Raw genomic sequence first — 57671 nt, 5'->3', positions numbered from 1 at the left:
GAAAGTCCTCGTGCCACTTTTTTCCAAAGTAAAGGAGACAGCATAAAGCCCACCACTCGGTCAAGAAAGCGGCGTGTTTGCTGCGCATTGACGCGAGCGACATTAAGTTCTCCGGGCTCTGCAAAAGCCTCTTTTATGGCTTTTTCAGTAATTTCATTAAACACCACGCGCTGGTAATTACTGTCATCACCACCTATGAGTTCGCGTAAGTGCCACGCAATCGCCTCTCCTTCGCGGTCCAAATCCGTTGCGAGATAAACGGTGTCGGCCTTTCGCGCTAGGGTTTGTAGCTCTTTCACTACCTTTTCCTTCCCTGGCAAAACCTCATAGTGAGGCTCCCAACCATTTTCAGGGTCTATCCCCATACGCATAACCAAGTTGATGTAATCTCGTTTGCTGCGGTATGCGGCCTTTTCTTCAGGCGACATTTTGCGCACTTCAGCAGGTGGTTTCGCTGGTGCCTTCTTTAAGGCTTTGGTAGGCAAGTCGCGGACATGACCAACGCTCGACTTAACAATAAAGTCGTTGCCCAAGTACCTGTTTATCGTCTTTGCTTTCGCAGGAGACTCAACGATTACTAACGATTTACTCATGAAATCTGTGTTCTCTACTTTTAATGAAGCGTGAGTTTAGCGTGAAACAGTGCCTATATAAGCTTTTCAAATACAATCTGCAAGCTTTGCCTGTAAACGGCGTTCTATTTACACATATATAATTATTCGAGCTCAGTAACAAGCCACAGCTATTCATCACATACTAATCAACGCAAAGTGAATAGCTAATCAAACACGGCGGAAAACTGGCGAAGCTCAGTAAAATCATGGCTTTCCTTCCAGTCTAGGGTGCGTATAATAAAATGCAAAATAAATTCCTTTTCCGCCTAATTTCCTCGGAACGACCAGGAGCACCCTCTGAAATGAAACATTACGAAGCTAACTTTGACGGTCTCGTCGGGCCAACTCATAACTATGCGGGCCTTTCATACGGTAATGTCGCGTCACTCAGTAATGCGCGCAGTGTATCGAGCCCACGCTCTGCTGCCAAGCAAGGCCTGAAGAAAATGAAAGCTTTGCACGACATGGGACTTGTCCAAGGGGTCCTCGCACCACAAGAGCGTCCTGATGTTTATGCGCTTCGTCGACTTGGTTTTCAAGGCACTGACGCCCAGGTTCTGAGCACTGCTTACAAAGCCTCTCCAGCTATTTTTCAGGCCGTGTGCTCTGCTTCCAGTATGTGGACCGCCAATGCAGCTACTGTCTCAGCAAGTGCTGACACGGCAGATGGTCGCGTTCATTTTACGCCCGCAAATTTAACCAATAAGTTTCACCGTTCCCTCGAGCCTGAAGTGACGGGCCGTATTCTCCAGGCCATGTTTAAGAACCCGGACTACTTCCAGCACCACACCCATTTACCTGACAACGAACATTTTGGCGACGAAGGTGCCGCAAACCATACTCGCTTTTGCCAAGATTACGGCTTAGAAGGCGTGGAAATGTTTGTCTATGGGCGTTACGCTTTTGATGGTAGCAAACCTGCTCCTAAAAAATACCCTGCACGGCAAACCCGTGAAGCGTCCGAAGCCGTTGCTCGTTTACACGGCTTAACAGATGCTTCAACAGTTTTTGTTCAGCAAAACCCAGAAGTGATTGAACAAGGCGTGTTTCACAATGACGTGATTGCCGTAGGTAACCAAAATGTTTTGTTTTATCACCAAGAGGCTTTTTTGAACACGGAAGCCAAACTTGCAGAGCTAGAACAGAAGCTACAAGTACCTATGCACTTTATTGAAGTGCCTACTGAGCAAGTGTCTGTGGCTGAAGCGGTTAAAACCTATATGTTCAACACGCAGTTGGTCACTCTTGAAAATGGTCGTATGGTGATTATCGCACCTACAGAGTGTGAAGAAAGTGCCATTGTACGCAGCTACTTTGAAGAGTTAGTCAGCAAAGACACACCTATTAAAGAAGTGCGCTACTTCGATGTAAAACAAAGCATGCGCAATGGCGGCGGCCCTGCTTGCTTGCGCTTGCGGGTGGCTATGAACGACGCAGAGCTGGGTGCTGTCAACCAAGCCTGCATTATGAGTGACGCCCTATTTGAGCGTCTAAATTCGTGGGTCGACAGCCACTACCGAGATGAGCTAAGCACTGCAGACTTAGCCGACCCGCAGCTGCTCGTAGAGTCGCGGGAAGCGCTCGATGAACTGACGCAAATCCTTCAACTGGGCTCTGTGTACCCGTTCCAACGTTAACTTAATGCTTGGTGATGAGGGCTCCGGCGCGCTCAAATAGCGCTAATAAGCCCTGTTCACCTGCAAGATGAGCAGCCCCAACGGCAACAAAGTGCTGCTCATCTTTCTTTACAGCTTGTTGCAACCGTTCAAACCACAGCTTATTGCGCGCTTCAAGCAATACACGTTGACTCTGGGCCGACAAACTCTGCTCGACTTGCTGCCAAATATAGTCTAAATCCCCTTCTTGCCAGCCCCGCTCAAGCTCAGCAAGCTCCTGCGAAATACTATGGAACTGCGCCAAGATCTCTTTAACGTGCTGCTCTGGGTCCACGCCAAGGCGTGCTTTTTCCAAGGCGGTTACTTGGTCATGTGCAGACTCCAAGCCACTGACCGTCATGCTGTTCAAGGCTGCATATCGCATGACTTGATAGTCAATACCCAAGCTGGTCTTGAAGCCTTCGCGCTGCAGCCACATAACCATCACCAGGTATTCAACCAGCCAGGGTTCCATTCTTTGTACGATCGATGGAGCCAACCCCACCCGAGCAATGAGTGCAGCGAGCTCGGCCCAAAGCTCTTCGGGTAACTGTTCTCGCAAATAAGGGAAGTCGTGTAAGCCTTGTTCAAACAGCATCTCTGCGCTTAAGTTAAGCTCTTCTGGGGTAATCTCCATCCAAAGGCGATCGCTGGTAGAAATGCTGTGTTTAGCTTTGTCGCTGAGCTCGGTGGAGGACTTTGCTGCTAAGTGAATGGTACCCAAAATCCATAAGGAGCGGTCGGGTAGTTGGACTTGATAAAGAATTTCCGCTCGCGTGTTGAATGGCAGCACGAGCGGGATAAGAAGGGAAAAGAGAAATGCGAGCTTAAACTTTCGATACCTTGTAGCAAGTGTGAGCATCCATTTCTCCAATTCTTTTGTGGTTAGTCGGCCTCATTGTAAAGAGCCAAATTTGACTCTTCTTGCTCTTGTTCTTCTTGCTTACTGTCATTTCGTGCAGCATGGAGGCGATCTAAATATGTTTGGTCAATGTCACCTGTGACATAATGGCCACTAAATACAGAACTTTCAAATTGCTTTAAGTTGCTATTCTCCACTTGTGCCGACCAAATAAGGTCGTCCAAGTCTTGGTAAATGAGTGCATCAGCCTTTATCAGCTGACTAATTTCATCCACTTCTCGACCATAGCCAATTAATTCATTCGCACTTGGCATGTCAATACCATACACGTTTGGAAAGCGTATTTCTGGCGCAGCAGATGCAAAGTACACTTTATTCGCGCCCGCTTCACGCGCCATTTCTATGATTTGTTCTGAAGTGGTTCCGCGCACAATTGAGTCATCCACAAGAAGAACATTTTTTCCTTTGAACTCAGAGCCAATTGCATTGAGCTTGCGGCGCACCGACTTCCGGCGTTGAGTTTGTCCCGGCATAATAAATGTGCGGCCAATATAACGGTTCTTAACAAACCCTTGGCGGTAAGGCTTGTCCAACACTCGCGATATTTCTAGCGCTATATCACATGCGGTTTCTGGAATAGGAATAATCACATCTATATCTAGGTTTTTGTACTCTTTCTTGATTTTTTCACCTAGCTTGCGCCCCATATTGATGCGGCTTGCATAAACTGAAACACCATCAATAAAAGAGTCGGGACGGGCAAAATAAACATATTCAAAAATACACGGAATGTGGACCGGGTTTTCAGCACACTGGCGGCTAAACAATTCGCCTTCTTCAGTAATATAAACCGCTTCGCCTGGTTCTACGTCACGCATAAATGTGAAGCCAGTGCCGTCAATCGCAACACTTTCTGAAGCCACCATATACTCGGTTCCTTGGCTCGTTTCGCGTTTGCCAATCGCTAATGGACGAATTCCGAAGGGGTCGCGAAACGCCACCATGCCATGCCCAATGACCATGGCAACCACTGCATAAGCACCTTTTACTTGCTGGTGTACACGGCTAACAGCAGCAAACATGTCGTCGGCACTTAAATGCATTTGGTTTTCACGCATAATTTCATGAGCAAAAATATTCAGCAGTACTTCCGAGTCCGAAGCTGTATTAATATGACGCTTTGCAGTTTCAAACAACGATTGCTGAAGTTCGTTGGAGTTGGTGAGGTTGCCATTATGAGCCATGGCAATACCAAACGGTGAGTTTACATAAAATGGCTGTGCTTCTGCAGAACTTGAGCTACCTGCCGTTGGATAACGAACATGGCCAATGCCAATATTACCGCTGAGCCGGCGCATATGCCGAGTATGAAACACATCGCGCACCAAGCCATTGCCTTTACGTAGACGCAGGTTATAACCATCAATGGTCATAATGCCTGCCGCGTTTTGTCCACGGTGTTGTAGCATTGTAAGCCCATCATATAATGCTTGGTTTACGGGTTGCTTACCAACGATACCAACGACACCACACATAACGACTACCCTCTTATTTCGGTTGACTGCAAAAAGCTCGACGAGTTTTGCAGGTAATCAAAAAACCATTGAATATATATTTCGAAGTGGGGAATAAGCACTGCATTTTTCCACCAGTCTTCATTTGAAAGCGGCGTAAAGGCGTCCATCATAAAAAGCAAAGCGCTTACAATTAAAATGCCCCGCAAACCACCAAAGACAACGCCTAGCAGTCGGTCGGTGCCGCTAAGCCCTGTTTTCTGAACGAGTTGGCCCACTATATACGTCAGCATGGCGCCAACAACGAGTGTGCAGATAAAGAGAATCGCCACGGCTAAACCGTTGCGTACCATAGGGTCTTCAAACCCGGTAAGGAATTCGGCTAAATCACTATAGAATATGCTTGAGACAAAAAATGCACCTATCCATACGGCCAAGGAAAGCGCCTCTTTTACGAAGCCACGGATCAAGCTTATTAAAACTGAAAGTGCTATTACGCCGACTATTGCGTAATCAATCCAAATCATAATTTTAAGCCATCTTTTTTAGACACAGGGATTCTACCAGAAAGCAATTGTTGGGCGTTAGCTTTTTAGTTATTCGCTGGTTGATATGGCACTACCTTTCCTTCTAGCGCAGTTAACTCTTTTAGCTCTTCTAGCTGTGCATTGAGTGTTTCTTTATTGAGGTCAGGCCCAACAAACAATAAATGCAAGGCGCCATCCGTACGGCGAACAACTCGGCTATCTGCCGCAAAACCTGCGTCTCTTAACTTCGCCAATAGTTCTTCTACCGAGTCAGCATTGCGAAAAGCACCCAACTGAATAACCCAGCGGTCACCTGAAGGGGTATCGAGATCTTCGGCAAATACTTCCTGCTGCTCCGACGGTTCACTGCCGGTACTGTCTTCTTCAGCATCAATAATGGGAACCGCAATGCTATTTCTTTGGGTACGTGCCGTCGTTGCAAAGTCACGCGGAAAGTCAGGTGACTGCATATGCGAGTCTATCGTGGGGCTAAGGGGTGTTACTTGAAAGTCATCGCGCTGCGCTTGCCCTGCATTACCGAACAAGTCTGGCAGTATAATAACCGCTAGGGCAACCACACATACGGTGCCAACCACTCTATTTTGCAAAGGACTACCTGCCATTGAAAGCTCTCCCTTTATGTTCATACAAAGCGGCCACGGTCACAAAAGACCCAAAACAAACAAGTATATCATTTGGCTCAGCCTCTGCTAGCGCTGCTTCATAGGCCGCAGCGACCTGCATAAATGGCTGTGCTTTTTGACCCATGCTGTCCAGGACGCCCGCTAGCTCCTCTGCACATGCGGCACGTGGCCCTGGTAAGCTCGCCACATACCAATGTGATATTGCAGGCGTCAGTTCAGCTAGGGTCGATTTTATATCCTTGTCCTTCAACATACCACATACAGCTAAAACTTTACCTTGTGTAGACTGTGTTCGGCGTATTTGCATGAGCTTATCGTGTAAGTATTTTGCCGCATGGGGGTTGTGTGCCACATCCAAAATCACCTCGGGTTGGCCAGGCCAACGCTCGAAACGCCCTGGAACTGCAGCGGTCGCTAGGCCTCGTTTCATCGCCTCATCTGAAATAGGCAAGCCAAGCATCTGCAAGGCAGCAATCACGCCTGGTGCATTCGCCAGTGGTAGCTGTGGAACAGGTAACTGCTGGAGAGGCTTTAAATACTCCTGTCCTCGTTCAGAACAGGGCATAAAGGCCCATGTGTGTTCGTCTAGCTCATGCCGATAGTCTTGTTCAACACAAAATAGCTGCGCTCCTAGCGCTTGTGCATGGGAAACTAACCGCTGCGGGGGCTTTGGATCACCACAAATGGCAGGTTTTCCCGTTCGGTAAATCCCTGCTTTTTCATAGCCAATGTCTTCTCGGTTATCACCTAAAAAACCCACATGATCAATATCGACACTGGTCACAATGCTTGCGTCAGGCTCTACTATATTCACCGCATCTAGGCGGCCACCTAATCCAATTTCAAGTATAGCTACGTCTAACTTGTGTTGTTTCATTAGCCATAAAGCGGCCAAGGTGCCGAATTCAAAATAAGTCAGTGACGTTTCACCGCGAGCCTTCTCAACGGCACTGAATGCATCGCAATGAGCTTGCTCCGACAGCATATTCCCATTGACTACAACGCGTTCCCGGTAGTCCACAATATGTGGTGAAGTAAAACAGGCTGTGGAGTAACCTGCTTGTCGTAATATAGCGTCTGCCATGGCAACGGAGGAGCCTTTACCATTGGTACCCGCAATAGTGAGTACCTTTTTCGCAGGTTGTAATACGCCCAGGGTGGTAGCAACCTGAGTGATGCGCTCCAACCCCATGTCAATTTCTTTAGTATGTATTTGTTCTAAATAAGAAAGCCACGCGTCTAATGAGCGTGGCTGTTCTGAATAGCTTGAAGTACTCAAGGTTTTAAACCTCGTTTTAGTCCGCAGTGTTGTCTGCCATCATAATTTCATCTTTCGGTGCTGGCAAGTGCTGAAACTTAGACAACAAGCTGGCCACTCTATTACGCATGTCGCGGCGGTCAACGATCATATCAATAGCGCCATGCTCCAACAGGAACTCACTCCGCTGGAAGCCTTCTGGCAGAGTTTCACGTACTGTTTGTTCAATAACACGTGGCCCGGCAAATCCAATAAGGGCCTTCGGCTCTGCTATATTCACATCGCCTAGCATAGCAATACTGGCTGATACGCCCCCCATGGTAGGGTCTGTGAGTACCGAAATATAAGGTAGGCCTTGTTCGGACATTTTAGCCAACCCAGCAGACGTTTTCGCCATTTGCATGAGGGATAATAGCGCTTCTTGCATACGCGCCCCACCAGATGCTGAAAAGCATACCAGCGGCATATTGTGCTCAAGGCAGGCCTCCACGGCTTTAATAAAACGGGACCCAACCACTGTTGCCATCGAGCCCCCCATGAAACTAAATTCGAAGGCCACAGCAGCAATAGGCTGACCTTTCAAAGTTCCTTTCATAGCAACCAAAGCGTCTTTTTCACCGGTTGCTTTTTGCGCAGCTGAAATACGGTCTTTATAACGTTTCGAGTCCCGAAACTTCAGCTGGTCCTGCGGCTCTAGCTCTACACCTAACTCTTCTCGACCCTCGGTATCTAAAAAGTGGTCTAAACGTTCACGAGCTGTCAAACGCATATGGTGGTCGCACTTTGGGCAGACGTGAATATTGCGTTCTAGGTCGGCACGATAAAGAATAGCTTCACAGCCGCCGCATTTGCTCCATACCCCTTCAGGTATGTTACGACGTTTGCTTGACTGAGGTTTTGAAAGTATTTTTTCGATCCAGCTCATATATACCTATCACTAATTGGCGTGTTGCCAAATTGCGTCATGTTCGTTGAATTACCGCACATTAAACCATATTTTTGCAGTCACTTGCAGAACTAAGTGGTCTAATATGTTTTACTCCGGCGGTAAAAATAGTGGCCCGAGCGGTACTTGGGGCAATTCAAGTGCCTCTGGGTAGTGAACCTGTACTAAGTATAAACCATTTGGCTTTGCTGTCGCTGCAGACAAACGCCTGTCTTTGACATCGAGTAAATGTTGTATCCATTCCTTGGGCTGCTCGCCACTGCCAACGGCAATCAGCGCGCCAGCAATATTTCGTACCATGTGGTGCACAAAAGCATTGGCTTGTATATCTATGACTACATAAGCGCCATAGCGTTCAACCGTTACAAAGTGCACGTTGCGAAAAGGCGTATGAGACTGGCATTGTGCCGCCCGAAATGAGCTAAAATCATTTTCGCCCAGCAAGGCTTGCGCTGCCTCATGCATGGCAACCTCATTTAACGCTTGGTATACATGCGTAACCCCTCCGTTAAGAATGGCTGGTCGCAAGGGGGCATTATAAATGATGTAGCGATAGCGTCGCGCTTTGGCAGAAAAGCGCGCACTAAAGTCCTCAGGCACTTCTTTCACCCAGCGTACTGCTATATCAGACGGCAAATGGGAGTTCACCCCCATAGTCCAAGCACCATCTGGGCGCTCTGCTGGTGTATCAAAATGCACCACCTGCTGGGTCGCATGAACACCAGCGTCGGTCCGTCCTGCGCACACAACTGAGGTTGGGTGCAAGGTGATTTTCTCAAGTGCTCTTTCTACACAGGCTTGCACCGTTTCGGCATGATGCTGCCGCTGCCAACCTGAATAAAGTTGGCCGTTATACTCAATGCCGAGGGCAATTCTTTTTGTCATCTACTACTCTGATTCAATACGTATTTTCAGTTCTTCTGCTTCTTCTCGAATACTGATATCTGTTGAAGTTAAAGCTTCTTGAATTGCTTCTAAGGCGCTTTCCTTGTCACCCATTTCAAGATAAGCACGCGCTAAGTCTAGTTTAGCTGCTAGCTGGTCTTCTGCTCGGGAAGAATCATCTTCCGTCTCGCTATCATCTGGCTCGCTGGTGTTTTCTGCATCAGCAAGAATGTCATCAATATCAAGGAATGGGTCGTTTTCTGGCGTTTCCTCATCCCCTTCTTCTTGAGGCATCTCATCTTCATGAGCTTCATCGTCAAATACCAAGTCCGTGTCGGGCTCTGTTTTCAACTCTCTTTCTAAGGCTTGCGTTTGTTCCAGAAGGGTGTCGATGTCGTCGACCTGTGTTGCGGACGCATCCTCCTCAATACCCAGTTCATTTAGCAGCTCATCTACATCTAACTCAGCCGGTGTTTGTTCGTCTGCCTGTTCAGACTGGTCAAGAGCGACATCTGGGTCTAACGGGTCTAATTCATGGTTGTCTTCCGGCAACAGTTCTACGTCTGGCTCAGTTACTGTGTCTGGGTCCTCCGCTGCCGGGGGCTCACCTATACTGTCAATCAAGCTATCAATATCGTCTTCCGCAAGGGTGTCCGCCTCTTCAACCGGTGCTTGCACCTCACTGGCTACATCTACAGGGTCAGTAGCAAGCTCTTCTTGCGCTTCAGACTCTCCAGCTGAGAATTGTTCACTTTCAAAAAGCGCATCAAGGTCGTCTTGATCCAGGCTTTCTTTTCCAAGCGGCTCCATCTCCTCTTCATCGTCAACTAAGTCTGGTGCGTCATCGATTTCCGTCGGATTTTGTACGTCTTCATCAAGCTCTGTGAAGTGATCGAACTCACTTGCTTCTTCGTTTATCCCAAAGCTATCTTCCGCTTCGCTTTCACCGTCGTCCGTTGGTCTGAGCATCTCATCAGACAAGCGATCTAAATCGGTGCCTTCTTCTTCATCGTCTGCAAAGTCCGCGAAGGGATCCTCTATTCCTGCATCTTCATCAACAGTAACCCCTCCCATTAGCTCACGCTCTAATACGTCTCGGGCTTCTTCATCGGTGAGCTCAGGTTCGTTCTCGCGCTCAGCCGGTTCCTCGGCTAATAACTCGTGCGTTGCCATATCCACTTGTCGACGGCGCAGTAACCAAGTGGTTAATAAAATCATCAATAATGCAGGTACCGACGCTAGAGCAATTAACATACCTGGCTGCTCTAACAAGTCGTCTAGCATAGAATTTGAAGCAGTATTTTGGCCGCTTTGCGCTTGCTTTAGGGCTTCTTGCTCTTGTTTTATTTGGCTTATTTCTGCTTCGTATTCAGCAGCGGTGACGACGTCGTTTTGCATAGCTTGTAACGCGTCTTCTAACAGCTTTAAGCGTTCCTTCAGTTCCATGTTGTCTTGGTACAAGGCTTCCGTACTTTCAATGGAACGAAGCAGCGCCTGCTGAAGTTCATTGAAGGATTGCTCTTGGCTGCTTTGTACGCTTTGCACAGCAGCTTCCGCCTGCGCACGCGCCTCTTCCACAAGCCGCTGTTGTTCTTCTCGTCGTTGCTGAACTAAGGCTTCTTCTTGCTCTAAAATGCGTTGCTGTCGGGCAATTAGCTCGGCTTGCTCCACTTGCACCTGTGCTGCGGCAGGATTTAACTGTTGTATTTCTTCCAAACTAGGAATACGTAAATAAAAGCCCGTCAGCATTTCATTTGCATTGCCGTTTGGGAATGCGTCCGGGTTCGCTTGCACTATGGCAGCCATCATTTGTGGCACGGTAACACTCGAATGAGGACGATGACGGTTTGCAATACTCCACAAGGTATCGGTTGCTTTGATAGGGCCGTACTGTTCTGTTCCGCGGCGAACCTGAGCGCTTTCAGAGCCTTGCGGCCCCCGAATAACCACACGGTCTGCTTCCTGAGCCATGGCTGGCAGTGGCTGCAGTAAAACTGCACACAAGCCAACTCCTACTGTCAAACTGAGCGCAGTACGGAGCCAACGTCGAGGCAACCGAAAAAAAGTTAAACTTCCCTGAGCAAATTGGGTCATTGTATTTATCCTGAATCGAACGCAAAAATTATAATTGTGATAGCGTAAAAACGATACAACGAGTACTTACGCGCCCTAAGCTTCCTTTTATATAACGGCGCAAGAAGAGTGTTCTTTATCACTCAGCGCAATTCTCACGCCGCCTTTACCTGTAGGCAATTATTGAAAAGCCATTACCAGTAAGTATGAATCAAGTGCTCCGCAATTTGCACACTATTGGTCGCTGCGCCCTTTCGAACGTTATCTGCCACCACCCATAAATTCATACCATGCGCATGTGAAATGTCGGCGCGCACACGCCCCACAAGCACTTTGTCTTGGCCACTAGCACCTGACACTTGGGTTGGGAAGTCCGCTTGATTCTCAAGCAGCTCTACGCCCTGAGCTTCACGCAAAATATTTTTAATTTCTTCTACATCGGCTGGTTGACGTAGCTCAATATTAATCGCTTCTGCATGACCAAAGAATACGGGCACACGAACCGCCGTGGCATTTACGCGAATACTTTCATCACCAAATATTTTTTGTGTTTCCCACACCATTTTCATCTCTTCCTTGGTGTAGTCGTTATCTAAAAACTCGTCAATTTGAGGGATGCAGTTAAACGCAATTTGGCGCGCAAAGGCTTCGGGCTCTACGGGCTTACCATTTAATAAAGCTGCAGTTTGCTGAGCTAATTCATCTACACCGGCAGCGCCAGCACCAGAAACAGACTGATATGTCGAAACATTAATACGCTCAATACCAAACGCATCATGAATAGGCTTTAATGCCACCACCATTTGGATGGTTGAACAGTTTGGGTTGGCAATAATATTGCAATTTCTAAAGTCCACCAACGCCTCACCATTTACTTCGGGCACTACAAGAGGTACGTCTGGTTGGTATCTAAAGTGAGATGTATTATCAATGACCACGCAGCCAGCGTCAGCAGCGCGCGGGGCATATTCTGCCGAGACTGCCCCTCCTGCCGAAAAAAATGCGATATCCACTGTACTCCAGTCAAACTGCTCGACGTCTTCCACAACCAGTGTTTCGCCCTTGAATTGAATATCAGTGCCTGCCGAGCGCGCACTTGCTAATGGAAACAATTGCTTTATTGGAAAGTTTCGCTCGCTCAGGCTTTCAATTATTTGCTTACCCACCAAACCTGTGGCGCCTAAAACAGCGACATTCAACTCTAAGTTCATTTACATCCTCTCACTTTTTAAAAACGCCAAACTGGCATTCGACGCTACATTTTACTGCGAATTTATTAACGGCACTACTAGGAAACCGAGTTGCTGGCATTGTTTTTCATGCTGCTTCCACACCTTAACACAAGTCGCACTTAACTCACGTCGATGTTGGTATTTTTTTCTTAGTCCATCAAACCCTTCAGGACTCAGTCCTTGGGCACGAAACGCTTTGTCGTCAGCCATAATGTCATAACTACTTCGCACCCATTCTGTTATCGTGCTCTGAGGTATTCTCTGCGTATCCTGAGATAGAGAACTAAATTCCCGTATGCCACGCTCGGGCATATAGATCTCTTCACTTTTGTTCGCATGAGGCCAGCAAAAGTAAGCCGCGAGAGCTTTGTACAGTAAGTAACTACCGCGAATTTTGCCTTCTTGGCTATGTCCTGCAATATGAGGAGTGGCAATATTCACTAAGCCCACCAACTCACGGGACACTTGTGGCTCTTGCTCCCATACATCTAGAGCGCAATAGAGCTTAGGACCTGTACGCAAGCGCTTAATGAGTGCCAGCTCTTGAATAACAGGCCCTCGGCTCGCGTTAATGAAAATAGCCCCAGGCTTGAGTTGAGCGAGATTTTTTTCATTGAACAAGTGATAAGTGGCATGTTCACCTGCGTGTATTAAAGGTACATGCAAGCTCACCACATCTGCTGTAGCTAAAGCCTCCCAGCCCACCATTGTTTTATTGTCTGTGGGTAACACAGGGGCAGGGTCAATATACTCAACCTGCATACCGAGTGCAGCTAACCGTAGGCCAGCCTGTGTCCCCGTGTGCCCTGCACCAATAATCAATGCCCGCTTTCCGTCTAAAGACACTTGAGCTTTGCTTGCCAACTCTAAGGTGGCGGCAAGGACATACTCGCCAACAGAAATAGCATTAGCGCCAGGGGCGCTGGCAAACCCAATGTTTCGTTCTGCAAGTGTCTGCGTGTCCACATGCTCTGTACCTATGGTGCCTGTACCCACAAATGAAAGGTTGGGTGCTTGTTCAAGCAAGCGGGCATTTACTTGCGTCACCGAGCGGATGAGCAAAGCATGCGTATTGGCTAATAATTCAGAGGGTGGCGTACGGCCAGAGAACGTTTGCAGTGTCCCGTACCCTTCTAGGTACTGACTTAATTTAGGCAGGTTTTCGTGAATGAGAAAGTTCATGGACTCGCACCAGAGAATAGGTTTGAGTCCATTTTAGCAAGAATCTTAAAATATTATAGCAATCAGAAGAACTTAACCTTCATAGCGCTTAAATACCAGTGACGCATTGGTGCCACCAAAGCCGAAGCTGTTGGACATGACCAGATCAAGCTTCTGCTCGGTTGGCTCCTTAATAATATTCATACCTGCTGCTTGCTCATCGAGGGTGTCGATATTAATAGAAGGGGCCACAAAGCCGTCACGCATCATGAGCAGTGAAAATACAGCTTCATGCACACCTGCCGCACCTAAGGCATGACCTGTCATCGCTTTCGTCGCACTAATCGCTGGAGTGTTTTCACCAAAAACTTCACGAATGGCTTCTAGCTCTTTCACGTCACCAACCGGCGTACTCGTACCATGTGTATTCAAGTAGTCAATTGGCTGGTCAATGTTTGCCATGGCCATTTTCATACAACGAACGGCCCCTTCGCCTGAAGGTGCAACCATATCGTAACCGTCGGATGTCGCGCCATAGCCAACAATTTCACCGTAAATTTTTGCACCACGAGCCAGGGCTGTTTCAAGCTCTTCTATAACGAGCATGCCACCACCACCCGATGGAACAAAGCCGTCACGATCAGCGTCGTAGGTACGCGATGCTTTTTCTGGTGTGTCGTTGTACTTGCTGCTGAGGGCCCCCATGGCGTCAAACTCCATGCCTAAGGTCCAGTGAAGTTCTTCTCCACCACCGGCAAACACACGGTCTTGCTTGCCCAGTTGAATCAGCTCTAGTGCATGACCAATACAATGCGCGCTGGTAGCACAGGCCGAACTAATGGAGTAGTTCACCCCTTTAATTTTCATCGGTGTTGCTAAACAGGCAGACGTCGTTGATGCCATGCAGCGTGGCACCATGTAAGGTCCCACTCGGCGCACACCACGTTCGCGGAGCGTGTCAGCAGCTGCCACTTGGTGTTCACCTGAAGCACCTCCAGAGCCAACCACAAGCCCCGTGCGTTCATTGCTTACTTCTTCTTCGCTTAAGCCTGCGTCTGCGATAGCTTGGGTTAATGAAATATATGCATACGCTGCAGCGTCTCCCATAAAGCGCAATGCTTTACGGTCAATATGTTCGGCAACATTAATTTTCAGGTCGCCCCACACTTGGCAACGTAAACCCATTTCAGCAAAACTTTCTGAACGGGTAATGCCTGAACGCCCTTCCCGTAGTGAAGCTAAAACTTCTTCTTGGTTATTGCCGATACTTGAAACAATACCTAATCCGGTAACAACAGCACGTCTCATCTTCATCTGTCCTATGTTAAAATTTACGCTATCATAGCGCGTCCGCGCGCAAACGAGAATCTATCAATGCAGTGGTCTGCTTTGATAGCACGTATTGCCTAAAAAATAGAGAGCCCTGTGAGTCATTCAATGCCCCCAGAAAACACTTTGTCTTATGCTGAGTTAGAGTTTGACGAGGCTGGCACACCCCAGTCTTCTCGACATGGCGACGTTTACTTTTCGCGTGGTCAAGGTGCTGCGGAATGTCGCTACGTGTTTTTACAGCACAACAAACTTCCGCAGCGTTGGCATAAGTTACAACCTGGCCAGCACTTTGTTATCGCTGAAACGGGCTTTGGCACCGGGCTCAATTTTTATATAACAGCCACGGACTTTCTTGCCGAGGCACCACAAGCAACCCATTTGCACTTTGTTTCCTTCGAAAAGTACCCTTTACAGCCTAGTGACTTACAGGCCGCCATAGCCCACTGGCCAGAGTTTAACGACATCAGTGCAGCTACCTTACAGCACTACCCAGAGCTGTTCCCTGGTGTCCACCGGTTGCATATTCATCCACGGATAACACTAGACTTAGTGTTTGGCGATGTGCTCGACACCCTGCCCGACTGGGCAAAAGCCCATGCTAGCCAAGTTGACGCTTGGTACTTAGACGGTTTCGCTCCCAGTAAAAACCCAAGCATGTGGCAGCCAAGCTTATACCGCGAGGTTTATACTAGCTTAAAGGCCAATGGTACTTTAGCGACGTTCACTGCGACAGGCCATGTCCGTCGCGGGCTCATACAAGCCGGTATCTGCATGAAAAAAGCACCGGGCTTCGGCCATAAGCGGGACATGCTGTACGGGGTCAAACGCACCTTTGGAATGCCTCGCTCACGTACGCCTAACTCCATTGCCATTGTCGGTAGTGGCATAGCGGCCGCTTGCATGGCTTCGGAACTACAAGACTACCCAGGCTCCTTAACCTTGTTGTGGTCGCAGAAAGCACCCGCCGACGGTGCGTCAGGCAACCCCCAAGCCGCCGTATACCCTCTTTTACAAGCGCAATGGACACGCTTAAGCGAGTTTTACTCTCACGCCTTTGAATATGCGCGCGACTTTTATCAAAGAAAGACGCCGCAGCACACTCACTGGACTGGTGTTGAACTGTACACGCGCTCGTCTGCCGATGCTGAAAGACAACAGAAGATGCTAAAACGTCAATTGTATCCGGAGAGCTTTTTACACTCTTCTGAGAAAGGCTTAGTCATGCCCAAGGCTGGGTGGCTTGACCCTGTTGCTGTCGTGCACGACTTATTTCAACAAGTCATTGCCTATCGAACCGAGCGTGGACTCAGCACCCGCTTAGTAACGAATGAGCCCATCACCCAGATAACTCGCGCACTCTATCAATGGCAATTAACCACCGCCAAGCAGCAATTTAAAGTTGACCATTTAGTGCTTTGTACAGGACACCACACGCTCGCTTACCCTGAGCTTGAAGATTTGCCTATACAGCCAGTACGAGGCCAAGTGACTTTAGTAAAAAAAATGGAAGAAACCACACTGTCCCATGTAATTTGCCAAAAAGGGTATGCGCTCCCCCCTCAAGGTAAGGTGTTATGCACAGGTGCAACCTTCGAGCGTGGCTCTGTTCAGACGCATATTGATGAAGCAGATGATGAAACCAACTTGCTTCAGCTCAACGAAATGCTGGGTAGTCATTATACGAAGGAACACGTAATAGGTCACCGCGCTTCTGTGCGTGCTACGACCCCTGACCACTTACCCGTTCAAGGGCCGCTCGTGCGACCGAAGCCGCCGGGACAAGGTGTCATTCGCCTAAACGGCGTCAGCGTGTTACTCGGGCTCGGTTCACGCGGGTTTACTTCCGCCCCCTGGCTTGCCCACCTAAACGCCTGTGCTATTTTAGGTCGTCCACAGCCAGCAGGCGCGACGTTATTACAGGCGACGTCCGCCGACCGATTTGCCAAGCGAGCTGTTGTGCGCTCTCAGGGAAAAGGGAAAGACTAAGTGTGACTTTGAAGGCGTGCTAACATGCCATTCACTAAAGCCAAATCAGCTTCGTTTAGCTCATGTGCGCTCGCTGCAACACTTTCATGTAAGGCTGGCCAAAATTGGCTTTGGTCTTCAACACCTGACATGGTCAAGCGTGCAACCACAAGGTCAAAGTGACCACGCAAGTAACCGCTCGCGAACAACTCATCGTCGTTACCTTGCGCTATAATGTCATCGAATACAGCGTCGAGTTCAACCGACATGTCCGTTATAGTTTTCCCGCTCATACAGCCCCTATATCTTCTATTTTTGCTACGAAAGAAAGCGCAAGTATACAGAGCCTATGGCCCTAATTCGAGGGTCTCCCCAGAGAATTCTTTCTGGTACAATGCAGCCCATTATTTGCACTTGGAGTAGACAGCAGCCCATGAGTGACTTTCGGATTGGCTTATTTTACGGCTCTTCAACCTGTTATACCGAAATGGCCGCAGAAAAAATACGCGACTTTATAGGCGCTGACATTGTTGAGATTCACAATATTAAAGATGTATCCTTAAGCAAGGTTAGCCAGTATTCTCTGCTTATTTTTGGCATTTCTACGTGGGACTTTGGTGAGATTCAAGAAGACTGGGAAAGCCACTGGCAAGAGGCCAGCACCTTGAACTTAGCAGGTAAAACTTTGGCCATGTATGGCATGGGCGACCAAGAAGGGTACCCGGAATGGTTCCAAGATGCTCTCGGCATGCTGCACGACGCCGTAGCACAACCTAACCTAAAGCGCATAGGCTTTTGGCCTAATAAAGGCTACACTTTTGAAGCCTCGAAGGCGTTAACGGCTGACAAGTCTCATTTTGTTGGCTTAGCGCTAGACGAAGACTCTCAATACGAACTCTCAGATGAGCGTATAGCCGCTTGGTGTGAACAAATATTAGAGGAAATAGCCGCTGGTTAAGCGGCTATTTTTAATTAGGACAAAGGCGCTTGAAGCCTTAACCCTTCTTTCAGTGCGGCACTGAATGCCTCCAGCTCGTCTGCTGCATAGGGCTTTGCCGGGTGCACGCCCCATACGGGTTGAGGCCAAGCTGCGTCTGTTTCAAAGCGCACAATATGGTGCAAGTGCAGTTGCGACACAACATTGCCCAGCGCACCTATATTCAGCTTATCGCCTTGGAAGTGTTTCATGAGCCACATCGCCGTAAAAGTAGACTCTTGCAGTAACTGCTGTTGCTGCATGGGCTCTAACTCATATATTTCACGCACACCTGCAACCCGCGGCACCAATATAACCCAAGGGTACTGGCTGTCCTGCATGATAAGAACTCGGCTTAAAGGCAAGTCACCTACTGTTAAAGTATCTGCTTCCAGTTGACTATCAAGTGTCCATATATCGCTCATTCATGTGACTCCTGCTCCATGGGTGTTGCACGATGACCACCAAAGACTTGCCCAAAGTAGCTTTCTGGTAGCCATTCTGGTCGTTTCTGTGCGGTGCCAATCAGGTAGCCTATCTCGTAGTTAATTTGACTAAATACCACTCCGGCGTCGTAACGAATGCCACCATACTGCTCCGACAGTGTGCTAATTTCATCTGAATGCTGATGGTAGTGCTCGGCAAAGAAGTCGGCCCATACTTGGCCACCATCTTCATCGTCATGTTGCGACTGGAAACCCGTCATCAAAAATACAGCCGGAATTCCTTTTTTTACTAAAGCATAGTGGTCTGATCGCGTAAAAATAGCTTGCTCTGGCATTGGGTCTGGGCTTCTAGAAATGCCATACTGCTCAGCCGCTGTTGCCACCACATCACCCAAGCTCGAGTGCTCAGCACCAAAGGCGACAACATCTGCAAAGTTATACAGAAGCACTGGCATGTCTAAATTCACATTTGCCACAATGTTTTCAATAGGGGTCGTCGGGAAGTGAGCAAAGTAGTCCGCACCGAGTAAGCCGCGCTCTTCCGCCGTCACAGCTGCAAACATGACCGTACGGTCGAGTGTGTCTCCTTGCTTCGCTGCGTCCACAAACATGCGCGCTGTTTCTAGCATAACCGCAACACCAGCAGCATTATCCAACGCGCCGTTGTACACTTTGGCTGGATTTCCACTATTATTCACCAAACCCAAATGGTCTGAGTGCGCTGTGTACAACACCACCTCGTCACGCAACACCGGGTTCGTGCCTGGCAGTTTCGCTATCACGTTAGCGCTTTGAACTTCTTCAAAGACTGAAGCTTTGCTCAGTGTAGCCGACAAGCCGAGTTCAGCACTTGGTGGCATTTTGTTATCCGCTATCTGTTGCCAAACGTCGTCTAAACTAAAACCAACATGCTCAAATAACTGTTCGGCAGCCTCGTAGTGTAAGTAAGCACTTCCAAGCAGTTTTTGATGTGTTGAGTTTGGTCGTCCTTCTGGAGATAACCAGGTCATGCGACGTGCACTTTTCGCATACTTTCGTATGGTGTCAAAAGGACGCACTGCTTCTCGCTCGGGAGTGTGGATTGTGATAACGCCGATAGCGCCCCGCTCTATAGCTAGTTCTGTTTTGATACGCCCCAAGTGGGCTGCCTCTTCGCTAGGCAAGCCTTCTGGCAACCCGGAAATAGTAACAACAATGCTGTCCGTTACGTCATGGTTTGCATAGTCATCAAAGCCAAAGCGCTCAGAGACAAGGCCATAGCCAACAAATACCAAGGGTGCTCGCACTTCAAGTTGCTGGGCCAAGGTGCTTGGGCTCGTGGTGAAGTCTTGCAAGAATGTGAGCGGTATATCGCGGTTGCCGTCATGCAAGGTCAGCTGCGCACTACCCTCCACTAAGTGAGCGACACGGAAGGTTATATTTTGATAATAGCCGTCATCGCCTGCAGGCTCTAAACCGAGCTGTTTAAACTGACTCACAATATAAGCAGAAGCAATATCGTGGCCCCGAGCGCCTGTGTCCCGCCCTTCAAGCAGGTCGTGCGCCAAAAACTCAAGGTGTGCTTCAAGTGCGTGCTCAGTTGCAATTGGCTGTATTTTTTGTTGCACCTCTTCCGAGGGTGTACAGGCCACAGCGCCAAGCATAAATAGGGTACAGAACAATCCTTTACGGTACATAAGCAACTTCAAATAATTAATTAAATGTGCGGTTAGTCTACTCTTTTCTGCGTTTGCGTACCACCAAAAGGGTTGAAGCAATCTCTGCACTGAGGTATTGTTATAGTATAACATTACACATTCGTTTGATTGCTAACAGAAGGACACTTTAAATGTTGCAGAAGACCCGCGTTGCTCTTGCTGTCGCAGCCGTTATTTTCCCTCTTTCAATTCATGCACATGAAGCTGAAAATGAAGAGCCTCACGAACATGATCATAAATACGAGCGCATTATTGTTACCGCCTCACCGCTTGAGAAGTCTGCAATTAATAGCTCACAACCAATTCATGTATTAAGTGACGACGAACTACGTGCAGCACAGGCTGCTACCTTGGGCGAAACGTTACGTGGCATTCCTGGCGTTCAGTCCAGCTACTTTGGCCCTACTTCTAGTAGCCCTGTTATTCGCGGCTTAGACGGTCCGCGCGTTAAAATTGTGCAAAACGGACTCGATGCAGCGGACATTTCTCGTGGTGGCCCCGACCATGCGGTATCAACCGAAAGTACCACAGCGCAACAAATTGAAGTATTTCGTGGCCCTTCCACCTTGCTGTTCGGGAGTGGCGCCAGCGGCGGAGTCGTGAACGTTGTCGACAATCGCGTGCCGCGCTATTCAGTGCAGGGTGTAAGTGGTTACTATGGCGCGGGATATAGCAGTGGCGCCAACGAGCGCAACGTAAGCGCTGGTGTAGATGCCGGGACTGGCGACATTGCGCTACACCTTGACGCCTTTGTGCGCAAAGGAGACGACTACGACATCCCTCGCTTTTTAAACGACGAAGGTGAACTTAGCACTAAAATCGACAACTCCTTCACAGATGATGTGGGCTTTAACCTAGGCGCCAGCTACTTTGTAGACTCTGGTTTTATCGGATTTTCCTACGGACGTATGGAGCGCGACTATGGCTTGCCGGGGCATAGCCATGGTGATGACGAGCATGCAGGTCACGACGAACATGAAGCCCATGATGATATTTATGCCAGTTTTGTCCAAGACAGGTTTCAAGTATTAGGCTCTTTTATGGACCCTATAACGGGCTTTAAGCGCCTTGATATTAACCTGGGCTACACTGAAATGACGCACGATGAAATTGAAGGCGAGCACGTAGAGACTTCTTTCGGGTTAGAGCAAACCGAGCTACGCCTAACGGCTGCACACAACCCTCTTTTCGCTTGGGACGGTGCCGTTGGTGTGCAAGTACAAAACCAAAAGTATGTGGCTGACGGTCTGGAGGCATTTACTCCTTCCTCAGAAACAGACTTAGCCGGCCTGTTTTGGCTTGTGGAGCGCACCTTCGACAAGCTAACCTATGAAGGCGGCGTACGTATTGAAGAAGTACGCATAAAAACCGATAGTTTTGACACCATCCGTTACACGCCCTTCAGTGGTAGCTTTGGTATGAACTATAAAGCCACACCCGATCTTAATTACACGTTAAACTTAAGCTACAGTGAGCGCGCTCCCCAGGCCTATGAGCTCTTTTCTAACGGCGCCCACTTTGCAACCCGCACCTATGAGCTAGGGGGTGTCTATGCCTTGCATTTAGACCCGGACGCAGCGACAGAAACTTACCATCTTGAAGCAACACAAGCTGGTTTAAGTAAAGAACAAGCTAAAAACATCGATTTAGGTGTCCATTACGACGGTGCTAAGTTTCATCTCGATGCGAGTGTTTTTTATAATCGCATTGGGCACTTCATTTATCAAGAAAACATTGGCATTAACAGTGACATGCTAGAGCATGACCACAGCGAGCCAGCTGACCACGCAGGTCACGACCACGGAGATACCACCCTGCCAATCTACGCTTATCGCCAACAAGACGCAGAGCTCATTGGCTATGAGGTATCTGGTCATTACGAGTTCAATAGTGACTGGCATGTAGGTGCCTTTAGCGACTACACCCGCGCTAAATTTACGGCTGCTACTGCAGATGGTAAAAATATTCCGCGAATTCCTGCACAGCGCGCAGGCATGCATATTAACTATATGAATGCGAGCTGGGACGTTAAAGCAACCTACACCTATCATTTCAAGCAAGACAAGGTGGCTTTAAATGAGGAAGAAACCGCAGGGTTTGGTACCCTCGACTTACATGTAAACTATTATCCGAGCCTCTCTGGCAATCAGGATGTCGCTCTTTATTTTAAGGCTGAAAACCTAACGAACCAGCTTGGTTTTGCGCATAACTCATTTATTAAAGCCCATGCACCATTACCAGGCCGCTCATTTGGTATTGGTGTTCGCACACAGTTTTAAGCTCAGCTATAATAGCAGCGAACTACTTAAGGAGTATTTATGCGCTTTTTATCACGCCGGTTAGTGATGCCGAATGACCTCAACTTTGCGGGCTCATTATTTGGGGGTCGTATATTAGAGTGGATTGACGAAGAAGCTTATATTTTTGCTTCCTGTCAGCTCGATGAACGTAGCCTAGTGACTAAGCATATTGGAGCCATTTCATTTGAGTCTTCTGCTTATCAGGGCGATGTGGTCGAGTTCGGCCTGGATATTAAAAACGTGGGCCGCACCTCGGTGTCTGTGACTTGCATGGTCCGCAACAAAATAACCAAGCAAACAATCTGTGTTGCCGATGACATTGTGTTCGTGCACATTGACAGTGAAACACGTAAACCGGTTGCGCATGGGAAAACGAAAGAGGAACTGCTTGAGCTTAAGCTTTAAACATTGAGTTACCCCATAAAAAAGGCTGTCATAAAAATGACAGCCTTTTTTTATATGCTTTGGCATTAACGCAAGAAACCTCCTGCCAATGCAAGAACAGGAGCAGCAGACGGCTTACCATGCTGCCAGTCACCACCTTCCACACCACTTCCGGCAATATCAATGTGTGTATAAGGCAATGGCTTTTCTGCCGACTGACCATGCTGATCAAGCCCACTGACCAACACAAGAAACGCCATAGGGAACTGGTGACCACGCGCAGTCGTCGCTGAGGGCCCATTGTTCGATGACAAGACATCGTCGGCTTTGGTGCGGCCGCGAACAAAGTCGAAGTCTTCGCGGCGACTGATGGATATTTCCGCCGCATCACCCCAAGCTTCTCCTGCATCAATAATTCGCTGAGCAATTCCTGTTTTCAGAGCAGGGCCATTTGGCACCAAGGCCGAGTAAGGGCCTTTAGCAAGTGCAGCGTGACCGGTCAGAGTCGCCACTGTATACAGCGAAGGGTTCGTAGCAGTAACAGCTTCATCTTTGAGTTTTGCTAGCGAGTCCGCCAAGACTAGTCGGCCTTCTGCATCCGTGTTACCAATACGTACACGCACACCCGACCGACCGGTAATAATTTCATCGGCCACAAAGGCCAAGCTGCCAATGTTGTTTCGTACAAAGGCTAATTCTGCAACCACGCGCAGCCCTTTAGGGCGAACACCTGCGACCGCTTTAATAAAACCAGCAACGCCAGCGGCTCCACCTTTATCTCGGCTCATGCCGGCCATGTGACCGCCCGTTTTTAAGTCCGCACCCCCTGTGTCATAGGTAATGCCTTTCCCTACGAGAAACAAGCTGTCTGTAATAGGTCCTTCACCATCATATTCTAGGCGGACAACGCATGGACGCTGCTGCTCGACAGCAAAAGAAGCACGAGCTACTGCACTTAATAGTGGGTATTCGTGTTGAAGTTCAAGCCTGTCATTAAACACAGTGACTTTTACGTCTGTTCCGGCAAACGCTTGCTTACAATATTCAGCAGCTTTCATCGGGGACATGCGCTCTGGCTCTGTTCCGCAAATATCGCGCGCCACGCGGCGGCCTTGTTCGACTGCGTCTAACCAACTTAATTCTGTGTCCCCAAGCACCCCAATCGCCGTGAACGATTCCACGTCTTTACCAAAGTGTTCACGGGCTTCAAGTGGCTCATAGCGGCCCTGCTGAAAACCTAAAAAGCTAAGCCCTAATGCATTGCTCCAAGCTTCACCTGCGGGTACTTGTGTTGCCATTAACACGGGCTGTTTCGCACCTGTTTGCGCAATACGGGTGACTGCGTCACGGGCCGCGTCGTAAAAGCGGCGCACATCATCGTAGTCACGATCAAGAGGTCCTGTAGGCGCTAGAATCAAACGCCCGCCGGGAGCTTTGTCGCAGGCCACTACACTTACTTGCTCACCAACCGACGCATCGGTCGCTTTCGCTGCAGCAATCGCTGCCTGAAAGTCTTCTGGTAGTTCACTGAACTCAGGGCCAACTACCACGAGTGCGTCCCAGCTTCCTGTATCCAAGTTTTCCCAAGTAACCGCTTGGGGCGTTAAAAATTCCGTATGTTCTACTGTCATCATTCACAACCTTATTTTTATTGCCGCTGCATTAGCCGCGCTTACTGTCGGCGCCAGCGTGTTTCACCTGCAGAGTCTTCCAATACTATTCCCATAGCCTGCAAGGTGTCGCGGGCCTGGTCTGCGCCAGCCCAATCTTTTGCGGCACGTGCATCATTCCGCGCTTTTATCAGCGCTTCTATTTTTTCAATCTCATCTTGATCACCCTGGCCTTGTAAAAACTGCTCGGGTTGTTGCTGCAAAATACCAAGAACCGCACCAAATTCTTGCATGATAAATGCAAGCTCCTGTGTTTTGGTTTTGGCTTCAGCCGTTTCTAAAGTGCGTAGTCGATTTATTTCACGAGCTAAATCAAACATCACCGACATAGCTTCTGGCACATTAAAGTCATCATCCAGTGCAGCTACAAAACGGGTCTGATAGACCTGCATTATTTCATCGGATGCTGTTACCGGCTCTATGCCACGAATAGCAGTATAAAGTCGCTCTAAGCTTGCACGTGCTTGTTCTAAGTGACTTTCTGAGTAATTGAGCTGACTCCGGTAGTGGCCACTCAGTAAGAAGAAGCGAACCGTTTCCGCATCGTACTGGCTCAATACTTCACGAATCGTAAAGAAGTTACCTAGCGACTTCGACATTTTCTCTTCATTCACTTGGACCATGCCCGTGTGCATCCAGTAGTTCACATAGGGCGTGTCATGGGCACAGCTCGACTGAGCAATTTCATTTTCGTGGTGTGGGAACTGTAAGTCCGAGCCACCACCATGAATATCAAAGTGTTCACCCAAGTGCTTGCCACTCATAGCAGAGCACTCAATATGCCAACCAGGCCGGCCCTCTCCCCAAGGCGAACTCCAACTTGGCTCCCCTTCCTTGGCCCGCTTCCACAGAACAAAATCAAGGGGGTCTTCTTTCCCTTCAGCAACAGCAACCCGCGCCCCTGCTTGCAGTTGGTCTAGTGCTTGGCCGCTAAGCTTGCCATACTCTGGAAAGCTGCTGACATCAAATAACACATCGCCAGAGCCAGCAATATAGGCGTGCTTTTTTGCCAATAGGGTTTCAATAATTTCTATTATCTCAGGCATATGGGTGGTTACACGCGGTTCAATGTCTGGCCTTGTCAGGCTGAGCGCGTCGAAGTCTTCATGCATAAACTGCAAAAACTCTTCCGTTATAGCATTTATGTCTGCATTCGTTTCTGCTGCCCGTTTAATAATTTTGTCGTCCACATCGGTAATGTTTCGGACAAAGGTCACGTCGTACCCACGATAGCGCAGGTAACGTACCACCACATCAAAGGCTACATAAGTTCGCGCATGGCCAATATGGCAGTAGTCGTAAATTGTGACGCCGCAAACATATAAGCTCACCTTGCCAGGTGTTAGGGGTTTAAATTCTTCTTTTTTATGTGTCAGTGAGTTATAAATTTGAAGCATGCTACAATTCGTCTCCGGCGACTATCTACTAGTTTGCGGTTAATATAAACGTAAAAATAGAGTTTACCATTTTTGTAGTATTCGAGGAACTTTCATGAGCAAAGACTATAGCGCTACCCCATATAAATCCATGGAGCCTACTGCCAACCTTTCCGCAGAAAGCCTAAACCACGCAGAGCGCCTCGCCCATGAATGGGAATTGGCTGAAGCAACCTTTGCCAACGAAAAAGTGCAACATACTGTCTCTATTTTCGGTAGCGCACGCGTTCCCGAGCCCGACGAGTCGGTTGACCAAGCTAGCCCTTGTCAGCATATGAGCTCCTACTATGCTGCCGCTCGCGCTCTAGCTTTTCAATTAGGGCAATTTATTGAACAGGGACAACTGACGCACACTCGCTTAATTACTGGCGGTGGCCCCGGCATTATGGAAGCGGCCAGTCGTGGAGCCTACGACGCCGGGCACAGTAGCATTGGCCTCAATATTAAAATTCCTCGCGAGCAGCAGCTTAACCCGTTTATTGCCGCTAAGCATAGTATTGAATTTCAATACTTCGCCTTGCGTAAAATGCACTTTCTTAAGCGTGCGCGGGCACTTGTTGTGTTCCCCGGTGGGTTTGGCACCCTCGATGAATTATTTGAGACTTTTACCCTGATTCAAACCAAGAAATTGCCACCCATTCCTATTGTTCTTTATGGTGCTGAGTTCTGGAACCGTTTATTCGACTTTACTGTTCTTTCAGAGTGTGGGCTTATCGACAAGAATAACTTGGCCCTTTACCACGTTGTCGACACAGTGGACCAAGCCTTAGAGATTCTGCTGCCAGTTTTAACCAAGCTGAAGCCCTAACAGAATTGCACCCTACCTTTCCATATAAGGGCAATTTCCGTTAAACTTAAGGCCGTTTATACCTATTCGTTAAAGGATTCCATTATGTTTGTTACTTTACACACCAACCATGGTGATATTCGCATTCAATTGTTTGCAGACAAAGCGCCTGAAACTGTTGCTAACTTCCTTGACTATGCCGAAAGCAACTTCTACGACAACACTATTTTTCACCGGGTGATTAGCAACTTTATGATCCAAGGCGGTGGTTTTGAGCCAGGCATGGTGCAAAAGCCAACCAAAGATCCAATTAAAAACGAAGCGAATAACCAGGTTTCAAACACTCGCGGCACCATTGCCATGGCGCGCACTCAAGACCCACATTCAGCAACCTGTCAGTTTTTTATTAACGTAGAAGACAACGGGCCGAAAGGTCTCGACTTCACAGCAGAAAACAGCTTTGGCTGGGGATACTGTGTATTCGGTGAAGTGGTTGAAGGTATGGACGTTGTTGACGCTATTCGTGACGTTAAAACAGGCCGCTCTGGTTACCACGCTGATGTACCGGTAGAAGACGTTATCATCGAGCGCACAACTGTAGAAAAGTAATGATTACGCGCTTTATTTCCGACCTTCACTTAAGTGCAGACAGGCCCGATATCACTGGCCTATTTGTCCACTTTTTGCGTACTGAAGCTCGTGAAAGTGACGCGCTCTACATATTAGGTGACTTGTTCGACTATTGGATTGGCGATGATGATCAAACCGTCTTTCATCGCCACATTATGGATGAACTTAAAGCCTTCACCTCAAGCGGCATTCCATGTTTTTTTATTGCAGGAAACCGTGACTTTTTGATAGGCGAACGCTTCGCAGCAGAAACCGGTGTCACCTTGCTCCCCGAACACTATATTGCCAACATTTACGGCATACCCACCTTATTACTGCATGGCGACACTTTATGCACCGAAGATGTTAGTTACCAAAAGTTTCGTAAGATTATCCGCAACCCCTTTTTGCTAGGTATTGCTAAGCGTTTACCGTTAAGCTGGCGTCGTGGCTTAGCGCATAAATTGCGCTCTGGGAGTAAAAGTAACCAACCCTTAACGCCAGAACAACTGCAAAAAATGGACACGACCGAAGCAGCAGTCCAGCATGCATTTGCAGAGTTTCAGGTCGACCGCATCATTCATGGGCATACGCATAAGCCCGATATTCATGAACATTCATTGCCTAAGGGTGCATGCGGCACACGTATAGTACTTGGAGACTGGTACGAGCAAGGCAGTATTTTAGAGGTTACTGCCGACACCTTTATTTTACGTAGCGAACCTTTAACAGCAGACTAACTCGGTACGCCACTATGGAACCGCAGCTCTGTGTCTGGAGTGGTAATTAACTCAGCTTCCACCTGCGCCAGCCGTGCCACATGCTCGGTTACAGGCCCACCATTTACTTCTTCCGCCAAGGTAAGGTAGTCTTCAAAGTGACGCGCTTCTGAGCGAAGCAGCGACACATAAAAGCGCGAAAGCTCTTCGTCTAAATAAGGGGCTAAGGCAGCAAACCGCTCACATGAGCGCGCTTCTATTAAGGCCCCAATAATAAGCTTATCCACTAACATCACAGGGTCGTGAGTACGGGCATGACGCATCAACCCGGCTGCATAGCGAGAAGCGCTGACGGCTTGAATTTCAATATCTCGCGCCTGCAGAATCTCAAAAACTTGCGTAAAGTGATGAAGCTCCTCTTTCATAAGCAGTACCATACGGTCTACCAAGCGAGCTTGCCAAGCAGTCTGTGTCGCAACCTTTAGTCGTGGTATTTGGTTCCCCAAAGCTCGCAAATTCACCGCTTGCTTTCGGTAAATTGCGTCTTCATAGGGCAATAACCACTGCAAGACCTGACTAGCAGCTTCCTTATCTAAAATATAACGGCGAAGCAATAAAGCAGCACTTTGCGCGGCTTTTAACTCACAGTGCAAATGGTCGATAAGCAACAAGGGCAAAGCTTCAGGCTGTGCCGCCTGATCAAGCCAAGCCTGTGGCGTCGGGGTCAGTAAAAAATCATGGATAGGTTCTAAAAGCTGATTTATTTGGGAAGCTAATGGGGCTGTACTCACAACAAAGGTTGCCTTATTCTAAAGAGTGTCATCAATTAACTTAGTTTGGGAGGCCACATGATACTAAATCATGTTTGGGGGCTCTATGCCCACCCGCGAAAAACATGGCAGCTCATTCAGCAACGCCATGAAGGACTCGTTCCGCCTGCCATTCACTTACTACTGATAGCCCTTATACCAGTCCTTTGTGCCTACTATGCTTCAACCCACTTAGGGTGGCATGTGGCGCCGGGCAAGCATATGTTTATCGCCAAGCCTAGCGCTTTTATTATGGCGTCGTTTATGTATTTAGGTTTAGTGCTAACCCCTTGCGCACTTGCCTATATTACCACGCGTTTAGGCCAAGTATATATTGTGCAGGTTACATACTCACAAGCACTCGCCGTTCTCGCCTACGCAGCTACCCCTGTGTATATGGCCGGCTTAGCCGCTTTGAACCCACAGTTATGGTTTATTGCATGCGTCTTTTTAGGCGGGCTTGCCTACTCTATTTACCTGCTCTATTCGGGTCTACCCACCCTATTCTCGATCTCTGCAGAGCATGGGTTTGTTTACGCAAGTGCCGTTCTCATGGTGAGCCTTATCTTCCTTGTGGCCCTGGTCATGCTGACGATTATTGCTTGGACAAATGGTTTAACCCCAAACTTTCTGCATTAAAAAAGGCCCGACAATGAGGTTACCGAGGGACCTCATTCGTCGAGCCTCACTGCTCTACTATATTAATCGTTTGAGCTTTCTCGATACTTGTTAAACCAGTAAGTCACGTACGCTGGCTTTGCCATTAAATTACTCGGACGTGTATGCAGCGCGTGGGAAGCGCCAGGGACTCGCACCATGGCCGACTCAATCCCCCGCAATTGCAATGCTTGATAGTACTGTTCGGTTTCAGAAATGGGAGTCCTATGGTCCGACTCTCCAGTAAACAGCATGGTAGGGGTTGTGACATTGCCAACATAACTAATTGGCGAATGTTTTAAGTAATGTTCTGGCATATCCCAAGGCAGCCCTGGAAACCAATACTGAGTAAAGTAGTTATACATGTCAGCGTTTAAAACGAAGCTGTACCAGTTAATCACAGGGTTCACTGCAACCGCTGCAGCAAATCTGTCCGTATGCCCTATGGTCCAAGTTGTTAGCACGCCACCGCCACTACCCCCGGTAATAAACAGTTCCTTTTCGTTGATGAAGCCGCGAGCAAGAAGCGCGTCAACACCGTCCATCAGGTCATTAAAGTCATAGCTCGGGTAGTTATGGTGTATTTCATTAGCGAAGTCGTCACCATAGCTGGTGCTTCCACGTGGGTTTGTATAAAGCACGACATACCCCTGAGCCGCCATTAACTGTAGCTCCATAGCAAAAACAGGGCCATAGGCTGTATGCGGTCCACCATGAATTTCAAGAATAAGTGGGTAGGTTTTGTTGGCATCAAACCCGGGTGGATAAATAATCCAGCCCTGAATGTCTTTTTCATCAACAGAGGATGTATACCAAAACGTTTCCACTTCCCCTATTGTGCGGTGAGCAACAAAGTCTGCATTTAGCTGGGTCAGTGTTTGCTTACTACGCCCTTTCACCACAGCTAACTCGGCTGGGTGTTGGGTACTGCTTTGGGTGTAGTACACAGCATCGCGGTGACCTAGTTTAAATTGTCCGCCTGAGTATGGGCGGCTATAAGAAAGTCCACCCATATCACTTGCGAGCACCTTACGTGAGCCTCGTAGCGACTGCTCAGCGATAACGCCATTGCCGTGCTCGTCATAGGAAATAACTAAGCCACGGCTATTGCTCATCCATTCAAAACCACTAATACTCCGGTCTAAGTCATCCGTGAGGGGTGTAATATTGCTCCCATCTAGCTCCATAACATATAAACGGTTACGTTGGCTCGACATGCGTTTATCATCAAAGCCCGTATAAGCAATAAAACGTCCGTTTGGCGACACTTTCGGATTGCTGTCTGGTCCGTTTCTATCTGTCAGCTGAGTTAAGCTTTTATCCTGTAGACTGAACTTAAATAATTCCGAGTTAAGAGGCTGCTCTTGCCAGTTTTCGTGGCGGTTCGCAGAAAAGTAAAAAACACTACCATCTGCCGCCCAGGACACAGTCCCGCCGTGGTTAAACGGCCCATTGGTCAGCTGGGCTGCCGTACCTCCTTGTGCAGAGATCATGTATAGCTGCTGATACCCCGTTGACAAATAGCCAGCACCATCGGCGCGATAATTCATTTTGTCGATATAAATTACAGGCTTTGCCCATTCGGCACCCGCAGGCTTACCAGGTAAAGTAACCGGTGCCGCCGCAGGCTCTGGCGTAAACATAGAAAATACAATGTGGTTCCCGTCGGGTGACCAACTTAAGTTACCAGGGTTACTCGTAACTGTAGACAATGTCGCTGTGCGCCCTGTCTCTAACCACAACAGGTTAATTTGACCACCCGACACAAAGGCAATGCGATTACCATTCGGTGACCAACGTGGCGCATAAGCGTCTATATTTCTGTCTGTCAGTGCTTGGAGGTTGGTACCATCCGCATTCATAATCCAGAGCGATGCACGGCGCCTGTCCGTCTGGCTATCCATCCAGTGGCGAACAAACACCACCTGCTTCCCATCAGGACTAGGCTGTGGATCAGCTGCATATTCAAGTTGAAACACATCGTCGAATTGTAAAGGCGTTACGCTTTCAGAAGCAGCCAATGCCTGGGGTATAGCAACCAGCAGCAAACTCCAACTGAATAAAGTTATAAGTAAATGTCGCACAATAGATTTCCTTTTTATCTGTGGCTAAAAAGTATGCTTTAAGTTTAGATTACACGAGGCACAATCGCCCTGCATAGAGATGACGATGAAGTAAGGTTAAATTGCGACGTTGGGAAAAACTTGTTGTGTATTTATTAAAAGCTGCTGCGCTATCGTCGCTGGTGACTCGGTTCTTAGCGCGCATAATGCTGCAAAAACCTCTGTTATCCGCGCAGGTTCATTACGCTGACCTTGATAACCAGCAACAGGCATATCCGGGCTATCCGTTTCTAGCACCAAGCTCCTCAAGGGCGCGGCCGCAATGGCTTGCCGAGTTTTTTGTGCCCGCGGGTAGGTAATAACTCCGCCTACACCAAGCTTAAACCCTATTGAAGCCCACTCATTGGCTTGCTCAACGCTACCACTAAAGGCATGAAGAACGCCCAATAAAGGCCCCTTTTGCTGTGCTTGTTTTATTTCTCTCAGCAAAAGGTGCATTGTTTTTCTATGGTGCAAAATAACAGGCCGCTTTTCCGCAACAGCTAAAACCAGCTGTTCACGCAATAAATGTAATTGCACGGCCGGATGAGGACAGTATGCATCTAACCCTATTTCTCCAACACTGGCTTTGGGGTTATCCCTTAACATGCGCTCAAGGTGCATTAAGTCGGCTGGGACATGCTCATTTATAAAGTAAGGGTGTAAGCCAAAGGCAACCGAACAAGTGCGGTACTGCTGAGCAAGCTGAACGAGTTGAGGCCATTGGCGACGCGTCACACCAGGCACAACAAACCCTTTCACCCCCTGCTGTCGAGCGTGCGTTATAACCTGGGCTCTGTCGGGCGTAAATGTATCAAAATCAAGGTGGCAGTGGGAGTCAAAAAGGCAGTGAGTCATGGGAGTTAGGAATATGCCGTGACTTTCTTGGACGGGCACTTTGATGAATTAATACAGGTTTCCGGCGGCGAACAAATGCGGTGGCCACAAGAACACCAGCAAAAAACGCAAGAATTAAAGTGTACGCGTTCTCACTCATAATAGAGCGATGGTAAGGCCGTGTTTCCGCCATAATTCGGTCGTAGTCGAAGGTAATACGCACAAAGCCCAGGAGTTTGGCATTCGCCTCATCGCTATCCAGAACGTCTTCCACCATAGGCACCGCCCAAATGACTTCTGGGAGGTTTCTTAAATAGTTATCAATAGAAACCGAGTGCCCCGCACGAACAATCGTCCGGCCTAGGTTGTCTTGAATCGCAACTTCAAGAATTTCGTCTTGTTGCTGCAAATGCCTTGCTAAGCTGCTTAAAGCTTCATGGTTGTTTTCCATAAACCATATTTGTGACTCATGCTCAGCTTGCGCCATAATCACCCGCGCCAACCGTTCTGTGTGCGCCATCAAGGCTTCTTCACCCCGTTGGTTAAGCTGCACCCAGACATTCGCAATGGCCGAAAATAATAAAGCGGCCACGCCCATATATAAACCAAGACGTAGCCAGCGGTCCTCATAAAAGTACCAGCGAGAATTTGTTTTTGACTGTATTTCACTTTGCATGCATTCACTTTATCGGAAGCCTTATGGAGTGACAACGATATTCTGCTAATATAGCTATCTGTATAACTGCGAGGGCTTACTTCTCATGCATAATAATAAACCTAATATGCACGCTCCTGGTCTTGCCGTCTTTGATATGGACTCCACCCCCATTGACATGGAAAGTATCGATGCGATAGCTGAAGCTGCTGGCCACGGCGCAGAAGTGGCAGCCATTACCGAGGCCGCCATGCAAGGTGAGCTCAACTTCACAGAAGCCTTACATGCCCGCGTAGGTAAGTTAAGAGGCGTACCGGAGCAATTAATTCTCGATATGTGCGACGCATTGCCCTTCATGCCCGGTGCAGAACAATTAATACAATGGTTTAAGCAACACAAGTGGCGCATTGTTATTGTTTCCGGTGGCTTCACTTGGTTTGCTGATGAAGCGGCTCGCAGATTCAATGCCGACCATGTTTCTTGTAATATTTTAGAAGTAAAACAAGGCAAGCTAACGGGCCGTTTACTTGGTGACATTATCGACGCAGAAGCTAAGCGAAACATTTTGCTTTCGTTGGCGAGTACCTATGGAATAGAGCCAGAGCAAATCGTCGCTATTGGCGACGGAGCGAATGACATTCCCATGTTGCAAGCCGCAGGCACAGGCATTGCTTTTATGGCAAAACCAGCCCTACGAGAGGTTGCAGACATATGCATTGATAGCCCCGACCTAAGCTTAATTATTGAGGCCCTAAGCGAATGAATATGTGGACAGAAATGCAAGCAGCCGCTTTAGATAAGCTTGGCATTCCCCTCTACCAGAGGAATCAAGCAGCAGCCTCCCCTGCTGAACAGGCGGAATTGAAAGCCTCGCCAGTGTCCGAAGCAGTCACCCGTACAGAGCCAACTCAATCAAGTGCACTTGGGACGCACCATAAGCCAGCATCAGCAGAGGCTAATGATCAAGTTGAAATGCAGGCGCAGCCAATTCTTTACCAACTCGGTCCGTGGCTACTTGCATTTCCTCACGTACTTCCAGTGAATTACTATCCCTGGCTAAAAGACTTAAGTCACTTTGTAGAGTCGCGCCCAACTCAAGTCAGCCAAGCCGGTACCAGACCCATTATTGACTGTACATTTGTAGCAAAAGAAACATTAAGTCAAACCGAAAAGCGTGCTCTATGGCAGCAGCTAAAACCCTACCTGGCGCAATCAAACTCGTGATACTCAGGCCTTTATACAGTTACACACCAGAGCTCAATAATATTGAACAAGCAGCTCACCTCGTTCCTTGGAAAGAATCAGCCCTACAAGGCTGCTTTGGGCCCAGCTACCGAGTTGTCGGGCTTTTTATCCAAGACATATTAGCCGGTTTCTATATTGTGCATGACATTGCCGGCGAACAGACACTCATGAATATAGCCATACACCCCGACTACCAAGGTCAAGGCTTCGGCAGCGAACTTCTCGGAGACCTGCTCACTCGTGCTAGCCGGTGGCATGAGGGCCAACTCATTCTGGCAGCCCCCGTTTATCTTGAAGTCAGGGAAAGCAACATCAGCGCCATTCGTTTGTACGAAAGGTATGGCTTTAAAAAGCTTGGCGCTCGCGCAAACTACTACCCATTGCCCAACACCACAGACATGGAAACCGGCCTAGTGTACGGCAGAGCTATTGAGTAACATAAAAGAGTTAAAACAAGAAAGGAACTACGAAGAAAACTGGCAGGGGTGGAGGGACTCGAACCCCCAGCCGTCGGTTTTGGAGACCGCCGTTCTACCAATTGGAACTACACCCCTGCAGATGTTTGCAGCGGCTGCTGAAGCAACCGAGAAGCATTATACCCAAGCCCACCCCCGCCGCAAGGGTTTTCTTGCAAAAGCACCTGTATTGGGGCTTAGGTGGTGATTAAGTAAACAAACCGCTAGTTTTTAACCCTCTGTATTTTGCGTTTCGTTACTTGTTGAGATCTAGGGTCCGCTTTCGTTTGTTGATAACGATTATCATAATCTTGCAAGCTTGTATTGGGCTGCGGGCTACGCCAATCGCCATACATAAAGGTCAAAAAGCTTTCAACTTCATCAGGCAAATAAACCGTATAGCCACAATATTTTATTGGCTGAGGGGTTTGAAAGTGAACCGCAGGAGCATCAAAAATACCCGCTGAAGAGTCCAACTCAGAACGACCATTACGCTCAGTTCTCTTTTGCAAACTAATTTCGATATCTTTTATAGTGTCATGGTCATTACTTTCTAAATCCAAGTTTATGCAAACATCTTCTCCCGCTAAAGTAATCACTGTTGCCACCCAGTGCGCTTCAGGTATTTGTGGTAAAGCAGCGAGTAATTGAGCCGTTAATTCAACAGCCTTATCAAAATTTTTGGCATTGATTGCAAAATCAATATCATCATCCCAAGGTATTAAATCACCGTCTCGCACTATGCCAAGGGCCGTACCCGAATCAACCATCGCATAAATGCCGTGTTTAGCTAAAAACTCGCTAATAATCCCTAAGCTCTGTTGAGCAAAAGCCAACGTAGCAGCGTGCGTGAAAGGCTTAATAGCAGGCTTTAGGTAAGTTTTATTGGGAATCACAACCTTTTCAGCAGGAATACTCAACTCATTAATAAGTTGGTTTTTAATACTATCTTGCCATTGGCTGGTTATAATCACTTCGTCAAAGTCGTGCTGCGCTATATTCAAGGGGCTAATTATTGGCCGCCCGGCAAGCGTAGTTCCCCAGCGAGAGGAGTCATTGTCAGTAAAAGCTATCACGTCCACTTGGCTATTATGTTTGATGAAATTTTCACCACCTAGGCTCGCACCAAATAAAATCACTTGCTTACGAAGAGACATCAGTTCCCCTTTAGTCACAGTAAAAGCTGAAATGAATCATATCCTAATGCAGCCACTATAGTCATTTGTCATACTAGTTTAAAAGCCCTAAATAACTTAGCCTTTAGGCCGATAGCAGAAGAGACACAATAATAGCTAGCACAATAAACACGACAAAAAGGTAGCTTTTTAATGACCACCGTAATCACGTACGGAACCTTCGACCTCTTTCATGTTGGCCATGTGAACTTGCTAAAACGTGCACAGGCATTAGGCGATAGGCTCATCGTAGCGGTTTCCACCGATGAGTTTAATGAAAGCAAAGGTAAAGTAACGCTCGTACCATACGAACAACGAGTCGCTATTTTAGAAGCATGCCGCTATGTCGATCTCGTCATTCCCGAATCATCATGGGAACAAAAAAGACAAGATATTGCTAAACATGAGATTGATACGTTTGTAATGGGCAACGACTGGCAGGGCAAATTCGACGACTTAAGCGACCTCTGCGAAGTGGTGTATTTAGACCGTACCAAAGACATTTCATCAAGCGCTATCAAACAAGCAGTATTGGTTTTTAAACAAATAAACGATGTGTTTGGGGAGTAATGACCAGCGCTAGAAGATAACCTCTTTTAGTTTGATATCTTCTAGCTTATAATGCCCATCTAGCTTTTAAAAAACTCTCTAACCTTTTCAGACATTTGCTGAGATATTTCAAAATGCGTATTTTTGTTTTCTATATTGGTGTTTTTATCAATTATGCCCTTAGCTTCAAATTGATTTAGCCCCACCCACTTTTTATTCACATATTGCAAGCAGTTCACATGCTCAAGTAAGCCATCAAACCTACCTGAACTGCGAGGAATATCCTCACCATATATAAATATAGTTGGTATGCCTATGGCAACACAGGGTAAAGCTGCATGTAACCTGCTTGTAATTATTAAGCTTGCAGTACTGTACTCTTCCAATAATTTATCCGTATATTCAAAACGCTCAGCCTCGTTTTTGAACTTTTTAATATTAACACCATGGTTGTGATACTGTGCGTCCATAAGTAATTCGTCAGAAAACTGTTTTCTATACGAATTATAGAAATACGTAGTTTTCATCATTGAAAGTAAAGAGTTTGAAAGGTAAAGTTTTTTACTTATATGCTTTATTGCTTTGTAATTTATAAAACAAGAAACAAGTGACTTAATAAAGTTAAAAGGGCTTTTTAATGTCGGGCGTGTGAATTGTGGGTTTACAATAAGCACCTTCCCCTGTTCAGGTTTATGTTTATAAGAATTACCTAAGGTTAAAGTTAAACAGCCTGAAAAATAGGTTTTAATTCCAAAGCCTTCTAGTATTTTTTGTGTCCCTTTATCACGACATCCAATAGGAGCATGTTTTTTAAAATATTGTACCGATTTTTCGGTCAGCATTCTTTCGGCTACGCGCGGGGTAATATGGAATGATATAAAAAGAGGGGTTATTTTATCAGACGGAGGCCAATTCTCTGGAATGTGCATCCACCAAGCGTTCATAACTAACTTTATATGCTCACCGTCATAATTGTGCAGTTGCTCTCTTTCGACCAAAACATCGACATTATTTAAAAATTGCTTTGCGGCCATACTTTGAATATAGTCACCAATGTTTTTTCGCACACCATCTTTTGGATCATACCTTAAGAGTCCATGTTTCATAATAACCTCAATTTAGATACTTTATTCAGTAACATTTCAGTTCTCAAATTTAATGTCGCTTGCATGAATAAAACGCTTGTTTTTAGGGGGAATTGTCATGTAATTATCACCATACAATTCTTTTAAATACTCATGTGGTTTTGCCGGACCTAAAAACTCATACCCTTCAAACTTTATCTCTACTGGCGGATAGCAGTTCGAATACTTTAACTTTGGGTTGTGTATAGAAGGGACTGCATGAGAAACTTTTTCACTTGACGCAAATTTTGATACAAGTGTATATAATCCCCACAGTGTCATATAAATAGGCAATGTGAAGTATGCAATGTACTGCTTATGCCTTTTCTTTGCCCCTACCCTATACATAGAATAAGCCAAGCGAAGCTTTCTATTAAGCACTTGTCGAACGCGAAATGAAAATGAGTGATTTATAGGTAACAAGTCTATAAAAAGACCTGTATATTTCATTTTATTTCTTACAAAGTTATCTTCATAAACAAGGTGAGAGTTAGCATCAACTAATCTCATATAAAAATGATAGTAACCTTTATCTGTTTTTGAGTTTTGTAATTTCACCCAATCAGGCAACTCAGCCTGTAAAACCTTTTCAAGCTTTTTATAATCGGTATGCCAAATATCTATATCTATATCATCATCCCATGGAATAAAGCCACCGTGCCTTATGGCTCCTAAACAGGTTCCACCACTCAAAAAATACTTGATGTCATGCTTTTTACAAACCCGATCGAATACTAATAAGATTTCAAGTAAGCGTAACTGCGCTTTTCTAAGGTTAGTACCCTCAGCATTATATTGAGAAATATTTTCTTGTTCTGGCATGAGTTTTTTATCTATCATTTCATTTTCCACCCATTGCCATTAATGTTCTCGCTAGCCCTTCTCTCAGGCTTACTATAGGCTTCCATCCCAAACTAGTTAATCTATTTGTGTTCAATGCAGTGCGTTCATAGTTTGTATACCCAGCTCGACAATAGCCGGTTTCAACTTTAACTCCTTTGTCACTATTAGTAAGCTCTTGCAAAAGGTTTGCTAAGCTAATTATGCGAACTGGCTCATTCTCGTTGGATAAGTTATAAGCTTGAGTTGGCTTTCCTTCTAGCATGACTCTGAAAATACCTGTCACTGCATCGGTGATATAGCAGAAGGCTCTTTCCACTTGCCCGTCACTTTTTAAAAGTATTTCACGACCATTAACTGCATCATTAATAAAATCTGACATAACACGACCATCACCGGAAATTTGCATGCCTGGCCCGTACGTGTGTGCTATGCGCACGCTATTAAAGTTAACTTCATATTGTGTGTGGTAAGCCATTAGTAAGGCTTCGGCTAAACGTTTACTTTCAGGGTAACAGTTCCGAGGGTTTAAAGGGTCTAAGACCCCCATATCATGTTCATTAATATTATATTTCCCTTCGACACTCCCATAAACTTCACGTGTAGAAGCGAATACCGTATTAATAGCTTGATGAGTTCGGGATAACTCTAATACTTGTTGCGTACCTATGACATTGGCATTAATAATACCTACAGGATCACTTAATATATAATTAGGGCTTGCTGCACCCGCGGCATGAAAAATGTAATCAACTTTGCCATTAAAACTAATTGGCTTGCACACATCTTGAACTAAGGTTTTTGCTTTACTTAGTTCCTTGCCGTAGGTTTGCTCAAGTTTTTTTTCGCTGCGAGCTAAAAAGACGGGTTTAATATTTAAGCTAAACTGTTCGTTTAAGTACAGCAAAGTGAAGCCAACGTAAGAACCAAGCATTCCTGTAGCCCCGGTAACTAAAACAGTTGTGTTTTTCAGTTTTTGCCAAGGCAAGCTTTGTTCTAGAATTTCATCTAAGTCATTTTTTACCAGTGAGGAGTGATACTGAACCATACTTTACCCTCCAAAAATTTGGCTGTTTTCACGTGACTCGACAATTGCGCGAAACATAAAGTAGTCAGTGGGTGTTGTTATCTTTATATTCTCCACCGGACCTTCTACCAAAGTAATTTTATAGCCGTATCGGCTCATCAATGTACACGAATCTATTGAGTCTAAAACACCATCCTGGAGTGCTTGCTGGTGAACAGCAAGAATGTCACTTAAAACAAAACTTTGAGGTGCTTTAGCTAAGCGTGAATGTTTTCGGCTTGGCACATCTTGTACCAACATGTTGTCATCCACTACTACAAAAGTTTCAATGGTGGGAGAAGTAGTTATTGCATTACCACTTTTTTTGACTTGATCAATATTTGCGCTAATAATTTGTTGATTAATAAGCGGCCTTACCCCGTCATGAATCAGAACTGTTGAATCTGCTGAAAATAAATTTGTTGCACTTAGCAAGCCGTTATATATGGATAGCTGACCAGTTTTCCCTCCTTCAACCACAGCAACCACTTTAGTTAGCTGATAGCGAACAATAAGCTCATTCATATAATCCACCCAATCGGCTAAAATAGCGATCACAATGGCGTCAATTTCCGGGTGGTTTTCGAATAACTCTAATGTGTACACGATAATTGGCTTACCATGTAACTCTAAAAATTGCTTAGGCTTTGCCTTTGAGTTCATTCTGGCACCAACACCACCAGAAAAAATAATAGCTATGTTTTTATCACTCATAATTCACCCGCCAGCCACTTGTTTATAACTTTATTTATATTTAATTTAGCTGACGATTTATATTCCTTCATGTACTTCTGATCATACCCTTCACTATTTGCTTGAATAGCAGTATCTAGAATAGTTTTCACATTAAAGTGTTTATAGTCAAAAAACCTTTCAGGATACCCAATATCCTTTCCGAACAATTTCAGTTTATTATTCCAAACTAGGCCAACAGACGGGATATTTAAAGAGTAGGATATAATATTAGCGTGTAACCTTGCTGCGATAACTGTAGTAAAGCTCGATATAACTTGCACTAGGTCAATGTCTTCCTTTGGCTCAATTAATTCTAGCTTGGTTCTACCTAATTTTTTCATAATCAGTGGAAGCAATTCACTGTCAGATTTTAAACCGTTAGTAAATAGCTTGTATTTAATGTCACGCTTTTCCATTTCAGATATTAACTGATAATAAAATTCAGCCAATTGCTCAGGAGGCAAGTCCCGCTCATTATCCTTAAATATACCCCCTCTCACTAGCCCGATACCAAATACATCAGTTTGTTTCTTGTTAACATTGTAAGCCTCATTAGAATATACAGCTGAATCAGCCGCTTTCCCTATGAGCTTGCTACTGGTAGGAAGCATATATAGATTTTTCAGGGTATTAATATCATCACGTGTAGTTATACTTTTAACTGTAGGATTATTTAATGCCTTTTTAAGCATTTGGCAGCGTCGATCAGTTTTACTATAACCCTCTATTCCAACTGAGTTTAATACTACTGGAATGTTTAGCTCTTCTGCAACTTCGATTAAAGCAACTAAGTACATAAAAAAACGTTGGTATTTATACTTTATTAGTCCACCACCAACAATTACTATTAAGTCCACTCCCCCAAGCTCATTTCTATATTGCTTTTTCGAGTCAGATATCAACTTGTGTATTTTAACTTTACTCGCATCTATATTTAACTTTTCCAGGGCCGAAATTTTTAATTTATGTAGCAATGTACTTTTAACATTTTCATGCTGGATATTTAATCGTTTGAAGCCAAATTTTTCAATGTTGGGTAATGCTTTTTTATATAAATACTCTGTTGATTTTAAAATCGCAATATCTCCTAGATTAGTTTCTGATACCAAACCAGCGAAGCATATTGTTTTCATAATTTTTCCTAAATTAAAAGAGCAACCATAATTCCTATTAACCTGAGTTATTCCGAGTTTAATTATCATCCTAATGTAGTGAAATTTGACTCTATAAAAACATAGATGTTCTATTGAGAGAGCAAAATTCTTAAACCACCACTCTCGAAAACGCCCTTATTAAATCAACACCATCCCAAACCTCATTAAAGTCTAGAGCGTTGCCTATAGGAACGGCGCGGTCTACACCTACCAAGCAAGTTGCGAGCCAATCCATTACATCGTTCTCAATTAAGCCCCAATACGACATGGTTTGGTGCTGAGGCGTTAGCTGTGAATGAAGGTCATTGAGCTTATCTGTATGTAGCTCTGCAAACAAACCACAGCCTTGGTGTTCACCTAAAAGGGCATGGTGCAGGCTATCAACAGCCATGCGAATGTAACCACCGCAGGTTTTCACTTGGCTCGCTAAGCCCGACATAACCATGTCTTGCGCGTTGTTTAGCGCGCGATAGTGCTCGCTTTCAGTAAGTGGGTACTTACCTTGGCCTTGTTCGGAAGTTAGAAATGCACTTAGCGCCAGCCAAAAAACGTCTTGGGCTTTTTCCTTATTGAACAAGTTACCGTGCCATATCACCACCTTGGCCGATGAGCATGCCTGCTGAGCAAAGGTTAGGTTGTCGCGGGCAAATTTACTCGCTAATTGCTCCAGCTCTTTTGGCGTGGCCTGCAGCACTGCGTCAATATCGATTACTGCAAACGACAATTTATTGGCGAAGGTGAGCTCGCGGGCATGGGCGGGAATGGTCCGTTGTCGTAATGCTTGTATGCCTTCATCGGAGCCCCACAGCACTCGGCCATCTACCTGCTGTTGCAGCTGAATAAGTTCACAGGCATCACGCGGGCTGCGGATAATTTGAAAGCGGGCGCTCACTTCAGGGTGTTCTGCTGTTAACCCTTGTACCACCTCACAAAGTACTTGGGCACTGCCGCCAGCTCTATCCGAAAGTCGAATGGTGTTCAGGTTGCCGCAAAGCACACTTAAAATACCTGAATACACAAATAGGCTATCCACGTTTCCGGGTGCAGCATGAAATACATGGCCGAGCGGTCGAAGTTTTAGCTCTTTATATGGTGTTAACATGCGTTCAATATTGGCCGGGCGTAACCAAAAGCCTAATGCCATTAAGTCGGAATGCTCCCGCGCAGGGGGCTCCGTTAATAATGCCTGCGATAAAGCTTTGCAGTACGCTAACGCTTTGCTGTCTGCAAAAGGAGCTAACTGCCCTTTCGTAGTAACTGGGTTTATAACTTGTACTGTCATTGGCCAGCTCCTGTACGTTCAAAGGTATCGCTGCAACCACGCGCTTCTACTTTTTCCATGCGGCCTAACACCTCGAAATACTTTCCTTTGCGGCCACAGTTACAGTTGTCTTCACCCAATATTCGCCCTCTGTCTTCCGTGAGCAGGCTATGTCCAGGGTAGCTTTTGGGTAATAACGACAGCACTTGTAATACGCCAACATTACCTTCGGGCACTACTTGCCAGTTTCCAGGCTCACGCACTAAAACATCGGCATACGACGGGCAATGTAAATGCCCTTCTTCACAAGCAACAAAAATAGAGCCTACTTGTTCCACCATGCCATAAAAGTTATGTACCCGTACATGACCTAGTTGGTCTTCCGTTTTTGAATTAAAAGTTTCAGCTGTCACCGCTTCATCTTCCAACTTCTTCCAGCCACCGCTGTGAATCAATACAGCATTTTGAAAGTCAAACTTTAAGCCCTGCTCTTTTAATGCCTGTACACCAAACTTCCATACCATAAAGGTAAATCCGAACATAAATACCGGCCCGCTACCGAAGCGTTCAAAGAAGGTGTTAATGGCTTCAATGTTTAGCGACATGTCGTCGTTTAATGCGTAGGTATGGTGCCTGCCTAAAAACGATAAACCTTGTATTCCTGCTCCTCGGGCTGTAAACGAGTCACGGCTTTTAATAACACTGGGGCTATCCCATATCAGCATGGGTAAACGTTGTTTACCTAACCACTCTTGCATTATTTTCACTAGCACACGACTTTGCAGCTTAGCGGTGTCGGCGTCTAAGTAAATACGAGAAGGTACCGTCCCTGTCGTACCGGACGAGGTCAGCACTTTAAAAACTTGTTCTACTGGAATACTCTTCAAAGGGCGCTGTTTAAATAAGGGCACCGTTAAGAAGGGGACAGCGCTTATATCCGTAAAAGGTTCTACGGGCTCATTAAAAAGTTGATGATAGGCTAAGCAATTTTGCTGGTGGTACACTGTTAGTTCTTGCAAACCACGCAGCAATAAGCGTTTTTTATCAGCACTCGCAACGCTATAAGGTGAAGCCTCAAGTAAATCCGTTATCATACTTCACTCCCTCATCTCTATGCATCGCGCTAACAAGGCAGTGTAGTTAACTTTGCCACTAGCTAAATACGGTATTTCTTTCAGCTGTACGACTGCCCACAGGCTAGGATGTATTTGCAGCTCTTCCGTTACCAGCTGTTTAACCATAGTAAGCGCTAGCTGAGCCTGACTACTCCCTGTTTGGCTGTCAGACATGGCGAGTGCAAAAAACAATTGGTCATCGTGACCACAGCAATACACTGTAAAGCCCTGCTCATTTAATTTCTGCTCTAAATGATCGAGCTGAAGACGCTTGCCTCTCACTTTAATAAACCGAGATAAGCGCCCGGTAATCTTTACGAGCCCTTGTGAAGTCCAGCACGCCAAATCTCCAGTCTCTAACGCGTGGTTAGGCTTTGGCGGCTGCTGCCAATGAGCCTGCTCTTTGGCGTAACCCAACATTACATTGTCGCCGAAGTACCAGAGCTGCCCTTCTTGTCCTGCTATAGTAATCGTTTCTTTAGTATCTACATCTCGTATTTCAAAACGTCCACCTGGTATCGCTTGGCCTATCACATCAGGATATTTAGCAATCAGGTCTGGCAGTACAAAGGCCATTCGAGCGGTCGCTTCTGTTTGACCATACATAACAAAAAACTGCCAGCCTTTGTCTGCCGCTAATTGGGCAAAATACGACACCGTTTTGGCGTCCAGCTTACCGCCTGCTTGGGTTAAATAACGCATGGCTGGAAGCTCCATACGCTCAATACGCAGCATTTGCAGCATTTGGTAATGAAAGGGCACACCAGCCAGTGAAGTCACTTTATGGTTATGAGCCAGCTGCCAAAATTCACGCGACATCAAGGGCTGCTCAGTTAGCACAATGGCCGCACCCATAGCCAAGTGCGTATTTAATACCGACAAGCCATAACTGTAATGCAGCGGTAATGTGGTAATGGTTACATCGGAAGGCTCAATAGGAAGGTATTGGCTAATTGCTGTGGTATTACTTTGCAGGTTCGCCGCACTAAGCATCACCACCTTGGGGCTGCCCGAGCTACCCGAGGTGCTAAGCATCAAGGCCACCGCGCCACTCGCTGGCCCATGGCAATCTGCTCGCAGCTGCTTTAATTCACCCTGCCGCTCTTTCGAGCCAGCTGTAAATTCAAAACCAACGCCTAGCTGCTCATACATATGTAACTTTGCCGACTCAGCCAATTCAGGATCAACCAGTAAAACAGGTACTTGGCAGCGTAAAGCCGCCAAATACATTACCACCGCATCAATGGTCGATGAAAACAGCAGCGCCAATAGCGCAACCTGGCCACTGTCCGTTTTACAGGCTGTGCTTAACTGTTGGCCTGCCTGCTGAGTTCGCTGCTCCAACTCAACATAGCTCAGCTGCTCTGTGTCACTAATCAAAGCAGTGCCAGAAAAGCGCGCTAAATGGGTGTAATAACTTCCGTTAGCAGTCGATATCATATTTACGCAGTATCTCTTTGGCTTTTGCGTACGAGCTCATGTCAATAATATCGTCCGTATCCAACATGACCTCAAAAACGTCTTCTAGCTCCGCTATCAGTATCATATGAGCAGTAGAGTCCCATTCCTTGATTGAGTTATATTCTAAGCTATCTTTGACTTGTTCTTCAGGAATAGCCAGTGCCTTAACGAAGGCTTGTTTTATTTTCTCTTCAGACATTTAAATAACCTTTATTCATTATTAAATAAGCATACCGCCATCAACTCCTATCGTCTGCCCTGTCACATAGGTGGATAAATTAGAGGCGAGAAATAAGATTGTGTCAGCTACATTATCGGCAGTACCTACACGACCCATAGCAATAGATTCTAACCTTTCTTGGTACTTATCAGGACTCAGCTGCTTAGTCATATCTGTCTCTATAAAGCCAGGCGCTACCGCATTTACCCGAATATTTACAGGCGCTAACTCTTTAGCAAGCGACTTGGTTATGCCAATAACAGCAGCTTTACTGGCACCATACACAGCTTGGCCTGTATTACCTACACGCCCAATGATAGAAGCAACATTAATAATACTCCCGCTACCGCCGCGTTGCATTAATCGAGCAGCATATTGGCTGCAATACAAGACGCTGTATGTATTGGTAGCAAAAGTATTTTCTACCTGTGTTGGCGTTACCATGCCTATTAAAGCGTCATCTAGTATTCCTGCATTATTCACCAAAACATCTAGCTTTTTCGTCAGCTTAAATAGCTGCTGAAAGCCTTGTTGTACCTCATCCACCTTGCTTACATTAAAAGGTAAAGAGTGACAAGTAACACCATATTCATCGCTTAACTGTAAGCAAAGGGCGCTCAGTTTCTCACTTTCTCGACCATTCAAATATAGTGTTGCTCCTGCAGCAGCAAAGTTTTTGGCGCAAGCTGCACCTATGCCACGGCTCGCTCCAGTAATAAGAACGTGCTTATCAGCTAAGTTTATTTCTATCATACAAATCACAACCTATCTTTAGTAGCGTATAAAGCGAGCTATAGGCTCTTTTGCTTTTTCATAGCGCTCTTGTGTTAGCTCATAATGAATAAGCTTATTTTCACTGTTTAATGAAGCATCATCGACTTGTACATAGCCACATTTTTCATGAAAGCGAATCGACGCTTTGTTGTCGGTGAATATTTTGCCAAACAACAACGAAAGGCCTAATTCTTCAAAGGCGTAGTCATTCAAAATAAAGGCCACACAAAACGGTACTATATTGTTCCGATACTGCTCCGGGTAAATATACATGCCTGGCTCAGCCGTGCCTTCATTCCGGCTTATATTCACTAATGACACCACGCCTATCGGCTCATTTTTAAACCACGCAACCCAATACGCTCGGCTCTGGTCCTGTTGCAAGCCTTCAAACCACTTACGCTGACCTTCAGCCGTAATATATCTTTGATCGAGCATATGCTGAGCTATTTCCGGGCTATTACGCCAATTTCGCACCATCTCCAGATCATCTTCTGCTAGTGGCTTTATGGTTACTCCATAACGTTGAAAATAATCAACCATGATTAAACTAAGTCCCAGCTCATTGGTGTGCCTTTTTTAGCACTTTGCTTTATTCTGCGCCCAAGCAATACTTCTAAGTGCTTGGTCGGCAAACCAGCGCCAGGGCGAACGGAGCGTAAATTCTTTGTGGTCAGAACATCACCGGCCTGCATATCTTCGGCAATATACAGCGAGCGCCTATGCACCCGCGAGGCCACTTCTTGCTCGGTACAACCATAATGAATCTTGCCCACCGCGTCATAAGCCCGAGCACATTCATCCACGAGGCTTTTAAATTCTGCCGGCTCCATGGAAAACTCCGCATCAACGCCACCTTCGGTTCTATCTAGCACAAAGTGTTTTTCAATGACCGTGGCGCCAAGTGCCACGGCCGCAACGGCAACGCCAATACCTGTGGTGTGATCTGAAAGCCCTACTTCACAGTTAAACAATTGCTTTAAATGAGGAATCGTTGCTAAATTAGCATCCTTGGGCCGGGCTGGGTACTGGCTGGTACACTTCAACAACACAAAATTTTCACAGCCATTAGTGCACAATACTTCTATTGCTTCAGCAAGCTCTGCTTGGGTCGCCATGCCGGTAGATAAAATCACTGGTTTACCCGTCTTTGCCACCGCCGCAATGAGACCATGGTCCGTGTTTTCAAACGAGGCAATTTTATAACAAGGCACATTTAAGCTTTCCAGGTAGTCCACAGCGGTTAAATCAAATGGCGAGCTAAAGGCAATTAACCCTAATTGTTTAGCCCGATTAAACAGGGGCTCATGCCACTCCCAGGGCGTCATCGCTCTTTCATACAGCTCATATAACGAGTGGCCATGCCAAAGACTTTCTGGGTTATCTATATAAAAGTCACCTTCCTGCACATTTAAAGTAATGGTATCAGGCCTATAAGTTTGTAGTTTTATTGCATCTGCACCTGCCGCTGCGGCTGCGTCAATCATGGAAAGCGCTTTGCCTAGCGATTGGCCATGATTTCCAGAAAGCTCAGCAATGATAAATGGCTTACTGTGTGCTCCAATTGTACGATCGGCAATTTTCATGAATGCTCTCTTCAAGTGTAATCAAGCGAATAAGCTTTTAATTTCTTTTACAACGCGTGTCGTTCCTTCAGCATCAATTAAACTGAACGCAAGACGGGACATGCCCATTAATTTGTCCGAGTTATTGGCAAGCTCTTTGACGACGGGTTCTAAATGAGACTCTAACTGGCCTATATCCAAGCTTAGGGCAGCACCTACTTTAGTCAGTTGCTGTGCTGCAATCTGCTGATTAGCAGCAAGCTGTACTAATACGGTAGGCAGACCAACCGCACAGCGCTCCCAAGAAGTTGCCCCAGCAGCCCCAATGCACAAGTCAGCACGAGCAAAGTACTCTGCCATGTTGCTAACCCCTTGCACAACCTCCACCTGTATATGGGTTGCTTGTGAGGCTAATAACTGCATGTCAGCACGATGAGGGTTAGCATGCCCAAGTACAACCGTTATAGACTCAAGTTCATGAAGGTGAGAGTTAAGTAAGGTACGGAAAGCAATGCCCGATACATTTTGTAAGTCAACTCCACCCATGGAAATAACAATATTCTTAATTCCCTGTCGAATACTCGCTTTCTGCCTTTGCTCAATGAATTCAGGTCGTAGTAGGGTGTAATCAACACCAGCTAGTATTTTAGCATTCGTAAGCTGGGCATAGTCGGACTCTTTACGCCCTAAATTTTGATCTAGCAGCAAACAGGCATCATAACGCCTGTCAGCTAAGTCATCTATGACCATGACCTGAGATCGTGTAGCCATTGCTTTATGCCAGACATGATCCAAGCCATAGTGATCTACAATCCATAAATCAGGTACGGTGTTTATAATATTAAGTGTCGCTTGGATATCTTCAGCTTGCGTAGCGCCTAGCCAGCTTCCATGTGCAGTAGAATATTGATCAATGCTATTACTACCTGCAGGAATTATTCGAACATCCATACCTTGATTAGCAAGCCAGTTATTTAAATTACCTTCATGAGCACGACTGTAAAATGTAACGAAATAGCCTTCATTTTTTAATGCATGGGCTAGTGTCATGCAACGCATGATATGACCTGTCCCGATGATTTTGCTAGAGTCAGCTCTAATAGCAATCTGCATTAAAGCTCTCCTGAGGCTTGTAATGCGCGAAACATTAACTCAGCACGTTTCCAGTCATCAGGCGTATCAATGTCTTGAACTCTGTAATTAGGAAGAACAAAAGGTAATGAGTCGGTAGATAAAACGCCCTTAGTGCCCCACGAGGCTGTTTTACCTACGTAGAACTGACCTGCGTCATGATATGCAGGCTCGAGGTCTTGAGATCTAGAAGACCCATATTCTGGATTCATCATCTCAACCCTTCCTGATGAATTGATACGTAATGCACGTTGTATTGGATACGAAAATTCAGTAACTGAAAATACAAAGTCTGATACATGGTTCGTTAAGCGACTCATAGCTTCTTTCAAAAGAAGTCCAGAGACAAATGGTGCTGTAGCATAAATACAGGCTGTTAGCGCATAATCCTCGCCCATGCTATTTAAGCTATCTATGGCATGTCTTACAACGGCAGTAGTCCCTGTATAATCATCTGACAGTGTAGCTGGTCGAATAAAAGGAATACTTGCACCATATTGCTCAGCAATGTCCGCAATCTCTAAGTCATCAGTAGAAACAATAACCTTATCAAAGCAGTTGCTTGCTAATGCTGCTTGAATCGACCATGCGATCATTGGCTTACCACAAAAGTTTTTTATGTTTTTACGTGGTATACGCTTACTACCACCGCGTGCAGGAATAACAGCCAAGTTCATGATTCGTACCTAAAAGTTTGAGACTCCTCATCATACATCGGCAGCTGATAGGTTTCATTGAATAATAAAGGTTATATCGATAAGCATGGCAGGCATTTCCTGCCCTACGGCGACACAATATTCCAAAGGTAGGTAAGGCATCGCCTTACGTTGCACGCGCGTATATTTGTATAGGAAGGTTTGGAGGGTCGTTACATTTCAACGGCAGGCGGTGCCTGCCCTACGGTAGGACACCGGGTAAGCAATACAAACAAAAAACCCCAGCCTTTTGGGCTGGGGTTTCTTTTGTTTGAAGCCTGGCGGTGTCCTACTTTACTCCGGGCTTCCTGCCCTCCGCCCTTCGGGTCGCTGCAAGCAGCGCTCAAAACCGCTCCCTGCGGTTTTGTCACATGCCCATGCTCGAGTAAATACACGCTTTAGAATACAAATAAAAAAGCCCCTCGCTTTCGCGAAGGGCTGTTTTATTTGAAGCCTGGCGGTGTCCTACTCTCACATGGGGAGGCCCCACACTACCATCGGCGCTGACATGTTTCACTTCTGAGTTCGGAATGGATTCAGGTGGTTCCACGTCGCTATGGCCGCCAGACAAATTCTGTTCATTTGGTACAAGCTAAAGAAAAAAAGAAAGTCTTACAATCCAACACTCACCTTGGTGTGCATCGTTCCATCTCAACACCTTTGGTGTTGTATGGTTAAGCCGCACGGGCAATTAGTACAGGTTAGCTCAACGCCTTGCAGCGCTTCCACACCCTGCCTATCAACGTCGTCGTCTACGACAACCCTACAGAGCAATTACATGCTTGTGAGAACTCATCTTGAGGCTCGCTTCCCGCTTAGATGCTTTCAGCGGTTATCGATTCCGAACGTAGCTACCGGGCAGTGCCATTGGCATGACAACCCGAACACCAGCGGTTCGTTCACTCCGGTCCTCTCGTACTAGGAGCAACCCCTCTCAATTCTCAAACGCCCACGGTAGATAGGGACCGAACTGTCTCACGACGTTCTAAACCCAGCTCGCGTACCACTTTAAATGGCGAACAGCCATACCCTTGGGACCGACTTCAGCCCCAGGATGTGATGAGCCGACATCGAGGTGCCAAACACCGCCGTCGATATGAACTCTTGGGCGGTATCAGCCTGTTATCCCCGGAGTACCTTTTATCCGTTGAGCGATGGCCCTTCCATACAGAGCCACCGGATCACTATGACCTACTTTCGTATCTGCTCGACGTGTCTGTCTCGCAGTTAAGCTGGCTTATGCCATTGCACTAACCGTACGATGTCCGACCGTACTTAGCCAACCTTCGTGCGCCTCCGTTACTCTTTAGGAGGCGACCGCCCCAGTCAAACTACCCACCAGGCACTGTCCTCGACCCCGATAAGGGGCCTAAGTTAGAACATCAAACATACAAGGGTGGTATTTCAAGGATGGCTCCACGCAAACTAGCGTTCGCGCTTCAAAGCCTCCCACCTATCCTACACATGTAGATTCAAGGTTCAGTGCCAAGCTATAGTAAAGGTTCACGGGGTCTTTCCGTCTAGCCGCGGGTACACAGCATCTTCACTGCGATTTCAATTTCACTGAGTCTCGGGTGGAGACAGCGTGGCCGTGGTTACACCATTCGTGCAGGTCGGAACTTACCCGACAAGGAATTTCGCTACCTTAGGACCGTTATAGTTACGGCCGCCGTTTACCGGGGCTTCGATCAAGAGCTTCGCTTACGCTAACCCCATCAATTAACCTTCCGGCACCGGGCAGGTGTCACACCCTATACGTCCTCTTTCGAGTTAGCAGAGTGCTGTGTTTTTAATAAACAGTCCCAGCCACCTGGTCACTGCGACCCTCATCAGCTCATGACGCGAAGTCAATCACCAACAAGGGCGTACCTTCTCCCGAAGTTACGGTACTATTTTGCCTAGTTCCTTCACCCGAGTTCTCTCAAGCGCCTTAGTATTCTCTACCTGACCACCTGTGTCGGTTTGGGGTACGGTTCTGCATACCTGAAGCTTAGAGGGTTTTCCTGGAAGCAGGGCATCAATAGCTTCGGCTCCGTAGAGCCTCGTCTCGTGTCTCAGTCTTAAGGGGCCGGATTTGCCTAACCCCTCAACCTACACACTTTCACGCGGACAACCAACGCCGCGCCTACCTAGCCTTCTCCGTCACCCCATCGCAGTATGCAGCAGTACGGGAATATTAACCCGTTTCCCATCGACTACGCTCTTCAGCCTCGTCTTAGGGGCCGACTTACCCTACCCTGATTAACATGGGATAGGAACCCTTGGTCTTCCGGCGTGGGGGTTTTTCACCCCCATTATCGTTACTCATGTCAGCATTCGCACTTGTGATACCTCCAGCATGCTTCTCAACACACCTTCAACGGCTTACACAACGCTCCCCTACCCAGCAAGTAAACTTGCTGCCGCAGCTTCGGTGTATGGTTTAGCCCCGTTACATCTTCCGCGCAGGCCGACTCGACTAGTGAGCTATTACGCTTTCTTTAAAGGATGGCTGCTTCTAAGCCAACCTCCTAGCTGTCTATGCCTTCCCACATCGTTTCCCACTGAACCATAACTTAGGGACCTTAGCTGGCGGTCTGGGTTGTTTCCCTCTCCACAACGGACGTTAGCACCCGCTGTGTGTCTCCCGGATAGTACTCATTGGTATTCGGAGTTTGCATCGGGTTGGTAAGTCGGGATGACCCCCTAGCCGAAACAGTGCTCTACCCCCAATGGTATTCGTCCGAGGCTCTACCTAAATAGATTTCGGGGAGAACCAGCTATCTCCGGGCTTGATTAGCCTTTCACTCCGAGCCACAGGTCATCCCCTAACTTTTCAACGTTAGTGGGTTCGGTCCTCCAGTTGATGTTACTCAACCTTCAACCTGCCCATGGCTAGATCGCCCGGTTTCGGGTCTACACCTTGCAACTAGTCGCCCAGTTAAGACTCGGTTTCCCTACGGCTACCCTACTCGGTTAACCTTGCTACAAAATGTAAGTCGCTGACCCATTATACAAAAGGTACGCAGTCACCCTCGAAGGGCTCCTACTGCTTGTACGTACACGGTTTCAGGTTCTATTTCACTCCCCTCACAGGGGTTCTTTTCGCCTTTCCCTCACGGTACTGGTTCACTATCGGTCAGTTGGGAGTATTTAGCCTTGGAGGATGGTCCCCCCATATTCAAACAGGATTTCTCGTGTCCCGTCCTACTCGATTTCACTCTATAAGACACTTCGTGTACGGGGCTATCACCCTCTATCGCCGCACTTTCCAGAGCGTTCCACTGTATCTTATAAAGCTTAAGGGCTACTCCGCGTTCGCTCGCCGCTACTGACGGAATCTCAATTGATTTCTTTTCCTCCGGGTACTTAGATGTTTCAGTTCCCCGGGTTCGCCTCGTTAGGCTATGTATTCACCTAACGATAGTGCATAAATGCACTGGGTTTCCCCATTCGGAAATCCTAGTCTCAAGCGCCTATTACTGGCTTAACTAGGCTTATCGCAAGTTATTACGTCCTTCATCGCCTCCAACTGCCAAGGCATCCACCGTGTACGCTTAGTCACTTAACCATACAACACCAAAAGTGTCTCTAAGGCTTGCTCTTTCACCGCCTTGCTGCCAGCTTTCGTACCTACGATACCTAACGGTATCTGTTCCGTTATCAAGCCAATCAATCTGTGTGAGCACTTACGTCGAAAAGACATCTCATCGTTAAGGAGGTGATCCAGCCGCAGGTTCCCCTACGGCTACCTTGTTACGACTTCACCCCAGTCATGAACCACAAAGTGGTAAGCGCCATCCCGAAGGTTAAGCTACCTACTTCTTTTGCAGCCCACTCCCATGGTGTGACGGGCGGTGTGTACAAGGCCCGGGAACGTATTCACCGTGGCATTCTGATCCACGATTACTAGCGATTCCTGCTTCATGGAGTCGAGTTGCAGACTCCAATCCGGACTACGACGCGCTTTATGGGATTCGCTCACTATCGCTAGCTGGCTGCCCTTTGTACGCGCCATTGTAGCACGTGTGTAGCCCATCCCGTAAGGGCCATGATGACTTGACGTCGTCCCCACCTTCCTCCGGTTTATCACCGGCAGTCTCCCTAGAGTTCCCACCATAACGTGCTGGCAACTAAGGATAGGGGTTGCGCTCGTTGCGGGACTTAACCCAACATCTCACAACACGAGCTGACGACAGCCATGCAGCACCTGTCTCAGTGCTCCCGAAGGCACTCTTCTATCTCTAAAAGATTCACTGGATGTCAAGGGATGGTAAGGTTCTTCGCGTTGCATCGAATTAAACCACATGCTCCACCGCTTGTGCGGGCCCCCGTCAATTCATTTGAGTTTTAACCTTGCGGCCGTACTCCCCAGGCGGTCGACTTAGTGCGTTAGCTGCGTTACTCACATCGTTTATGACACGAACAACTAGTCGACATCGTTTACAGCGTGGACTACCAGGGTATCTAATCCTGTTTGCTCCCCACGCTTTCGCTCCTCAGCGTCAGTTTTTGACCAGGTGGCCGCCTTCGCCACTGATATTCCTTCCAATATCTACGCATTTCACCGCTACACTGGAAATTCTACCACCCTCTTCAAAACTCTAGCCTGCCAGTTCTAAATGCAATTCCCAGGTTGAGCCCGGGGCTTTCACATCTAGCTTAACAAACCGCCTACGTGCGCTTTACGCCCAGTAATTCCGATTAACGCTCGCACCCTCCGTATTACCGCGGCTGCTGGCACGGAGTTAGCCGGTGCTTCTTCTGTGGCTAACGTCAATCTTGCACACTATTAATATGCAAGCCTTCCTCACCACTGAAAGTGCTTTACAACCCTAAGGCCTTCTTCACACACGCGGCATGGCTGGATCAGGGTTGCCCCCATTGTCCAATATTCCCCACTGCTGCCTCCCGTAGGAGTCTGGGCCGTGTCTCAGTCCCAGTGTGGCTGATCATCCTCTCAGACCAGCTAAAGATCGTCGGCTTGGTAGGCCTTTACCCCACCAACTACCTAATCTTGCTTGGGCTCATCTAATGGCGCGAGGTCCGAAGATCCCCCGCTTTGGCTCGAAAGCATTATGCGGTATTAGCCACCGTTTCCAGTGGTTATCCCCCTCCAAAAGGCAGATTCCCAAGTATTACTCACCCGTCCGCCGCTCGACGCCTGATAGCAAGCTATCATCGTTTCCGCTCGACTTGCATGTGTTAAGCCTGCCGCCAGCGTTCAATCTGAGCCATGATCAAACTCTTCAATTAAAGATTTTGATGCAAGTGTCCGTTAGGACTGTTTCACTCATGAATATCTGGTTCTTACTTATTTGTAAGGCTCTTCCATTCAAAAGTTCAACTATTGCCAACCGAAGTTGGTCTTTATGTTGATGCTTTTGTCTGCAAGTGCCCACACAGATTACTTGGCTTGATAAATTGTTAAAGAGCGTTGCTTCTGTCCGAAGCGAGATGTGCATTCTACACACCTATTTTTGTTTGTCTACCTTTATTTTGAAAATTTTTCATTTTCTTAAGTTTCGGTAGAAGATTTCGCCTGTTTACTTAAAGTTAACATCTTATTATGAGTCGTTAGCTTTAATTTGGCGGGATATAGGTCATTAACCAAGTTAATGCTTACAACCCTTTGTTTTTTCTTGCTTTCTTCTTTTAGGCTTTGTCTGTATCCCGTCGAAGTGGAGCGCATTATAGCGAGTTGGGCGGCTTCAGCAAGCTTTTTATTGCTTTTTTTTCGTTTTTTGGTTTAACCGCCCATAATTCACACAATCTGTTGTTTTTTGATGCGTTTTTATACGCTTTCTATTCTTATATAGGAATTTTACTTCGCACTTGTCACAATAGAGGTCACTTAATTCATTGCAATGGAGTTTGAGCATGCAAGTAGGGCGTTCATACAAAGGTATCTATCCAACCCTAGGTGATAGAAGTTACATAGACTCTTCAGCGGTTATCGTAGGTGACATTCATTTAGGTGAAGACAGTAGTATCTGGCCATTGGTTGCAGCTCGCGGCGATGTGAATCATATTCGCATTGGTGCACGCACGAATATTCAAGACGGCTGTGTATTACATGTAACCCGCACTAGCTATGAAGACGCCGACGGGTATCCGCTGATTATCGGCGATGACGTAACGGTTGGCCATAAGGCCATGTTGCATGGTTGCACTATAGGTAACCGGGTTCTTATTGGTATGGCCGCTGTGATTATGGACGGCGCAGAAGTAGGGGACGATGTCATCATTGGTGGTGGCGCCTTAGTTGCTCCAGGTAAAAAGCTCGAGAGCGGGTATTTATACGTAGGCAGCCCTGCGCGGCGTATGCGTCCATTAACCCACAAAGAAAAAGCGTTTTTAAAGCAATCCGCCGCGAACTATGTACGCTTAAAAGATGACTATAGAGCAGAGCAACGTTAAGTCCCTTTGCTTTTGACTTGTTTTATATGAACTCGAACAACAAACACTACGAATACTAATAACTCAGGACCTGTTGCTTATGTTTTCTTTTTTGCCTGCGCCTTTCCGCTTTATTATTAGCTTATTATGGGCTGTATTATCTACCGCTATTATTGGTTTGTTCATAACAGCCCTGGGCACTATCAAACTAGTCATGCCGGTGCCGCCCTTACGGCGATTTATTTCGACACTTGCCAATGGGCTGTTTCGTTGCTGGGCATATAGTATGTCGTTTCTTTTCAGCCTGGGCGCTCATATGGAGTGGCGTATTGAAGGTGACCTGCCAGACGATCGAAGCGGTTGGTACATGATCTTATGCAATCACCTCAGTTGGATCGACATTCCGGTGTTAATGCACTTGTCCCGCAAACAACTGCCTATGCCACGCTTCTTCTTAAAGCGTGAGTTATTTTGGGTGCCCATTGTCGGCATTGGCTGTTGGGTACTCGACATGCCCTTTATGAAGCGCTACACCAAGGAACAGATACAGAAGAACCCTGCGTTGAAAGGGAAAGACATTGAAACGACACGGAAGAAGTGTGAAAAGTTTCGCGATATTCCGACCACTGTTATCAATTTTTGTGAAGGTACACGGTTCACACGCCAAAAACACCTAGCCCGTAAAAGCCCATACACTTACTTACTTCCACCAAAAGCAGGGGGCACCTCATTTACTTTGCAAGCCATGGGCGAGCAGTTTCAAGAAGTCTTGGATATTACCCTCGTGTACCCTGACCGAAAGCATGGTGAGCCTCTTGCTATGGCATTATTGTTTGGCCGCTTGAAACGCATTTATGTTCACATTGACCGTATACCAGTAACCGCCGACTTACGCGGCGATTACTTTAACGACGAAGCCTTTCGAACGCACTTTCAAGGTTGGTTGAATGGGCGCTGGCAACTGAAAGACCAGCGCATTAAGCATTATATTAATGCTGAGGATCTGGAAGGGCGTAGCTCTTAATATAGTCTGTGACATCTCGACCACTTGGCTTTTGGAATACGCGTAATCCAAACTCTGGCACTATGGCGTAAAGATGGTCGAATATATCAGACTGAATACCTTCATACTCCGCCCACGCTGTCGTGTTCGTAAATGCGTATATTTGTAACGGTAATCCTTCCGAGGTTGGATCGCGCTGACGAACCAACAGGGTCATGTCTTGGCTAATGCCTGGGTGGTTTTCCAAATAACGCTGAACGTAAGCACGGAAGGTACCTATGTTGGTGACCCAGCGCGAGTTCACCTTGTCTTTACCAGACTTTTCAAGGTCTTGGTTCCACGACGAGATGTCTTCAAGCTTTTCGTTTAGGTACTCTTCTAACACACTAAACCGCTTTAGCTTTTCTAATTGCTCTTCACTAAGAAAACCTATGCTTTGCTGATCCAGCATCATGCTGCGCACCATTCGGCGCCCACCAGACTCTTGCATGCCCCGCCAGTTTTTAAACCCTGTGGTGATAAATCGGCGGGTAGGTACAGAGGTAATGGTTTTATCCCAATTCTGAATTTTTACTGTATGTAAGGCTAAATCAATAACATCGCCATCTGCGTTGGCATCTGGCATTTCTACCCAGTCGCCTACACGAATTAAATCGCCTGAAGTAATTTGCATGCTAGCAACCAATGAAAGCAGGGTGTCTTGAAACACCAACATAAGCACGGCAGCCATTGCACCCAAACCAGATAGTAAAATAAGCGGGGACTTATCAATGAGTGTGGCAATGATTAAAATAGCCGCAATTACATAAACGACAATAGTAACTATTTGCAGGTATCCCTTAATGGGCTTGCGGTTGGCATCGGGGCGGCGTTCATATGAACGGTTTAATAAGGTAAGAAATGCATTAATAGCCAATGCAATGGTAAGAATAATGAAAGCACCAGCCACATTTTTAACCACGGTAACAACCGC

The 57671-nt window shown here is 46.8% G+C and carries 52 protein-coding genes, 1 tRNA gene and 3 rRNA genes (2 of these 56 running past the window's edge); 15 read left to right on the top strand and 41 right to left on the bottom strand.

Annotated elements, in window-relative coordinates; translation table 11 throughout:
* A protein-coding gene (topA, locus tag CWE15_RS01040) for a type I DNA topoisomerase (RefSeq protein WP_126756207.1) crosses the window boundary here: on the bottom strand, nt 1-593 show its beginning. The gene continues 2089 nt to the left of window position 1, outside the view; 593 of the gene's 2682 nt are visible here — the first part of the coding sequence; the start codon lies at nt 591-593; the stop codon falls past the left edge of the window.
* 323 nt (nt 594-916) lie between these two features.
* Between topA and astB the strand changes: the two genes are divergently transcribed.
* Nucleotides 917-2251, top strand: coding sequence for an N-succinylarginine dihydrolase (gene astB / locus CWE15_RS01035; protein ID WP_126756206.1), 1335 nt, complete (start codon nt 917-919; stop codon nt 2249-2251).
* 1 nt (nt 2252) lies between these two features.
* On the opposite strand, the gene CWE15_RS01030 is transcribed toward astB, so the two are convergent.
* The 11 genes from CWE15_RS01030 to fabB all read right to left on the bottom strand — a co-directional run bounded on the left by CWE15_RS01030 (nt 2253) and on the right by fabB (nt 14679).
* Nucleotides 2253-3131, bottom strand: a complete 879-nt coding sequence (locus CWE15_RS01030) for a TraB/GumN family protein (protein ID WP_126756205.1) — start codon at nt 3129-3131, stop codon at nt 2253-2255.
* 23 nt (nt 3132-3154) lie between these two features.
* Nucleotides 3155-4666 (bottom strand): amidophosphoribosyltransferase, encoded by a 1512-nt coding sequence (gene purF, locus CWE15_RS01025; protein ID WP_126756204.1) that lies wholly within the window; start codon nt 4664-4666, stop codon nt 3155-3157.
* A 5-nt stretch (nt 4667-4671) separates the two neighbouring features.
* A complete protein-coding gene (locus CWE15_RS01020; RefSeq protein WP_126756203.1) occupies nt 4672-5172 on the bottom strand; it encodes a CvpA family protein in 501 nt (166 codons plus the stop codon).
* Between the two features lie 65 nt (nt 5173-5237).
* The gene (locus CWE15_RS01015; RefSeq protein ID WP_157980687.1) at nt 5238-5795 is read right to left on the bottom strand and encodes an SPOR domain-containing protein; all 558 of its coding nucleotides are present in this window, start codon (nt 5793-5795) and stop codon (nt 5238-5240) included.
* Entirely contained in the window at nt 5785-7095 is a 1311-nt protein-coding gene (gene folC / locus CWE15_RS01010) for a bifunctional tetrahydrofolate synthase/dihydrofolate synthase (RefSeq protein WP_126756201.1), read from the bottom strand. Before folC ends, CWE15_RS01015 begins: the two co-directional genes overlap by 11 nt.
* A gap of 16 nt (nt 7096-7111) precedes the next feature.
* Nucleotides 7112-7999 carry an acetyl-CoA carboxylase, carboxyltransferase subunit beta gene (gene accD, locus CWE15_RS01005; protein WP_126756200.1) on the bottom strand — a complete coding sequence of 296 codons (888 nt, stop codon included), beginning with the start codon at nt 7997-7999 and terminating at the stop codon, nt 7112-7114.
* A 111-nt stretch (nt 8000-8110) separates the two neighbouring features.
* Nucleotides 8111-8905: a tRNA pseudouridine(38-40) synthase TruA gene (gene truA / locus CWE15_RS01000; protein WP_126756199.1), complete on the bottom strand. Its 795-nt coding sequence runs from the start codon at nt 8903-8905 to the stop codon at nt 8111-8113.
* 3 nt (nt 8906-8908) lie between these two features.
* Nucleotides 8909-10999: a FimV/HubP family polar landmark protein gene (locus tag CWE15_RS00995; RefSeq protein WP_126756198.1), complete on the bottom strand. Its 2091-nt coding sequence runs from the start codon at nt 10997-10999 to the stop codon at nt 8909-8911.
* Between the two features lie 173 nt (nt 11000-11172).
* On the bottom strand, nt 11173-12189 hold the full coding sequence (locus CWE15_RS00990) for an aspartate-semialdehyde dehydrogenase (RefSeq protein ID WP_126756197.1): 1017 nt from the start codon (nt 12187-12189) through the stop codon (nt 11173-11175).
* A gap of 51 nt (nt 12190-12240) precedes the next feature.
* Nucleotides 12241-13392 (bottom strand): 4-phosphoerythronate dehydrogenase, encoded by a 1152-nt coding sequence (locus CWE15_RS00985; protein ID WP_126756196.1) that lies wholly within the window; start codon nt 13390-13392, stop codon nt 12241-12243.
* 72 nt (nt 13393-13464) lie between these two features.
* Nucleotides 13465-14679 (bottom strand): beta-ketoacyl-ACP synthase I, encoded by a 1215-nt coding sequence (gene fabB / locus CWE15_RS00980; RefSeq protein WP_126756195.1) that lies wholly within the window; start codon nt 14677-14679, stop codon nt 13465-13467.
* A gap of 117 nt (nt 14680-14796) precedes the next feature.
* Between fabB and mnmC the strand changes: the two genes are divergently transcribed.
* The gene (mnmC, locus tag CWE15_RS00975) at nt 14797-16689 is read left to right on the top strand and encodes a bifunctional tRNA (5-methylaminomethyl-2-thiouridine)(34)-methyltransferase MnmC2/FAD-dependent 5-carboxymethylaminomethyl-2-thiouridine(34) oxidoreductase MnmC1 (protein ID WP_126756194.1); all 1893 of its coding nucleotides are present in this window, start codon (nt 14797-14799) and stop codon (nt 16687-16689) included.
* Here the strand turns inward: mnmC and CWE15_RS00970 are convergent.
* Nucleotides 16686-16961 carry a YfcL family protein gene (locus CWE15_RS00970; protein ID WP_126756193.1) on the bottom strand — a complete coding sequence of 92 codons (276 nt, stop codon included), beginning with the start codon at nt 16959-16961 and terminating at the stop codon, nt 16686-16688. The genes mnmC and CWE15_RS00970 overlap by 4 nt on opposite strands.
* A gap of 140 nt (nt 16962-17101) precedes the next feature.
* On the opposite strand from CWE15_RS00970, the gene fldB reads away from it, so the two are divergent.
* A complete protein-coding gene (gene fldB, locus CWE15_RS00965; RefSeq protein WP_126756192.1) occupies nt 17102-17626 on the top strand; it encodes a flavodoxin FldB in 525 nt (174 codons plus the stop codon).
* Nucleotides 17627-17640: 14 nt separating this feature from the next.
* Here fldB and CWE15_RS00960 read toward each other — a convergent pair whose 3' ends face one another.
* Nucleotides 17641-18069 carry an HIT domain-containing protein gene (locus CWE15_RS00960; RefSeq protein ID WP_198674951.1) on the bottom strand — a complete coding sequence of 143 codons (429 nt, stop codon included), beginning with the start codon at nt 18067-18069 and terminating at the stop codon, nt 17641-17643.
* Nucleotides 18066-19766 (bottom strand): M28 family metallopeptidase, encoded by a 1701-nt coding sequence (locus CWE15_RS00955; protein ID WP_241971823.1) that lies wholly within the window; start codon nt 19764-19766, stop codon nt 18066-18068. The genes CWE15_RS00960 and CWE15_RS00955 overlap by 4 nt, the downstream gene beginning before the upstream one ends.
* A 152-nt stretch (nt 19767-19918) precedes the next feature.
* On the opposite strand from CWE15_RS00955, the gene CWE15_RS00950 reads away from it, so the two are divergent.
* Complete coding sequence (locus CWE15_RS00950; RefSeq protein WP_126756191.1) at nt 19919-22066, top strand: TonB-dependent receptor; 2148 nt, start codon at nt 19919-19921, stop codon at nt 22064-22066.
* 39 nt (nt 22067-22105) lie between these two features.
* Entirely contained in the window at nt 22106-22492 is a 387-nt protein-coding gene (locus CWE15_RS00945; protein ID WP_126756190.1) for an acyl-CoA thioesterase, read from the top strand.
* Between the two features lie 65 nt (nt 22493-22557).
* Here the strand turns inward: CWE15_RS00945 and CWE15_RS00940 are convergent, their stop codons facing one another.
* Both CWE15_RS00940 and cysS read right to left on the bottom strand, forming a co-directional pair.
* A complete protein-coding gene (locus CWE15_RS00940) occupies nt 22558-24105 on the bottom strand; it encodes a M17 family metallopeptidase (RefSeq protein ID WP_420807745.1) in 1548 nt (515 codons plus the stop codon).
* Between the two features lie 38 nt (nt 24106-24143).
* Nucleotides 24144-25538, bottom strand: a complete 1395-nt coding sequence (cysS, locus tag CWE15_RS00935; RefSeq protein WP_126756189.1) for a cysteine--tRNA ligase — start codon at nt 25536-25538, stop codon at nt 24144-24146.
* A 94-nt stretch (nt 25539-25632) separates the two neighbouring features.
* Here cysS and CWE15_RS00930 point away from each other — a divergent pair, with 94 nt between their 5' ends.
* The 3 genes from CWE15_RS00930 (at nt 25633) to CWE15_RS00920 (ending at nt 27713) form a co-directional block, all read left to right on the top strand.
* The gene (locus CWE15_RS00930; RefSeq protein WP_126756188.1) at nt 25633-26385 is read left to right on the top strand and encodes an LOG family protein; all 753 of its coding nucleotides are present in this window, start codon (nt 25633-25635) and stop codon (nt 26383-26385) included.
* Nucleotides 26386-26469: 84 nt separating this feature from the next.
* Complete coding sequence (locus CWE15_RS00925; protein ID WP_126756187.1) at nt 26470-26973, top strand: peptidylprolyl isomerase; 504 nt, start codon at nt 26470-26472, stop codon at nt 26971-26973.
* Nucleotides 26973-27713 carry a UDP-2,3-diacylglucosamine diphosphatase gene (locus CWE15_RS00920; RefSeq protein WP_126756186.1) on the top strand — a complete coding sequence of 247 codons (741 nt, stop codon included), beginning with the start codon at nt 26973-26975 and terminating at the stop codon, nt 27711-27713. Before CWE15_RS00925 ends, CWE15_RS00920 begins: the two co-directional genes overlap by 1 nt.
* On the opposite strand, the gene miaE is transcribed toward CWE15_RS00920, so the two are convergent.
* On the bottom strand, nt 27710-28483 hold the full coding sequence (gene miaE, locus CWE15_RS00915; RefSeq protein WP_126756185.1) for a tRNA isopentenyl-2-thiomethyl-A-37 hydroxylase MiaE: 774 nt from the start codon (nt 28481-28483) through the stop codon (nt 27710-27712). The genes CWE15_RS00920 and miaE overlap by 4 nt on opposite strands.
* Before the next feature lie 57 nt (nt 28484-28540).
* Here miaE and CWE15_RS00910 point away from each other — a divergent pair, with 57 nt between their 5' ends.
* On the top strand, nt 28541-29140 hold the full coding sequence (locus CWE15_RS00910; protein WP_126756184.1) for a Yip1 family protein: 600 nt from the start codon (nt 28541-28543) through the stop codon (nt 29138-29140).
* A 62-nt stretch (nt 29141-29202) separates the two neighbouring features.
* On the opposite strand, the gene CWE15_RS00905 is transcribed toward CWE15_RS00910, so the two are convergent.
* The 3 genes from CWE15_RS00905 to CWE15_RS00895 form a co-directional block, all read right to left on the bottom strand.
* Nucleotides 29203-31242 (bottom strand): alpha/beta hydrolase family protein, encoded by a 2040-nt coding sequence (locus tag CWE15_RS00905; protein WP_126756183.1) that lies wholly within the window; start codon nt 31240-31242, stop codon nt 29203-29205.
* A 96-nt stretch (nt 31243-31338) separates the two neighbouring features.
* A complete protein-coding gene (locus CWE15_RS00900; RefSeq protein WP_126756182.1) occupies nt 31339-32118 on the bottom strand; it encodes a TatD family hydrolase in 780 nt (259 codons plus the stop codon).
* On the bottom strand, nt 32099-32773 hold the full coding sequence (locus CWE15_RS00895; protein WP_126756181.1) for an AhpA/YtjB family protein: 675 nt from the start codon (nt 32771-32773) through the stop codon (nt 32099-32101). The genes CWE15_RS00900 and CWE15_RS00895 overlap by 20 nt, the downstream gene beginning before the upstream one ends.
* Nucleotides 32774-32858: 85 nt before the next feature.
* Here CWE15_RS00895 and serB point away from each other — a divergent pair, with 85 nt between their 5' ends.
* From serB to rimI, 3 genes are read left to right on the top strand one after another with little or no spacing between them, the layout of a single operon-like run.
* Nucleotides 32859-33515, top strand: a complete 657-nt coding sequence (gene serB, locus CWE15_RS00890) for a phosphoserine phosphatase SerB (protein WP_126756180.1) — start codon at nt 32859-32861, stop codon at nt 33513-33515.
* Complete coding sequence (locus CWE15_RS00885; RefSeq protein WP_126756179.1) at nt 33512-33976, top strand: hypothetical protein; 465 nt, start codon at nt 33512-33514, stop codon at nt 33974-33976. The genes serB and CWE15_RS00885 overlap by 4 nt, the downstream gene beginning before the upstream one ends.
* Nucleotides 33934-34434, top strand: a complete 501-nt coding sequence (gene rimI / locus CWE15_RS00880) for a ribosomal protein S18-alanine N-acetyltransferase (protein WP_126756178.1) — start codon at nt 33934-33936, stop codon at nt 34432-34434. The genes CWE15_RS00885 and rimI overlap by 43 nt, the downstream gene beginning before the upstream one ends.
* A 40-nt stretch (nt 34435-34474) precedes the next feature.
* Here the strand turns inward: rimI and CWE15_RS00875 are convergent.
* Together CWE15_RS00875 and CWE15_RS00870 are read right to left on the bottom strand one after the other, a co-directional pair.
* Nucleotides 34475-34551 (bottom strand) — tRNA-Trp (locus CWE15_RS00875).
* Nucleotides 34552-34676: 125 nt separating this feature from the next.
* A complete protein-coding gene (locus CWE15_RS00870; protein WP_126756177.1) occupies nt 34677-35609 on the bottom strand; it encodes a nucleoside-diphosphate sugar epimerase/dehydratase in 933 nt (310 codons plus the stop codon).
* Nucleotides 35610-35780: 171 nt separating this feature from the next.
* Here CWE15_RS00870 and tagD point away from each other — a divergent pair, with 171 nt between their 5' ends.
* The gene (gene tagD / locus CWE15_RS00865; RefSeq protein ID WP_126756176.1) at nt 35781-36197 is read left to right on the top strand and encodes a glycerol-3-phosphate cytidylyltransferase; all 417 of its coding nucleotides are present in this window, start codon (nt 35781-35783) and stop codon (nt 36195-36197) included.
* A gap of 59 nt (nt 36198-36256) precedes the next feature.
* Here the strand turns inward: tagD and CWE15_RS00860 are convergent, their stop codons facing one another.
* The 17 genes from CWE15_RS00860 to CWE15_RS00780 all read right to left on the bottom strand — a co-directional run bounded on the left by CWE15_RS00860 (nt 36257) and on the right by CWE15_RS00780 (nt 54552).
* Nucleotides 36257-37282, bottom strand: a complete 1026-nt coding sequence (locus CWE15_RS00860; RefSeq protein ID WP_126756175.1) for a polysaccharide pyruvyl transferase family protein — start codon at nt 37280-37282, stop codon at nt 36257-36259.
* Between the two features lie 36 nt (nt 37283-37318).
* Nucleotides 37319-38140, bottom strand: a complete 822-nt coding sequence (locus tag CWE15_RS00855) for a LicD family protein (protein WP_126756174.1) — start codon at nt 38138-38140, stop codon at nt 37319-37321.
* A gap of 1 nt (nt 38141) precedes the next feature.
* On the bottom strand, nt 38142-39188 hold the full coding sequence (locus tag CWE15_RS00850; RefSeq protein WP_126756173.1) for an NAD-dependent epimerase/dehydratase family protein: 1047 nt from the start codon (nt 39186-39188) through the stop codon (nt 38142-38144).
* Between the two features lie 3 nt (nt 39189-39191).
* Entirely contained in the window at nt 39192-39920 is a 729-nt protein-coding gene (locus tag CWE15_RS00845; protein ID WP_126756172.1) for an IspD/TarI family cytidylyltransferase, read from the bottom strand.
* A complete protein-coding gene (locus CWE15_RS00840; protein WP_157980686.1) occupies nt 39917-41074 on the bottom strand; it encodes a polysaccharide pyruvyl transferase family protein in 1158 nt (385 codons plus the stop codon). The genes CWE15_RS00845 and CWE15_RS00840 overlap by 4 nt, the downstream gene beginning before the upstream one ends.
* Nucleotides 41075-41204: 130 nt before the next feature.
* Nucleotides 41205-42377, bottom strand: coding sequence for an acyl-CoA reductase (locus CWE15_RS00835; RefSeq protein ID WP_126756170.1), 1173 nt, complete (start codon nt 42375-42377; stop codon nt 41205-41207).
* Nucleotides 42374-43450 carry a LuxE/PaaK family acyltransferase gene (locus CWE15_RS00830; RefSeq protein WP_241971822.1) on the bottom strand — a complete coding sequence of 359 codons (1077 nt, stop codon included), beginning with the start codon at nt 43448-43450 and terminating at the stop codon, nt 42374-42376. Before CWE15_RS00830 ends, CWE15_RS00835 begins: the two co-directional genes overlap by 4 nt.
* A 3-nt stretch (nt 43451-43453) precedes the next feature.
* The gene (locus CWE15_RS00825; protein ID WP_126756169.1) at nt 43454-44911 is read right to left on the bottom strand and encodes an AMP-binding protein; all 1458 of its coding nucleotides are present in this window, start codon (nt 44909-44911) and stop codon (nt 43454-43456) included.
* Nucleotides 44895-45131: an acyl carrier protein gene (locus CWE15_RS00820; protein ID WP_126756168.1), complete on the bottom strand. Its 237-nt coding sequence runs from the start codon at nt 45129-45131 to the stop codon at nt 44895-44897. Before CWE15_RS00820 ends, CWE15_RS00825 begins: the two co-directional genes overlap by 17 nt.
* A gap of 21 nt (nt 45132-45152) precedes the next feature.
* Entirely contained in the window at nt 45153-45905 is a 753-nt protein-coding gene (locus tag CWE15_RS00815; RefSeq protein WP_126756167.1) for an SDR family NAD(P)-dependent oxidoreductase, read from the bottom strand.
* Between the two features lie 18 nt (nt 45906-45923).
* Complete coding sequence (pseH, locus tag CWE15_RS00810; RefSeq protein ID WP_126756166.1) at nt 45924-46469, bottom strand: UDP-4-amino-4,6-dideoxy-N-acetyl-beta-L-altrosamine N-acetyltransferase; 546 nt, start codon at nt 46467-46469, stop codon at nt 45924-45926.
* 2 nt (nt 46470-46471) lie between these two features.
* The gene (gene pseI, locus CWE15_RS00805; protein WP_126756165.1) at nt 46472-47512 is read right to left on the bottom strand and encodes a pseudaminic acid synthase; all 1041 of its coding nucleotides are present in this window, start codon (nt 47510-47512) and stop codon (nt 46472-46474) included.
* Nucleotides 47513-47533: 21 nt separating this feature from the next.
* On the bottom strand, nt 47534-48604 hold the full coding sequence (gene pseG / locus CWE15_RS00800; protein ID WP_126756164.1) for a UDP-2,4-diacetamido-2,4,6-trideoxy-beta-L-altropyranose hydrolase: 1071 nt from the start codon (nt 48602-48604) through the stop codon (nt 47534-47536).
* Entirely contained in the window at nt 48604-49299 is a 696-nt protein-coding gene (gene pseF / locus CWE15_RS00795; RefSeq protein WP_126756163.1) for a pseudaminic acid cytidylyltransferase, read from the bottom strand. The genes pseG and pseF overlap by 1 nt, the downstream gene beginning before the upstream one ends.
* 470 nt (nt 49300-49769) lie before the next feature.
* Nucleotides 49770-49885: ribosomal RNA gene (gene rrf / locus CWE15_RS00790) — 5S ribosomal RNA — on the bottom strand.
* 102 nt (nt 49886-49987) lie between these two features.
* Nucleotides 49988-52867, bottom strand: a 23S ribosomal RNA gene (locus CWE15_RS00785).
* Nucleotides 52868-53010: 143 nt separating this feature from the next.
* Nucleotides 53011-54552 (bottom strand): 16S ribosomal RNA (locus tag CWE15_RS00780).
* Together the 16S, 23S and 5S rRNA genes form the textbook arrangement of a ribosomal RNA operon.
* A 624-nt stretch (nt 54553-55176) precedes the next feature.
* On the opposite strand from CWE15_RS00780, the gene CWE15_RS00775 reads away from it, so the two are divergent.
* Together CWE15_RS00775 and CWE15_RS00770 are read left to right on the top strand one after the other, a co-directional pair.
* Nucleotides 55177-55716: a gamma carbonic anhydrase family protein gene (locus CWE15_RS00775; protein WP_126756162.1), complete on the top strand. Its 540-nt coding sequence runs from the start codon at nt 55177-55179 to the stop codon at nt 55714-55716.
* Nucleotides 55717-55795: 79 nt separating this feature from the next.
* On the top strand, nt 55796-56719 hold the full coding sequence (locus tag CWE15_RS00770; RefSeq protein ID WP_126756161.1) for an acyltransferase: 924 nt from the start codon (nt 55796-55798) through the stop codon (nt 56717-56719).
* Here CWE15_RS00770 and CWE15_RS00765 read toward each other — a convergent pair.
* On the bottom strand, nt 56685-57671 hold the 3' portion of the coding sequence (locus CWE15_RS00765) for a mechanosensitive ion channel family protein (RefSeq protein WP_126756160.1). It continues 282 nt past the right edge of the window; the window shows 987 of its 1269 coding nt (coding positions 283-1269); its start codon lies off the right edge, out of view; the stop codon is at nt 56685-56687. The genes CWE15_RS00770 and CWE15_RS00765 overlap by 35 nt on opposite strands.

It is taken from the genome of Aliidiomarina taiwanensis (genome assembly GCF_003987015.1).
Classification (GTDB): Bacteria; Pseudomonadota; Gammaproteobacteria; order Enterobacterales; family Alteromonadaceae; genus Aliidiomarina; species Aliidiomarina taiwanensis.
Note: the sequence above shows the minus strand (reverse complement) of the source record. Positions and strands in the feature narration are given on the sequence as shown.

Coding starts and splice junctions, on each gene's coding strand:
- pseF (WP_126756163.1), bottom strand. CDS start 49,299: ATGAACTTGGCTGTTATTCCTGCACGCGGTGGTAGTAAGCGTATACCA.
- CWE15_RS00920 (WP_126756186.1), top strand. CDS start 26,973: ATGATTACGCGCTTTATTTCCGACCTTCACTTAAGTGCAGACAGGCCC.
- CWE15_RS00885 (WP_126756179.1), top strand. CDS start 33,512: ATGAATATGTGGACAGAAATGCAAGCAGCCGCTTTAGATAAGCTTGGC.
- CWE15_RS00945 (WP_126756190.1), top strand. CDS start 22,106: ATGCGCTTTTTATCACGCCGGTTAGTGATGCCGAATGACCTCAACTTT.
- astB (WP_126756206.1), top strand. CDS start 917: ATGAAACATTACGAAGCTAACTTTGACGGTCTCGTCGGGCCAACTCAT.
- CWE15_RS00860 (WP_126756175.1), bottom strand. CDS start 37,282: ATGAAACATGGACTCTTAAGGTATGATCCAAAAGATGGTGTGCGAAAA.
- CWE15_RS00925 (WP_126756187.1), top strand. CDS start 26,470: ATGTTTGTTACTTTACACACCAACCATGGTGATATTCGCATTCAATTG.
- CWE15_RS00960 (WP_198674951.1), bottom strand. CDS start 18,069: ATGAGCGATATATGGACACTTGATAGTCAACTGGAAGCAGATACTTTA.
- CWE15_RS01030 (WP_126756205.1), bottom strand. CDS start 3,131: ATGCTCACACTTGCTACAAGGTATCGAAAGTTTAAGCTCGCATTTCTC.
- CWE15_RS00950 (WP_126756191.1), top strand. CDS start 19,919: ATGTTGCAGAAGACCCGCGTTGCTCTTGCTGTCGCAGCCGTTATTTTC.
- CWE15_RS00940 (WP_420807745.1), bottom strand. CDS start 24,105: ATGATGACAGTAGAACATACGGAATTTTTAACGCCCCAAGCGGTTACT.
- accD (WP_126756200.1), bottom strand. CDS start 7,999: ATGAGCTGGATCGAAAAAATACTTTCAAAACCTCAGTCAAGCAAACGT.
- CWE15_RS00835 (WP_126756170.1), bottom strand. CDS start 42,377: ATGACAGTACAAGTTATAAACCCAGTTACTACGAAAGGGCAGTTAGCT.
- fabB (WP_126756195.1), bottom strand. CDS start 14,679: ATGAGACGTGCTGTTGTTACCGGATTAGGTATTGTTTCAAGTATCGGC.
- CWE15_RS00840 (WP_157980686.1), bottom strand. CDS start 41,074: ATGAAAACAATATGCTTCGCTGGTTTGGTATCAGAAACTAATCTAGGA.
- CWE15_RS00970 (WP_126756193.1), bottom strand. CDS start 16,961: ATGAGCGGGAAAACTATAACGGACATGTCGGTTGAACTCGACGCTGTA.
- truA (WP_126756199.1), bottom strand. CDS start 8,905: ATGACAAAAAGAATTGCCCTCGGCATTGAGTATAACGGCCAACTTTAT.
- CWE15_RS00845 (WP_126756172.1), bottom strand. CDS start 39,920: ATGAGTGATAAAAACATAGCTATTATTTTTTCTGGTGGTGTTGGTGCC.
- CWE15_RS00910 (WP_126756184.1), top strand. CDS start 28,541: ATGATACTAAATCATGTTTGGGGGCTCTATGCCCACCCGCGAAAAACA.
- rimI (WP_126756178.1), top strand. CDS start 33,934: ATGGCAGCAGCTAAAACCCTACCTGGCGCAATCAAACTCGTGATACTC.
- CWE15_RS00930 (WP_126756188.1), top strand. CDS start 25,633: ATGAGCAAAGACTATAGCGCTACCCCATATAAATCCATGGAGCCTACT.
- CWE15_RS00855 (WP_126756174.1), bottom strand. CDS start 38,140: ATGATAGATAAAAAACTCATGCCAGAACAAGAAAATATTTCTCAATAT.
- CWE15_RS01015 (WP_157980687.1), bottom strand. CDS start 5,795: ATGGCAGGTAGTCCTTTGCAAAATAGAGTGGTTGGCACCGTATGTGTG.
- cysS (WP_126756189.1), bottom strand. CDS start 25,538: ATGCTTCAAATTTATAACTCACTGACACATAAAAAAGAAGAATTTAAA.
- CWE15_RS00955 (WP_241971823.1), bottom strand. CDS start 19,766: ATGTACCGTAAAGGATTGTTCTGTACCCTATTTATGCTTGGCGCTGTG.
- CWE15_RS00895 (WP_126756181.1), bottom strand. CDS start 32,773: ATGCAAAGTGAAATACAGTCAAAAACAAATTCTCGCTGGTACTTTTAT.
- purF (WP_126756204.1), bottom strand. CDS start 4,666: ATGTGTGGTGTCGTTGGTATCGTTGGTAAGCAACCCGTAAACCAAGCA.
- CWE15_RS00815 (WP_126756167.1), bottom strand. CDS start 45,905: ATGATAGAAATAAACTTAGCTGATAAGCACGTTCTTATTACTGGAGCG.
- pseH (WP_126756166.1), bottom strand. CDS start 46,469: ATGGTTGATTATTTTCAACGTTATGGAGTAACCATAAAGCCACTAGCA.
- CWE15_RS00990 (WP_126756197.1), bottom strand. CDS start 12,189: ATGAACTTAGAGTTGAATGTCGCTGTTTTAGGCGCCACAGGTTTGGTG.
- CWE15_RS00770 (WP_126756161.1), top strand. CDS start 55,796: ATGTTTTCTTTTTTGCCTGCGCCTTTCCGCTTTATTATTAGCTTATTA.
- CWE15_RS00830 (WP_241971822.1), bottom strand. CDS start 43,450: ATGATAACGGATTTACTTGAGGCTTCACCTTATAGCGTTGCGAGTGCT.
- serB (WP_126756180.1), top strand. CDS start 32,859: ATGCATAATAATAAACCTAATATGCACGCTCCTGGTCTTGCCGTCTTT.
- CWE15_RS00820 (WP_126756168.1), bottom strand. CDS start 45,131: ATGTCTGAAGAGAAAATAAAACAAGCCTTCGTTAAGGCACTGGCTATT.
- CWE15_RS01020 (WP_126756203.1), bottom strand. CDS start 5,172: ATGATTTGGATTGATTACGCAATAGTCGGCGTAATAGCACTTTCAGTT.
- CWE15_RS00900 (WP_126756182.1), bottom strand. CDS start 32,118: ATGACTCACTGCCTTTTTGACTCCCACTGCCACCTTGATTTTGATACA.
- pseI (WP_126756165.1), bottom strand. CDS start 47,512: ATGAAAATTGCCGATCGTACAATTGGAGCACACAGTAAGCCATTTATC.
- CWE15_RS00850 (WP_126756173.1), bottom strand. CDS start 39,188: ATGGTTCAGTATCACTCCTCACTGGTAAAAAATGACTTAGATGAAATT.
- fldB (WP_126756192.1), top strand. CDS start 17,102: ATGAGTGACTTTCGGATTGGCTTATTTTACGGCTCTTCAACCTGTTAT.
- CWE15_RS00985 (WP_126756196.1), bottom strand. CDS start 13,392: ATGAACTTTCTCATTCACGAAAACCTGCCTAAATTAAGTCAGTACCTA.
- CWE15_RS00775 (WP_126756162.1), top strand. CDS start 55,177: ATGCAAGTAGGGCGTTCATACAAAGGTATCTATCCAACCCTAGGTGAT.
- tagD (WP_126756176.1), top strand. CDS start 35,781: ATGACCACCGTAATCACGTACGGAACCTTCGACCTCTTTCATGTTGGC.
- CWE15_RS00995 (WP_126756198.1), bottom strand. CDS start 10,999: ATGACCCAATTTGCTCAGGGAAGTTTAACTTTTTTTCGGTTGCCTCGA.
- CWE15_RS00870 (WP_126756177.1), bottom strand. CDS start 35,609: ATGTCTCTTCGTAAGCAAGTGATTTTATTTGGTGCGAGCCTAGGTGGT.
- pseG (WP_126756164.1), bottom strand. CDS start 48,604: ATGCAGATTGCTATTAGAGCTGACTCTAGCAAAATCATCGGGACAGGT.
- CWE15_RS00825 (WP_126756169.1), bottom strand. CDS start 44,911: ATGATATCGACTGCTAACGGAAGTTATTACACCCATTTAGCGCGCTTT.